Below are 53,440 nucleotides of genomic sequence, written 5' to 3' on the forward strand. Positions count from 1 at the left end.
TCAGGTATTGGGCGTGCAGTTGCCATTGCTTATGCCCGCGAAGGCGCCGATGTCGCGATTAATTACTTACCTGAAGAAGAGGACGATGCGCGCGAAGTTGTCGAATTGATAAAAAAAACAGGGAGACAAGTCGCGGCGATTCCCGGTGATATTCGTGACGAAACTTTCTGTAACCATCTGGTAAAACAGGCGGTAGAAGCGCTGGGAGGGTTGGATATTCTGGTGAATAACGCCGGTCGTCAGCAATTTTGCGAATCGATCGAAGACCTCACCACAGAAGAGTTTGATGCGACATTCAAGACCAATGTCTACGCCATGTTTTGGATCACCAAAGCGGCTGTTCCTCATTTCTCACGAGACAGCGTGATTATTAACACCTCGTCGGTACAGGCTTATGAGCCAAGTGAGATCCTGCTTGATTATGCTCAGACCAAGGCGGCGATAGTGGCATTTACTAAATCGCTGGCTAAACAACTGGCCCCCAAAGGGATCCGTGTAAATGCTGTCGCGCCTGGGCCGTACTGGACGGTATTGCAGTGTTGCGGTGGCCAACCACAGGAAAAAATTGAGAAATTTGGCGCCAATGCGCCACTCGGTCGTCCAGGCCAACCGGTAGAAATTGCTCCGCTGTATGTCACTTTAGCGGCTGAAGAGAATAGCTATACATCCGGTCAGGTATGGTGTTCTGACGGGGGGACCGGAACCCTCTGACGTCTATGTTCGCTGAGTCGAAACGTCTGCGGGGGAAAACCAGCGCGGACAATACTGTATAAGGGCAGGGGGCGGCATGTACCGCTCCCTGAATATTAACCAATGACAGCGATGCCAAGACGTTCCAGGATCAACGATGCCTGGTAGCTGTCCAGTTTAACGCCTTGCAAATCAACACCCCGGACATCGAGATCGCCCAGTTCTGAATTGGTCAAATCACAGTGCGTAAAGTTTGCTGCCCGCCAGTCGAACGATGAAAACTCGCCGCCAGAGAGGTCCGATCCACTGAACGTTGCGCCAAGTACCTGAGTACCCATCCAGCGGTTTTCCCACAGCTCGCACTTTTCCAGTACGACTTTTGAAAAGTTGGCGTAGCTTAAGTTGGTATTGGTGATATAGGCGCTACAAAACCAGGTGCGTGTGGTAATCATATTCATAAAGCTTGCGCCGCGAAAATCTGAACCTTGTGCGCGGCAGTGGCGAATTTCGATTCCCAGCGCACTCACATTTCTGAAATCCGCCATGGAGAGATCGCAACTTTTGAAAATGGCATCTTTCAGGATAGCGCGGCTAAAATTACACCCTTTCTGGCTCTCTCGATCATAAAATTGGCAGCCAATAAACTCAGTACCGCTAAGGTCGGCACCCGAAAAATCACAGTTGAAAAATGTGCTATTTTCGACTTTCTCACCGGTGAACCTGTTTCTGTCAATTTTTTCGCCAACTAACGCCAGAGTCATCATGATTAACCTGTTTTTTTATACAGTGATTGCAACATGGTAAACTGTTTTGACCCTCGCGTCCAACGTCTGCTCCTGTACGCTAAATTTGGTGTTTCTTGAGTAACGCACGGAGCTGATGGTAGGTCAGACCTAATAATTCAGCGGCTTTTTTCTGATTAAATTTCGCTTGCTGTAAGCTGGTTTGCAAAAATTCCTTCTCCTGCTGCTGTTGGAATTCACGCAGATCCAGCGGTAAGGCTACTGATGTGTGTCTGGTTTCTTGCACCAGCGGCGGTGTGGTGTGACGCCTGAACGGGTCAATCACAATCTCATTCAGCGGGTAATCGCTGGTCCCGTGTCGGTAAACTGAACGCTCCACGACGTTTTTCAGCTCACGAATATTGCCCGGCCAACGGTAGTGGAGGAGCGTTTCTTTGGCCTCGTCGGTGAACCCTGGAAACAACGGTAACCCGATCTCACGGCACATCTGAATGGCAAAATGTTCAGCCATTAACATGATATCGCTTTGACGTTCGCGTAACGGTGGGAGTTGCACCACATCAAAAGCCAGACGATCCAGCAGGTCGGCGCGGAACGTGCCTTCACTCACCATGCGCGGCAGGTCGGCATTGGTTGCACAAACCAGTCGTACGTTGACCTGCAGCGGCTGGCTACCGCCTACGCGTTCCAGCTCTCCGTACTCAATAACGCGCAGCAGTTTTTCCTGTACCAGCATCGGGGCGGTCGCCAGTTCATCAAGAAACAGCGTGCCGCCATCGGCGCGCTCGAAACGACCCGGATGACGTTTCTGTGCGCCAGTAAAGGCGCCAGCTTCGTGACCGAAGAGTTCAGAATCGAGTAAATTTTCGTTGAGCGCCGCGCAGTTAAGTGAAATAAACGGGCCTTGCCAGCGGGTGGAGAGATAGTGCAGGCGGTTGGCGATAAGCTCTTTCCCCGTACCGCGTTCCCCAATGACCAGCACAGGTTTATCCAGCGGCGCGAGATGAGAAACCTGCTCCAGAACTTCAATAAAGCTGTTCGCTTCGCCCAGAAGATTATCTTTGTATCCTGCCATGATGAAATTCACCATTTGTTAGTGTTATTCACCAATTTACCCTATTTATCCCGGCAGGTAAAATTGGATATTTTCAAATAATTCAATGAATTAAAAAGTTGGCATGCGAAGTGCATTAGAACAGCAGCAGGGCATTGCCCGATATCAGAACAGTAAGTGAGGATTACATTATGGGTATTTTTTCTCGTTTTGCCGACATCGTGAACGCCAACATTAATGCGTTGCTGGAAAAGGCTGAAGATCCGCAGAAGCTGGTGCGGTTGATGATCCAGGAAATGGAAGACACGCTGGTTGAGGTGCGCTCCAACTCCGCACGCGCTCTGGCAGAAAAGAAACAGTTATCGCGTCGTATCGAACAGGCCAGCGCCCAACAGGCAGAGTGGCAGGAAAAAGCAGAGCTGGCGCTGCGTAAAGAAAAAGAAGATTTGGCGCGTTCTGCGTTAATCGAAAAACAGAAACTGACTGATCTGATTGCCTCGCTGGAGCATGAGGTGACGCTGGTTGACGATACGCTGGCGCGTATGAAAAAAGAGATCGGTGAGCTGGAAAACAAACTTAGTGAAACCCGTGCTCGTCAGCAGGCGTTGATGCTGCGCCACCAGGCGGCGAGTTCTTCCCGTGATGTTCGTCGTCAACTGGACAGCGGCAAACTGGATGAAGCGATGGCGCGCTTTGAATCTTTTGAGCGCCGTATCGATCAAATGGAAGCTGAAGCTGAAAGCCATAACTTCGGTAAGCAGAAGTCTCTGGATCAGCAATTTGCTGACCTGAAAGCAGATGATGAAATCAGCGAGCAGTTGGCGCAATTGAAAGCCAAAATGCAGCAAGACAAGCAATAATAATATCTGGCGGTGCCCGAACGCGCCGCCGTTCATCACCTGTAAGGAGTACTCATGAGCGCGCTATTTCTGGCCATCCCGTTAACCATCTTTGTGCTTTTCGTCTTACCGATTTGGCTCTGGCTGCATTACAGCAATCGTTCCAGTCGCGGCGAGCTGGCGCAAAGTGAACAACAGCGTCTGGTAGAACTTAACCAGGATGCACAGAGGATGCGTGAGCGCATTCAAGCGCTGGAAGATATCCTTGATGCTGAACATCCAAACTGGAGGGACCGCTAATGGGGGGCGTTAATCTGAATAAAAAACTGTGGCGTATACCGCAGCAGGGCATGGTGAAAGGGGTTTGCGCGGGTATTGCGCATTATCTCGATGTTCCTGTGAAACTGGTGCGGATCCTGGTGGTACTGTCCATCTTTTTTGGTCTGGCCTTTTTCACCTTTGTCGCCTACATCGTACTGACGTTTGTGTTGGATCCGATGCCGGACAACGTGGTTTCCGGAGAACAGCAGCCATCAAGCGGTGAGCTGTTGGATGCTGTCGATCGTGAGCTGGCTGCAAGTGAAAAGCGTTTGCGTGAGATGGAGCGTTATGTGACATCTGATACCTTCACATTACGCAGCCGCTTCCGCCAATTGTGAGGTTAAAAATGAATAATCGCTGGCAACGTGCCGGGCAAAAGGTAAAGCCGGGCTTTAAAATAGCAGGTAAGCTGGTGCTGCTGACTGCGCTGCGCTATGGCCCGGCAGGGGTAGCAGGGTGGGCGGTGAAGTCCGTGGCCCGACGTCCGCTAAAAATGTTGCTGGCGTTAGTACTTGAACCTTTGTTGAGCCGGGCAGCGACAAAATTGTCGAAACGCTATTCAGGTAATCAACCCTGATATCCGAAACAACAAAAGCAAGCAACAATTAATCAACATTCCCTCAGTTAATTTGCGGCAGCTCACAAATACGATTTTTTGGCTGCCAAAATTCTTTTATAACCCCCCTCCAGGCCACCTCAGCTGATTGACAGCTTATTTCCGGCAGAGTAGTCTCTTGCGTCATGGGACCGCTACCACGAGAAATGAAGGTGAACCAAAAAATCCAAAAATGTCTGAGTGAAGTCTATGGAGACACATTTTCTTCACTTCACTATGAAGCGCTGGTTGCACGTTTAGAAAAAGCACGAAAATTAATTAAAAAAAACCGTAAAGCGCATTGGGATGAGGGCGATGTCGTTCTGATCACTTACGCCGATCAATTTTACGCGGAAGATAAAAAACCGCTGCCAACGTTTAATCAGTTTTATAATGAATGGCTTAAGTCGATATTTTCTCATGTGCACCTGTTGCCATTTTATCCGTGGTCATCGGATGATGGTTTTTCAGTAATTAATTACTATCAGGTTGCCGAAGAAACCGGTGACTGGAATGATATTAAGCAATTAGCTGAATCCAGTCGACTGATGTTTGATTTTGTTTGTAACCATATGTCAGCTAAAAGCGAATGGTTTAATAACTATTTGCAACAGCTTGACGGTTATGAAGATTTCTTTATTGCGATGGATCCTGATACGGACCTGAGCAACGTCACGCGCCCGCGCGCATTACCGTTACTGACCCCGTTTACGTTGAAAGATAATACAGTGCGTCATCTCTGGACGACGTTCAGCGACGACCAGATCGATCTCAACTATGCCAATCCATTAGTATTACTGGCGATGATCGATGTACTACTGAGTTACCTGGAGCAGGGCGCTGATTATGTCCGCCTGGATGCGGTTGGTTTTATGTGGAAAGAGCCAGGGACAACCTGTATTCACCTGGAAAAAACGCATCAGCTTATCAAACTGTTCCGCGCTATTGCTGACTGCGCGGCACCTGGTACAGCGATCATTACTGAAACGAACGTTCCGCATAAGGATAACATTTCCTATTACGGTAATGGCCGCGATGAGGCTCACATGGTGTACCAGTTCTCGCTGCCGCCGCTGGTGCTGCATGCGGTACAACGCCAGGATACAACGACATTGTGTCAGTGGGCGCAATCACTGGAACTGCCATCGACTGAGACCACATGGTTTAATTTCCTCGCATCGCATGACGGAATAGGCCTCAACCCGTTACGGGGCCTGTTACCTGAAGATGAAATCATGCGACTGGTGACGGAATTACAACAAGAAGGCGCCCTGGTTAACTGGAAGAATAATCCTGATGGTAGTCGAAGTCCGTATGAAATTAACGTCACGTATATGGATGCGTTAACGCCGGTTAATAGCAGTAATACTGAAAGATTTGCCCGCTTTATTCTCGCCCATGCCATTTTGCTGAGTTTTCCAGGCGTACCGGCGATTTACATCCAAAGTATCCTCGGGTCACGTAATGACTATAAAGGTGTGGAGGAACTGGGTTATAACCGGGCGATCAACCGTAAAAAATATCATATCAGACAAATAGAAACGGAACTGGCTGATGAAACCTGTTTGCGTCATGCCGTTTACCATGAGTTATCCCGATTGATTGTTCTACGACGTAATAATAAAGCATTCCATCCTGATAGTAATTTTAAGATTAACAGTGTTACACCGGCCGTTATGCAAATTAAGCGTACGGCAGAGATAGGCGAAGAAATTACCGGTTTATTTAATGTCAGCGGTCAGACACAAACCATTAATATTGATATTGAAAATGGATTTGATTTGATTAGCGAAGAAAGTATTTCGGGTAAGGAATTAACACTACACGCCTGGCAGGTTATGTGGGTTAAGAAATAAAAAGGAACATTTCATGCTTAAAGCTAAAATTGTGCTGATTTCAGCACTGGTGTCCTGCGCCCTGGTTTCTGGGTGTAAGGATGATAAAAAATCCTCTGTCGCAATTGAATTTATGCACTCTTCTGTAGAGCAGGAGCGGCAGGCGGTTATTGCCAAACTGATTGAGCGCTTTGAAAAAGAGAACCCCGGTATCAGCGTCAAACAGGTTCCTGTTGAAGAGGATGCTTACAACACCAAAGTGATTACCCTCGCGCGTAGCGGTTCACTTCCGGAAGTTATTGAAACCAGCCATGACTACGCGAAAGTCATGGACAAAGAATCGCTTATCGATCGTAAAGCGGTGGCGCAGGTCATTAACGGTGTAGGTGAAGACGCGTTTTATGATGGCGTACTGCGTATTGTACGTACCGAAGATGGCTCTGCATGGACCGGGGTTCCGGTCAGCGCCTGGATTGGCGGGGTCTGGTATCGCAAAGATGTACTGGCAAAAGCAGGCCTTGAAGAACCGAAAGACTGGCAGCAACTGCTCGACGTGGCGCAAAAGCTAAACAATCCTGCCAGCAAAAAATATGGTATTGCGCTCCCTACGGCGGAAAGCGTATTGACCGAACAGTCCTTCTCCCAGTTCGCGCTTTCTAACCAGGCTAACGTTTTCGATGCGCAGGGAAAGATAACCCTTGATACGCCAGAGATGGCGCAGGCGCTGGAATACTATCGCTCGCTTGCGGCAAACACGATGCCGGGTTCTAACGACATCATGGAGGTCAAAGACGCTTTCATGAACGGCACTGCACCAATGGCTATTTATTCCACCTATATCCTCCCGGCGGTGATTAAGGAGGGGGATCCTCAAAATGTTGGCTTTATGGTACCGACGGAAAAAACCTCTGCTGTATATGGCATGTTGACGTCGCTGACCATAACCGCAGGACAAAAAACCGAAGAGACAGAAGCCGCAGAAAAATTTGTCACCTTTATGGAGCAGGCCGACAACATTGCTGACTGGGTAATGATGTCCCCAGGCGCCGCGCTCCCGGTTAATAAAGCGGTGGTGAACACCTCAACGTGGAAAGATAACGCCGTCATTAAAGCGCTGGGTGAGTTACCCAATCAGCTGATTGCCGAACTGCCGAATATTCAGGTCTTCGGCGCAGTCGGCGATAAGAACTTTACCCGCATGGGTGACGTTACGGGTTCCGGCGTCATAAGCACCATGGTGCACAACGTCACGGTAGGAAAAGCTGACCTTTCAACGACGATGAAGGCCAGCCAGACCAAACTGGATGACCTTGTTGAACAGCGCTAATGGGGAAATGGAAAGCCGTGATGAATAAGTTCTTTTCAGGTCGATCGGATATGCCATTTGCCATGCTGCTGCTGGCGCCCAGTTTGCTCTTGCTGGGTGGTTTAGTTGCGTGGCCGATGATATCTAACATCGAAATCAGCTTTATGCGTCTGCCGCTCAATCCGCAAATTGAGTCAACATTTGTCGGCCTGAGTAACTATATCCGTATCTTAACCGATCCCGGATTCTGGCATTCGCTGTGGATGACGGTCTGGTATACCGCGCTGGTTGTTGCCGGGAGCACGGTGCTGGGGCTGGGAGTGGCGATGTTTTTTAACCGTGAGTTTCGTCTGCGGAAAACGGCGCGCTCACTGGTGATCCTCTCTTACGTAACGCCATCTATTTCGCTGGTGTTTGCCTGGAAATACATGTTCAACAACGGCTACGGCATTGTGAACTATCTCGGCGTGGATCTGCTGCATCTGTTTGAGCAGGCGCCGTTATGGTTCGACAATCCAGGCAGCAGCTTCGCACTGGTCGTGCTGTTCGCCATCTGGCGCTACTTTCCGTATGCCTTTATCTCGTTTCTGGCGATTTTACAGACTATTGATAAATCGCTGTATGAAGCGGCGGAAATGGATGGCGCGAACGCCTGGCAACGGTTTCGTATCGTCACGCTGCCAGCGATCATGCCGGTGCTGGCGACCGTAGTCACGCTGCGTACGATCTGGATGTTCTATATGTTCGCCGATGTTTATCTGCTGACCACTAAAGTCGATATTCTCGGGGTCTATCTCTATAAAACAGCGTTTGCATTTAATGACTTAGGCAAAGCGGCCGCTATTTCTGTCGTCCTCTTCGTCATCATTTTCGCTGTTATCCTGCTGACCAGAAAACGGGTGAACCTCAATGGCAACAAATAAACGCACGCTTGGCCGCATCGGCTTTTACTGTGGATTAATTGTCTTCCTGGGCATCACGTTATTTCCGTTTTTTGTGATGCTGATGACCTCATTCAAAAGCGCAAAAGAGGCGATCTCGCTGCATCCCACGCTGTTACCTCAGCAATGGACGCTGGAACATTACATCGACATTTTTAACCCGATGATCTTCCCGTTTGTTGACTACTTCCGTAATAGCCTGGTGGTATCGGTCACGTCATCGGTGGTGGCGGTGTTTCTCGGCGTGCTTGGGGCGTATGCGCTTTCCCGTCTGCGTTTTAAGGGACGGATGACCATCAATGCCAGTTTTTACACGGTGTACATGTTTTCGGGGATTTTGCTAGTGGTGCCGCTTTTCAAAATCATTACGGCCCTCGGCATTTATGACACCGAAATGGCGTTGATTATCACCATGGTGACCCAAACGCTGCCGACAGCCGTGTTTATGCTGAAAAGCTACTTCGACACCATTCCGGATGAGATAGAAGAAGCCGCGATGATGGATGGATTAAATCGTCTGCAAATTATCTTTCGCATCACCGTGCCGTTGGCCATGTCTGGTCTGGTTTCGGTCTTTGTGTACTGCTTTATGGTTGCGTGGAATGACTATCTGTTCGCCTCGATTTTCCTCTCCAGCGCCAGCAATTTTACCTTACCGGTCGGTCTGAACGCGCTGTTCAGTACGCCTGACTATATCTGGGGACGCATGATGGCCGCATCGTTAGTCACCGCATTGCCGGTGGTCATTATGTATGCGCTTTCCGAACGTTTTATTAAGAGTGGTTTGACCGCAGGCGGCGTGAAAGGCTAAGCGGCCAGTTTAATTAAGGAGTTGTAAATGAAGAAGTTAGTTGCCACCGAACCGCGTGTTGCAGCGCTGGTGGAATATGAAGACAGAGCAGTTTCCGCCAACGAAGTGAAAGTCCGCGTACGTTTTGGCGCACCGAAACATGGCACCGAAGTGGTCGATTTTCGCGCAGCCAGTCCGTTTATTGATGAAGATTTTAACAGCGAATGGCAAATGTTTATGCCGCGTCCGGAAGGGGCGCCGCGCGGAATTGAGTTCGGTAAGTTCCAGCTTGGCAACATGGTGGTGGGCGATGTCATTGAGTGTGGTAGTGATGTGACCGATTACGCCGTCGGCGATTCTGTATGCGGCTACGGCCCACTGGCAGAAACGGTAATCTTTAACGCCGTAAACAACTACAAACTGCGCAAAATGCCAGAAGGTAGTTCGTGGAAAAATGCCGTGTGCTATGACCCTGCACAGTTCGCCATGAGCGGTGTGCGCGATGCCAATGTGCGCGTCGGCGACTTTGTTGTCATCGTCGGATTAGGGGCAATTGGCCAGATCGCCGTACAACTGGCTAAGAAAGCGGGTGCGTCAGTGGTTATTGGCGTGGATCCGATTGCCCATCGTTGTGATATCGCGCGTCGCCATGGGGCTGATTTCTGTCTGGATCCGATTGGCACCGACGTGGGCATGGAAATTAAAAAGCTGACCGGCAAACAGGGCGCGGATGTGATTATCGAAACCAGCGGCTATGCAGATGCGTTGCAATCGGCGCTACGCGGTCTGGCCTATGGCGGAACCATCTCCTATGTCGCCTTCGCAAAACCTTTTGCTGAAGGGTTTAACCTGGGCCGTGAAGCGCACTTCAACAACGCCAAAATCGTCTTCTCCCGCGCCTGCAGTGAACCAAATCCAGATTATCCGCGCTGGAGCCGCAAGCGCATTGAGGAGACCTGCTGGGAACTGTTGATGAACGGTTATCTGAACTGTGAAGAGCTTATCGATCCGGTAGTCACCTTCGCCAGCAGCCCGGAAAGCTATATGCAGTATGTCGATCGCCATCCGGAACAGAGCATCAAAATGGGCGTGACGTTTTAATTAAGGAATACAGAAAATGAAAATCGGAACACAGAATCAGGCTTTTTTCCCGGAAAATATTCTCGAGAAATTCCGTTACATCAAAGAGATGGGTTTTGATGGTTTTGAAATTGACGGCAAATTGCTGGTCAACAATCTTGAGGAAGTGAAAGCGGCGATCAAAGAAACGGGTCTGCCTGTTACCACCGCCTGCGGAGGGTATGACGGTTGGATCGGTGATTTTATCGAAGAACGTCGTTTGAATGGTTTACAGCAGATTACCCGTATTCTTGAAGCGCTGGCCGAAGTCGGCGGGCAAGGTATTATTGTTCCTGCCGCCTGGGGCATGTTTACCTTCCGTCTACCGCCGATGACCTCTCCGCGTAGCCTGGAAGGCGATCGCAAAGCCGTCAGTGAATCATTGATTTATCTCGATAAAGTTGCCGAGCGTACGGGGACGGTGGTGTACCTCGAGCCGCTCAACCGCTATCAGGATCATATGATCAACACCCTGGCGGATGCCCGTCGCTATATCGTGGAAAACAACCTGAAGCATGTGCAAATCATTGGTGATTTTTACCATATGAATATCGAAGAAGACGATATGGCGCAGGCGCTGCACGATAATCGCGATCTGCTGGGTCACGTGCATATTGCGGATAACCATCGTTATCAGCCGGGGAGCGGTACGCTGGATTTCTCTGCGCTATTTGACCAACTGCGTGAAGATAATTATCAGGGCTATGTAGTGTATGAAGGGCGCGTACGGGCGGAGAACCTGCCGGAAGCATACCGTCAGTCGCTGGCCTGGCTGCGTACCTGCTAAGAGGATTTCCGTGAAAAGTGCACTGACAAGCGCTCCGCTACGTGTCGCCATTATCGGCGCCGGGCAGGTAGCGGATAAAGTTCATGCTTCGTACTACTGCACCCGCAACGATCTGGAACTGGTGGCTGTCTGTGACAGCCGCCTGTCACAGGCGCAGGTGCTGGCAGAGAAATACGGTAATCCGCAGGTTTGGGACGATCCTCAGACGATGTTACGCGAGGCTAAGCCAGATATCGTCAGCATCTGTTCGCCCAATCGTTTTCATTATGAACACACCATGTTGGCGCTGAACGCTGGCTGCCATGTGATGTGCGAAAAGCCCCCAGCCATGACGCCAGACGAGGCGCTGGAGATGTGTCAAACGGCGCGGCGGATGGGGAAGGTACTGGCTTACGATTTTCATCATCGTTTCGCACTGGATACACAATTGCTTCGCGAACAGGTAATGAGCGGCGTGCTGGGTGAAATCTATGTCACTAATGTCCGCGCCTTGCGCCGCTGCGGCGTACCCGGCTGGGGTGTTTTTACCAACAAGGAACTGCAGGGCGGCGGGCCGCTGATTGATATCGGTATCCATATGCTTGATGCCGCGATGTATGTGTTGGGCTTCCCGGCGGTAAAGCGCGTTAACGCGCACAGCTATCAACGTATTGGTACGCGTAAGAACAGCGGCCAGTTTGGGGAATGGGATCCCGCGACGTACACCGTTGAGGATTCTCTGTTCGGCACGATCGAATTTCATAACGGCGGGATCCTGCGCCTTGAGACCTCTTTCGCGCTGAATATTCCTGAACAATCGATTATGAACGTCAATTTCTGTGGCGATCTTGCCGGGGCGACCTTATTTCCGGCGCAGGTCTATACCGATCGTGACGGAACGCTGGATGTGCTGTTCCAGCGCGAAATAGCCGATGACAATCGTCACTTTCGCAGCATGGAGTCTTTCGTAAATCACGTACAGGGCGAGCCTGTCGCTATTGCGGACGCAGAGCAGGGCGTCGTTATTCAACAACTGGTTGCCGCACTGTATGAATCGGCTGAAACAGGAACATATGTAGACTTATGACGAAGCCAGTAATGCTAACCGAACCGGCTTTTTGCCCACACAGTCTGAATAAATTCGCTTCACTCATGACGACCGGCAACGGTTATATGGGAATTCGCGCCAGCCATGAAGAAGCCTACACTTTACAGACTCGCGGCATGTATATTGCGGGACTGTATCATCGGGCAGGGAAAGGCGAAATTAATGAGCTGGTTAATTTGCCGGATGTCGTGGGCGTGGAGATTACGCTTAATGGCGAGATTTTCTCGCTAACCAGCGGCGTGATTGAGAGCTGGCACCGAGAACTGGATTTTACCAGCGGTGAATTACGCCGTGCCCTGGTCTGGCGAGCGCCTGGCGGTGCACGTTTCGCTATTGAGAGTCGGCGGTTTGTCTCGGCGCAACAACTGCCGCTGTTTGCTATGGAAGTTGCTGTTACCCCATTGGGTGGTGATGCCTTCATTGGCATCTCAACCGGGATTGATGCCACGCTCACCAATCACGGACGTCAGCATCTGGATGAAACGCAGGTCCGGATATTTGGTCAGCATCTTCTGCAAGGCATTTACACCACCCAGGACAATCGCAACGATATCGCGATCACGACGTTTTGCGACGTAGACGGTGCGGCGCAGCGCTGCTTCACCGCGAAAGAACGTCGGTTGTTACAACACAATAGCGTGCAGGCGAAAACCGGACAACGCGTTACGCTGACGAAAATTAGCTGGATCGACTGGGCGAGCGAGCGCAGCCTGTCGCTGGAAACCTGGGGACGCCAGTCGCTGCGTAATCTGGAAGCGTGCGCCCAGCAGGGATATGACGCGCTGCTGGCGGAATCGACCGCCAACTGGCATGCCTGGTGGCAAAGCCATCGTGTTCAGGTCACCAGTAATGATATGAGCGATCAGCGAGCGCTGGATTATGCGCTCTATCATTTGCGTGTAATGACGCCAGATCACGATGAGCGCAGCAGTATTGCGGCGAAAGGTCTGACGGGAGAAGGGTATAAAGGCCACGTTTTCTGGGATACCGAGGTCTTTCTGTTACCGTTCCATCTCTTCACCGAGCCGAAAACCGCAAGAAGTTTATTGCGTTACCGCTGGCATAATTTGTCGGGCGCGCGTGAGAAAGCCCGCCGCAACGGTTGGCAGGGGGCGCTGTTTCCCTGGGAGAGCGCGCGCAGCGGTGAGGAGGAGACGCCTGAATTCGCGGCGATCAACATCCGTACCGGGCTGCGGCAGAAAGTGGCCTCCGCACAGGCTGAGCATCATCTCGTGGCGGATATTGCCTGGGCGGTGATCAATTACTGGCATGCCACCGGGGATATGAACTTTATGTCCCGTGAAGGTATAACGCTGCTTCTGGACACAGCAAAGTTCTGGATCAGCAGAGCCGTCATGGTTAATGACCGTTTAGAGATCCACGATGTTATTGGCCCGGATGAATACACCGAGCATGTAAACAATAATGCGTTCACCAACTACATGGCCTGGTACAACGTGGAGCAGGCGTTGGATTTTGCGCGTCGCCTGGGCTGTAACGATGAGATCTTTATTCATCGTGCTGAGCATTTTTTACGCCATCTCTGGCGTCCGGAAGCGTTGTCCGATGGTGTGTTACCTCAGGATGACACCTTCCTGAGCAAACCGGTTATCGATCTGTCCAGTTACAAAGCGAAAGCGGGCAAGCAGACGATTTTGCTCGATTACTCCCGCGCAGAGGTCAATGAGATGCAAATTCTCAAACAGGCCGATGTGGTGATGCTGACCTATATGCTGCCGGAGCAATTTACCCCGCAAATCTGTCTGGCGAACCTGCGGTTTTACGAGCCGCGCACCATTCATGACTCGTCTTTGAGTAAGGCTATCCATGGGATTGTGGCTGCGCGTTGTGGTGATTCAGAGCAGGGATATCGCTTCTGGCGTGAAGGATCGCTTATCGATCTCGGAGACGATCCACATAGCTGTGATGACGGTATTCACGCAGCGGCGACGGGGGCCATCTGGCTGGGTGCAATCCAGGGATTTGCCGGAGTGAATGTTCGCCACGGGGAGTTACATCTTACCCCTGTATTACCTGAGCATTGGCAAACTCTGTCTTTCCCACTGCGTTGGCAGGGCGTTGATATGCAGGTCACTATCAATAAAGCTGAAATCCGCATTAGCACCACTGAGCGTATTACCTTGTGGGTTAATGGCGAAAAGATCGCCGTCCAGGGGGCGTCAGCGATTACTTATGACGGTGTTATTACGTCTATTTATGGGACCGCTACCACAAAAAGGGATGATGAATGATACTCAAACCACAGGCCATCATTTTTGATTTGGACGGCGTGATTACCGATACCGCACATTTGCATTTTCTGGCATGGCGGCAGGTAGCCAACGAAGTAGGGATTGCGATCGACGAAGCATTTAATGACAGCCTGAAAGGGATTAGTCGCAGCGAATCACTGCAGCGTATTTTGCACCACGGCGGGAAGGCGGGGGAGTTTACTCCGGAGACTTGCGCACAATTGGCTGAGAGAAAGAACCGGCTGTACGTCCATTCTTTGCGCCAGTTAACGGTCGACTCAGTATTGCCTGGGATTCGCGAACTGTTAATGACGTTACGGGAAGAGCGGATTCCGGTTGGGTTGGCCTCAGTGTCGCTCAATGCGCCCACTATTTTACAGGCGCTTGATATTCGCGCTTGTTTTGACTTTTGTGCGGATGCAGCGCTGATAACCCATTCAAAACCGGATCCGGAAATATTTCTGGCGGCCTGTGCGGGGCTTGGCGTTGACCCGCAGCAGTGCATTGGCATAGAAGATGCACAAGCGGGCGTTGATGCGATCAACGCCTGCGGCATGCTCTCCGTTGGCATCGGTACGGGGCTGAACGGGGCAAGCTTGCAGCTTCCTTCAACCGAATTTTTGACGTGGCCGTGCTTATCGGCTTTCTGGCAACACGACAAGTAAAGGATTCAACATGGCACAGCTTTCGTTGCAGCATATTCAAAAAATTTACGACAACCAGGTGCACGTCGTTAAAGACTTCAATCTGGAAATTGAAGACAAAGAGTTTATTGTTTTTGTTGGGCCTTCCGGTTGCGGGAAGTCAACGACGTTGCGCATGATCGCCGGCCTGGAAGAGATCAGCGGCGGCGATCTGCTGATTGACGGTAAACGGATGAATGATGTGCCGGCGAAATCGCGCAATATTGCGATGGTTTTTCAGAACTACGCGTTGTACCCGCACATGACCGTCTATGACAATATGGCGTTTGGCCTGAAGATGCAGAAAATTGCACCGGCGGTGATCGAGGAGCGCGTGAACTGGGCGGCGCAAATCCTTGGCCTGCGCGATTATCTGCAGCGTAAACCTGGCGCGTTATCTGGCGGTCAGCGTCAGCGCGTGGCGCTGGGTCGTGCGATTGTTCGTGAGGCTGGGGTCTTCCTGATGGATGAGCCTTTATCGAATCTCGATGCCAAACTTCGCGTGCAGATGCGGGCAGAAATTAGCAAACTGCATCAGAAACTGAATACCACCATGATATATGTTACCCATGATCAAACCGAAGCCATGACTATGGCAACGCGTATTGTGATTATGAAGGATGGCATTGTTCAACAGGTTGGCGCACCAAAAACGGTGTATAACCACCCGGCAAATATGTTCGTCGCCGGATTTATTGGTTCACCGGCCATGAATTTTATTCGTGGCGCGATTGATGGTAATAAATTTGTTACCGAAACGCTGAAGTTAACCATTCCCGAAAATAAATTAGCACAATTAAAAGCGCAGGGTTATGAGCATCAGGCCGTTATACTGGGTATTCGTCCTGAAGATATACATCCGCAGCTTAATAATGAAAATAATGTATCGGCAAAAATTAGTGTGGCAGAACTAACTGGCGCTGAGTTTATGCTTTATACCGTTATTGGGGGGCATGAGTTGGTGGTACGTGCCGGGGCAGTGAATGATTATCACGCAGGAGAAAATATCACTATTCATTTTGATATGGCGAAATGCCATTTCTTTGATGCTGAAACTGAAGTGGCTATTCAATAAAACTCCGGGGGGATACCCCCCAAACCTTGGGGCATTTTTGCGAGTATTTTAACAAGGAATAATAATGAAAACCCTACTGTCCGCTACTGCGCTGATGATGAGCGCAGGAGTGGCCTGCGCGCAGGCCGCTGAAAAGAATGACTGGCACTTTAATATTGGTGCCATGTACGAAATAGAAAACGTTGAAGGTCAGGGCGAAGATATGGATGGACTGGCTGAGCCGTCTGTCTATTTTAATGCGTCCAATGGGCCATGGAAAATATCTCTGGCCTATTATCAGGAAGGCCCGGTTGATTATAGCGAGGGTAAACGCGGTACCTGGTTTGATCGCCCGGAACTGGAAGTTCGCTATCAATTCCTCGAAAGCGAGGATGTTAATTTCGGATTGACCGGTGGTTTCCGTAATTACGGCTATCACTATGTTAATGAACCAGGAAAAGACACTGCCAATATGCAGCGCTGGAAAGTTCAGCCGGACTGGGATATTAAACTTACTGACGATTTGCGTTTTAGCGGCTGGTTGGCAATGTATCAATTCGTCAATGACTTGAGTACCACAGGTTACTCCGATAGTCGCGTTGAAAGCGAAACCGGTCTGAATTATACCTTCAACGATACGGTGGGCTTAACGGTCAACTATTATCTCGAACGCGGCTTTAATCTGGCGGAATCGCGTAATAATGGTGAGTTCTCAACCCAGGAAATTCGTGCTTACTTACCGTTATCTTTCGGCAATACCACCCTGACGCCGTACACCCGTATTGGACTTGATCGTTGGTCAAACTGGGACTGGCAGGATGATCCGGAACGCGAAGGGCATGATTTCAATCGTCTTGGTTTACTGTATGCCTATGATTTCCAGAATGGTTTATCAATGACCCTGGAATATGCCTATGAATGGGAAGATCATGACGAAGGTGAAAGCGACAGATTCCATTATGCGGGTATTGGTGTGAATTACGCATTCTAAAATGTGCAGGGGCATTGTTATGCCCCTGTTTTTACACCAGTGAGTCGGCTAACGATATTTGCGTGCTCACGGTGATGTTCTGCAATCCTTTCTCACCGGCAATCAGATTAAATAATAAATTACAGCTTTGTTCGCCGAGCTGCTGAGTTGGGACATCAATGCCTCCCGGCACGGGTGTCAGCATAAATGACAGCAGTTCATTACTGTAGCCTACAACGGCAAGCTGTTGCGGAATGGCGATATTTTTCTCAGCCGCCACGCGATATAAACTCATTAATTTTAAACTGTCGGTGGCAAATACTGCGTCGGGTAACGGTTGTTGACTCAGTAATTTCCGCGAAGCGAGCAGGGCTGTTTCATGAGTATAACCCCCATCAATAATCCACTCATCGCGTATTTGAATGTTATGTTCCTGAAGGCTGGCTTTATACCCATTGACGCGATCAATGGAAACATGAACGTCAAGCGGGGCATGTAAACAGGCAATATTACTGTGGCCGCTCTCAATAAGCGCATTTGTCAATGTAATGCTGTCGCGATAATTATCAGTGTCTACAGAATAGACATTGGCGTACTCACCTTCCACTTTACCAATAACCACGACCGGAACGTTGTATTTATCCAGTCTTGCAAAAAATGATTCATCAGCGGGAGAACTCAGCATAATGATGCCTTTGATCAATTTTTGCTTAATTTTACTCTCACATTTTTGTAAATCATCTTCGGTGCTTCGCGATGTCTGTAATATGACATCAAAACCAACTTCTTCGGCTTTGGCCGTAATAGCATGCAGCACTTCAGAGAAAAAGGGATTACCGGCGGTTGTTTTGGCAGAACGAGTCGATATCACCATTATTGCGTCAAAGCCGGAAGAGGTGAGTGCCCGAGCCAGTTTATTAGGCTGATACTGTAACTCATCAATCGCACGCAGCACTTTTTCCAGCGCTTCCGGCGAGATGTTGGTTTGCTTATTCAGCACGCGCGATACCGTAGATTTTGATACGCCAGCGGCTCGTGCAATATCATAAATGGTAGGAGACATAGATCCCAAGCTCCGTCCGAGAGTCAATGGCGGACATATTATGGAGTTCACTGCCGAATGACAACAATCACGGAATGCAGACAGAAAAATCAAAAGGCACACCGCACAATGTGTTACCTGAAGAGCAATGTGATCTGCTGGCGTGTGCGATGATAATGGAGTCGCAATATTTTCTTAAGAACTAGCGTATAGTGTTGTAGTGAAATCCAACTCTCGATCAGGAAGATATTATGTTTAAAAAAGGCGTATTAGCGTTGGCACTGGTCATTGGTATGCCGGTTTACGCTGCCGAACACTGGATTGATGTTCGTGTTCCTGAGCAATACCAACAGCAGCATATTCAGGGTGCCGTCAACATTCCGTTAAAAGAGATGAAGGCGCGTATCGCAACAGAAGTGCCTGATAAGACCGACACCGTGAAGCTGTATTGTAACTCCGGGCGTCAATCGGGACAGGCGAAGGATATGCTTGTTGAAATGGGCTACACGCAGGTGACGAATGAAGGTGGGATCAACCAGATCGCGCTGCCAAAAGTAGAGAAGAACTAAACCACCCGCATTTCTTCTGCAACAGGCGGCAGGAATAATGCCGTCTGACCCCGCTCAGGTAGTTGATAAATAAGAATTGCCCCCAATCTTTACTTCCTGTTTGTTATAATTTCTTCGGTTCCTTCAGCATAACGGGATGGCGATGAAGCGACTTAAAAATGAACTCAATTCGCTGGTTAATCGCGGTGTAGATCGACATTTGCGCCTGGCTGTCACCGGGCTTAGCCGTAGCGGTAAGACGGCGTTTATCACCGCAATGGTCAACCAGTTACTCAATATTCATGCCGGTGCGCGCTTGCCGTTGCTCAGCTGCGTGCGCGAAGAGCGTCTGCTCGGCGTTAAACGGGTTCCTCAACGTGATTTTGGCATTCCGCGCTTTACCTATGATGAGGGACTGGCTCAGCTGTATGGTTCTCCGCCAGCCTGGCCGACACCAACGCGCGGGGTGAGTGAGATTCGCCTGGCCCTGCGCTATAAGTCCAATGACTCTTTGCTGCGCCACTTCAAAGACACTTCCACGCTGTATCTGGAGATCGTTGATTATCCGGGCGAGTGGCTGCTCGATCTACCGATGCTGGCGCAGGATTACCTGAGCTGGTCGCGGCAAATGACCGGATTATTACAAGGTCAGCGGGGCGAATGGTCGACCAGATGGCGACAGCTCAGTCAAGGATTAGATCCGTTAGCGCCTGCCGATGAAAACCGTCTGGCGGAAATCGCCGCCGCGTGGACGGAGTATTTGCATCAGTGTAAACAGCAGGGGCTGCATTTTATTCAGCCAGGACGCTTTGTCCTGCCGGGAGATATGGCGGGTGCGCCTGCGCTGCAATTCTTCCCGTGGCCGAATGTTGAAGAATACGGTGAATCTAAGCTGGCGCAGGCGGACAAACACACCAACGCGGGCATGTTGCGCGAGCGGTTTAATTACTATTGCGAAAAGGTTGTGAAGGGCTTTTATAAGAATCACTTCCTGCGTTTTGATCGCCAGATTGTACTGGTGGATTGCCTGCAACCGCTCAACAGCGGGCCACAGGCGTTCAATGATATGCGTCTGGCGCTGACCCAATTGATGCAAAGCTTCCATTACGGGCAGCGTACGCTGTTTCGTCGGCTGTTCTCTCCGGTGATCGACAAACTGCTGTTTGCCGCTACCAAAGCCGACCATGTCACAGTCGATCAGCACGCCAATATGGTGTCGTTACTCCAGCAACTGATTCAGGATGCCTGGCAAAACGCCGCGTTCGAAGGTATTAGCATGGATTGCCTGGGCCTGGCATCGGTACAGGCAACCACCAGCGGCCTGATTGATGTGAAAGGCGAAAAGATCCCGGCGCTGCGTGGCAATCGCCTGAGCGATGGCGAACCGCTGACCGTCTATCCTGGTGAAGTGCCCGCGCGGCTGCCTGGACAGGCGTTCTGGGACAGCCAGGGGTTTCAGTTTGAGGCTTTTCGCCCGCAGGTGATGGATGTTGATAAACCCTTACCGCATATCCGTCTTGATGCCGCGCTGGAGTTTTTAATAGGAGATAAATTGCGATGAGCGAGCCGTTAAAACCGCGTATCGATTTCTCAGGTCCGCTGGACGTGGAACAAAACACGGCGTTTAAAGCGCAGCAAATGTTCAATGAAACGGAAGCGCAGACCTTTGCTCCGGCGACACTGGAGGAGTCTCTGGAAGACGAAGGTCAGGCAGAAGCGGTGATTGATGCTGCCTTACGCCCCAAACGCAGTCTGTGGCGTAAAATGGTGATGGGCGGGCTGGCGCTGTTTGGCGTGAGCGTTGTCGCACAGGGCGTACAGTGGACTATGAACGCCTGGCAGACTCAGGACTGGGTCGCGTTGGGAGGGTGCGCAGCGGGTGCGCTGATCGTCGGCGCGGGCGTGGGTTCAGTGGCGACCGAGTGGCGCAGGTTGTGGCGTTTGCGCCAGCGAGCTCATGAACGTGATGAAGCGCGAGACCTGCTTCACAGCCATGGAACCGGAAAAGGGCGCGCATTTTGTGAAAAGCTGGCGCAGCAGGCGGGTATCGATCAGTCGCATCCGGCTTTACAGCGCTGGTATGCCTCTATCCACGAAACGCAAAACGATCGTGAAGTCGTCAGCCTGTATGCCCATCTTGTGCAACCTGTGCTGGACGCGCAGGCGCGACGAGAGATCAGTCGTTCTGCGGCGGAGTCCACGCTGATGATTGCCGTCAGCCCGCTGGCGCTGGTGGATATGGCATTTATCGCCTGGCGCAATCTGCGGCTGATTAATCGTATCGCCTCGCTATATGGCATTGAGCTCGGGTATTACAGTCGTCTGCGTCTGTTCCGGCTGGTGCTGCTGAATATCGCCTTTGCCGGCGCCAGCGAATTGGTCCGCGAGGTTGGCATGGACTGGATGTCGCAAGATCTGGCGGCGCGCTTATCCACACGTGCTGCGCAGGGTATTGGTGCCGGGCTGTTAACGGCGCGTCTGGGTATTAAAGCGATGGAACTCTGCCGTCCGCTCCCGTGGATCGATGACGATAAACCACGCCTTGGGGATTTTCGCCGCCAGTTGATTGGTCAGGTCAAAGAGACCTTACAAAAGAACAAGTCTCCGCGTGAAAGTTAGCCAGAAGAGGGTGCCGATCGTATAACTTTACGCCGCGGCCCCCTATTTTCCGGCGTGCTGTCAATATTTGTTGACAGAGTTCTTCCTGCAAACCAAATACTGTCTTATCATTTAACACATAATCCCTTGTCCAGGTGAAGGTTCCTATGCGTTTGGAAGTCTTTTGTGAAGACCGACTTGGTCTGACCCGCGAATTGCTCGATTTACTGGTGCTGAGAAGCATTGATTTACGCGGTATCGAGATTGACCCCATCGGGCGTATTTACCTTAATTTTGCGGAACTGGAGTTCACCAACTTCAGTAGCCTGATGGCTGAAATCCGCCGTATTTCAGGGGTTACGGATGTACGTACCGTGCCCTGGATGCCTTCCGAACGTGAACATCTGGCACTGAGCGCGCTGCTTGAGGCATTGCCTGAACCCGTTCTTTCTCTGGATATGAAAAGCAAAATTGAGATGGCGAACCCTGCGAGCTGCCAGCTTTTTGCTCACACTCAGGAGCGGATGCGTAATCATACGGCCGCCCAGTTAATCAATGGCTTTAACTTCCAGCGCTGGCTCGAAAGCAATCCGCAGGATTCGCATAGCGAGCATGTCGTGATTAACGGACAGAATTTCCTGATGGAAATTACGCCAGTCCATTTGCAGGGTGAAAATCAGGAGCAAATGCTGACGGGAGCCGTCGTTATGCTGCGTTCCACCATCCGGATGGGGCGTCAGCTGCAAAATATGACCACGCAGGATCTGAGCGCGTTTAGCCAGATTATTGCCGTCAGCGCCAAAATGAAGCATGTCGTAGAACAGGCCCGTAAGTTGGCGACGCTGAGCGCACCCCTGCTAATCACCGGTAATACCGGTACGGGTAAGGATCTCTTTGCCCACGCCTGTCATCTGGCGAGCCCGCGCGCGGCGAAGCCGTATTTGGCGCTGAACTGTGCGTCGATCCCTGAAGACGCGGTCGAAAGCGAGCTGTTTGGTCACGCAGGGGAAGGTAAAAAAGGGTTCTTCGAGCAGGCTAACGGCGGCTCGGTGTTGCTGGATGAGATTGGCGAAATGTCGCCGAGCATGCAGACCAAATTGTTGCGTTTCCTCAATGACGGGACCTTCCGCCGGGTTGGCGAAGATCATGAAGTCCATGTCGACGTACGTGTGATTTGCGCCACGCAAAAGAACCTGGTGGAGCTGGTGCAGAAAGGACTGTTCCGTGAAGATCTGTATTATCGTCTGAATGTGCTGACCCTCAACCTGCCGCCGCTGCGCGATTGTCCGCAAGATATCATGCCGCTTACCGAACTGTTTGTGGCGCGTTTTGCCGACGAACAGGGCGTACCACGCCCGAAATTATCCGCCGATCTCAGCACGGTGTTAACCCGCTACGGCTGGCCGGGTAACGTGCGCCAGCTTAAAAATGCCATCTATCGGGCGTTGACCCAGTTGGAGGGGTATGAGCTGCGGCCACAGGATATTTTATTGCCGGATTACGATGCAGCAACGGTTGCGGTCGGAGAAGATGTGATGGAAGGCTCGCTGGATGAAATTACCAGCCGCTTTGAACGCTCGGTGCTGACGCAGCTGTATATGAACTATCCCAGCACGCGTAAACTGGCGAAAAGGCTTGGCGTTTCCCATACCGCAATAGCCAATAAACTGCGCGAGTATGGCCTGAGCCAGCAGAAAAAAAGCGAAGAGTAACGATGATAATGAAAATGCCTCCATCTGGAGGCATTTTTGTATGCAGACGCAGCTTAAGCTTTCAGTACGTCCAGCGCCGCATCATAGTCCGGCTCGTTGGTGATTTCATTAACTAACTGGCTGAAAACGACGTTGTCATTCTCATCGATAACGACCACGGCACGAGCGGCCAGGCCTTTCAGCGGGCCTTCAGCGATTTCAACGCCGTAGTTTTTCAGGAATTCTGCATTGCGCAGGGTGGACAGCGTGATAACGTTGCTCAGACCTTCCGCACCGCAAAAACGTGAGTGGGCAAATGGCAGGTCGGCTGAAATGCACAGTACGACGGTATTGTCGATTTCTGTCGCCAGTTGGTTAAACTTACGTACCGATGCCGCGCAAACGCCGGTATCGATGCTTGGGAAAATATTCAGTACTTTGCGCTTGCCTGCAAACTGGCCCAGCGTAACGTCAGACAGATCTTTAGCCACAAGGGTAAAAGCCTGAGCTTTGCTTCCTGCCTGAGGAATGGAGCCAGCGACTGCAACCGGGTTGCCCTGGAAATGAACGGTTTGTGACATGGTTATCTTCCTGTTTACATATAGTTAACGTCGAGGCTAGTTTATGCTATCAGCAGTTAACACGGCAAACGCTATTTGTGGATATCCGCTTCAGGGACTGCACTAAGGAAAACGAATGAGAACAGTAAAGGTATATGAGGAAGCCTGGCCGCTGCACACTCCCTTTGTTATTGCCCGTGGGAGCAGAACCGAAGCGCATGTGGTGGTTGTCGAAGTGGAAGAAAATGGCGTCACAGGCGTCGGAGAATGTACGCCTTATCCGCGCTACGGTGAAAGCGATGCCTCAGTGCTGGCGCAAATTATGAGTATTGCGCCACAACTGGAAAATGGACTGACGCGCGAAGAACTGCAAAAGCTGTTGCCAGCGGGAGCGGCGCGTAACGCGGTGGACTGTGCGTTGTGGGATCTGAGTGCGCGTCAACAGCAGCAGTCTCTGGCTGAACTGGTGGGTTGCGAACTGGCGGAGGTGGTGACGACAGCGCAAACGGTGGTGATTGGAACGCCGGAACAGATGGCGGCGAGCGCGGCAGCACTGTGGGAGAAGGGGGCGAGACTGCTGAAAGTCAAACTGGATGAGCGTTTAATCAGCGAACGGATGGTTGCCATTCGTGCGGCTGTGCCTGATGCCACGATCATTGTCGACGCCAACGAATCCTGGCGGGCAGAGGGGCTGGCCGCGCGCTGTCAGCTTCTGGCTGATTTAGGGGTTGCGATGCTGGAACAACCGCTCCCGGCGCAGGATGATGCCGCGCTGGAGAATTTTGTGCATCCGCTACCGATCTGCGCAGATGAAAGCTGCCACACCCGCAGCAGCCTGAAAGCGCTGCACGGGCGCTATGAAATGGTCAATATCAAACTGGATAAAACGGGTGGCCTGACCGAAGCGCTGGCGCTGGCCGTTGATGCTCGCGAACAAGGATTTGCGCTGATGCTGGGCTGCATGCTGTGTACATCCCGGGCGATTGGTGCGGCGTTACCCCTCACGCCGCAGGTCAGTTTTGCCGATCTCGATGGACCTACCTGGCTTGCCAGCGATGCGGAGACAGCCCTGCATTTTACGACCGGACAGCTTCATCTCTAGGGTGCCAACGCAGGAGATTGGACATGGCCAGCAGGTATTTCTCGCTCGCTTCATCGGATGAAATGGGCGGGAATTCGGCGGTGATACAGTGCAAGTTCAGATCGGCGCACCAGCTACCAAACGAGCCGGGCGTTTCATAACCTACGCTGGTAACCAGGGGCAACTCAAATGACTGCGCCAGCCACGCGCCCAATTCGCTGCGTCTGGGATCTTCAATACAGGCCAGCGGATCGTGGAAAGACACCACCCAGGCGGGATGAATCCGGTGAATAAGCTGACACAGCGCCTGGGTTTCCGGTTCTGACCCCGGATGCTCGCCGGTCAGCAATACCACGTCGCGTTCTTCTGCGCTACTGTTCCAGCGATACACCGTTTCACCCGCTTTCCAGTTTGCGGCAGGAAAGTTACGGTTAAGATCTACGCCGTTAGCATTTGCGCGTAGCCCAAGCTGGCAACCGTCGGGGTTCACCGCCAGCACAACATGATGACGACGCAGGGAAGGGTTAAGCGTACGCAATGCGCAGGAAAGGGTGACGACCGATGAGTTTTCATCACCGTGTGTACCTGCCAGTATCAGGCCGCTTTCACGATCGGCTGCCAGCGCAGGAAACCAGATTAGCGGTGCGCCTAACGATGAACGTCCGTAATGTTCGGTTCCTGGTGGAAATGCGCCGCGCTCGGCACGGGGACGGGTAGCGGTCATAGTCATCTCTGAATGCTCGAATAGTTACTCGCAGTGTTGTGCAAAATGTATGGATAATCAAATCGTTTTCACACACTTATCTTTTCAGGTGTAATATCACTTTCTTGTCGGAAGTTAATTGCATTTCCTGCTGGCGATACAAATAATTACACATTCACTTAGTAGCCGGAATTGAGGGTATTTTATGCAGCATTCTGTTTCAGTAACCTGTTGTGCGCTGTTGGTTAGCAGCATTTCCTTATCCTGGGCTGCTGATGTTCCCAGCGGAACGGTACTGGCAGAGAAACAAGAACTGGTGCGGCATATAAAAGATGAACCGGCGTCACTTGATCCGGCAAAGGCCGTCGGACTTCCTGAAATTCAGGTTATTCGTGATTTATTTGAAGGGTTGGTCAATCAGAATGAGAAGGGAGAAATTGTTCCTGGCGTCGCCACCCAGTGGAAAAGTAACGATAACCGCATCTGGACGTTTACGCTACGCGACAACGCGCAATGGTCCGATGGTACACCGGTAACGGCGCAGGATTTTGTCTACAGCTGGCAGCGTCTGGTTGATCCCAAAACACTATCACCGTTTGCGTGGTTTGCTGCGCTGGCGGGTATTAGCAATGCTCAGGCGATCATCGATGGCAAAGCAACGCCTGATAAGCTTGGCGTTAGCGCAGTCGATGCGCGTACATTGAAAGTTCAGCTGGATAAACCGCTCCCCTGGTTTGCCAACCTGACGGCAAGTTTTGCATTTTATCCGGTACAAAAAGCCAATGTCGAAAGTGGCAAAGAGTGGACCAAACCGGGGAATTTGATTGGTAACGGCGCCTATGTGCTCAAAGATCGCGTCGTAAATGAAAAACTGGTCGTTGTACCGAATACGCATTACTGGGACAACGGCAAAACGGTTCTGCAGAAAGTTACCTTCCTGCCCATTAATCAGGAATCGGCAGCCACCAAGCGCTACCTTGCGGGTGATATTGATATTACTGAATCCTTTCCGAAAAACATGTATCAGAAACTGTTGAAGGATATTCCGGGCCAGGTTTATACCCCGCCTCAGCTTGGCACTTACTATTATGCCTTCAATACCCAGAAGGGACCGACTGCCGATTCCCGCGTGCGCTTGGCGCTGAGTATGACGATCGATCGTCGTTTGATGGCGGAGAAAGTATTGGGTACCGGCGAGAAGCCCGCCTGGCATTTCACGCCGGATGTTACGGCAGGATTTGTACCTGAACCTTCGCCGTTTGAGCAAATGAGTCAGGAAGAGTTGAATGCTCAGGCGAAAACGCTGTTGCGTGCGGCAGGCTATGGTCCGCAGAAGCCGCTGAAACTGACGCTGCTGTACAACACCTCTGAAAACCACCAAAAGATTGCTATCGCTGTGGCTTCTATGTGGAAGAAGAATCTCGGCGTTGACGTAAAACTGCAGAATCAGGAGTGGAAAACCTATATCGACAGCCGTAATACCGGCAATTTTGATGTGATCCGCGCTTCCTGGGTGGGGGACTACAATGAGCCTTCGACGTTCCTGTCGCTATTAACATCGACCCATACGGGCAATATCTCCCGCTTTAATAATCCGGCATACGATAAAGTTTTAACTCAGGCTACGTTGGAAAATACCGAGAAGGCGCGGAATGCGGATTATAATACGGCAGAGAAAATTCTGATGGAACAGGCACCTATTGCGCCAATTTATCAGTATACCAACGGGCGGTTAATTAAACCGTGGCTGAAAGGGTACCCGATTACTAACCCGGAAGATGTCGCATACAGTCGCACAATGTATATTGTGAAGCACTGATTAATAAGTAGCTGGTTACCGGCATGGGCAAAGAGCGCCACTGCCGGGCAGCCCTGAGAATAAACAAAGGGTACGCGCTCCACTCAGCCAAGCCCGTTCTGATACATTCAGCAAGAGTGATGTCGTCGCCCTTATCCCTTCTTGCCGTATCTTCAACAGAATAACCTCGTCTGTATTAATGAATTACATGCATAGGTCAAATCAGAGATTACAGGCTAATCACGGCGGGGGTTCTGGCCTAATATGGTGTTTTAACATGACAGGGGCTTGGCCGTGGAATACTCAGTACTAAGTAACAACCGCAAAATGCCGATGGTTGGTTTTGGCGTTTTTAAGGTCACCGATAAAGAAGAGTGTAAGCAGTCGGTATTAAGCGCTATTCGTACCGGTTACCGCCTCATCGATACCGCAGCCGTGTACAGCAATGAAGATTCCGTGGGTGAGGCGGTTCGTGCAGCCATTGCCGAAGGTCTGTGTACCCGCGAGGAGTTATTTATCACTTCTAAGCTGTGGGTTCAGGATATGGCCAACTACGATATGGCTCAAGCCGGTATTGAGGCGTCGCTGAAAAAATCGGGCCTGGAATATATTGATCTTTATTTATTGCATCAGGCCATGGGCGATTATTTCAGCGCCTGGCGCGCGCTGGAAGAGGCTTATGAAGCCGGTAAACTGAAGGCCATTGGCGTCTCCAACTTCTATGCGCATGTGTTAGCTAACTTCTGTGAAACCGTCAGAATTAAGCCGATGGTGAACCAGGTCGAATTACATCCTTACTTTGCGCAACCTGTAGCCATTGAAACGATGAAGCGCTACAACGTTCAGCCTGAAGCCTGGGCGCCGTTAGGCGGTGGCAGACATAAACCATATGAAGATGAAATGCTTCAGGGGATTGCGGATGCCCACCAAAAAACCGTTGCTCAGGTTGTTCTGCGCTGGAACGTGCAGCGCGGCGTGACGGTGATTCCTAAATCCACCCGGCAGGAGCGTATTGCAGAGAATTTTGCCATCTGGGATTTCTCACTCACGGATAGCGAAATGGCGCAAATCAGTGCGCTGGATTTAGGCTATGTGGGTGAGGCGGTGAAGCACTTTAACCCTGAATTCGTTCGCGGCTGCCTTGGCGTTAAAATCCATGACTGAGCGTGGAGAAAACGTCGCGAGCTCGTAAAACGGACAACTTTTTTGGCTGCGTTAAAATGGCTGGTGTGATTTTCCACCAGCCATTTTAAGTTTCCGGGGGCTGGTGCTCCCGGCAAATCAGCAACGCATCCTCTTCACTCAATCTCTCTTTCGTCAGATTACAATATCCCTGACCACCCGTTTTTTGGTGGAAGCGACAGCTATGGCAAAGTCCAAAGCCAGGCACATTGTTGGTCCGCTGGATCCCACGTAAAAGTTCAAACAGTAGTTCCTTAAGTACAGTCGCGCGTTCACCCATCGCCGTTTCACCCGCCACCAAAAACGTTGGCGGGAGCAGGGCGTCCAGTAACGTACCGGCTGATTCAGTTAACTGTAAATGTACGCTGCGTTTATCGCGGGCATCCTGCTTACGAACAATCAGTCCTTTGCTTTCCAGCAGCTTCAGCGATTGCGATACGGTGCCTTTGGTGAGGCCGAGGTAGTCCGTTACGCCAAGCGGCGTATTGGAATAACGGTTGCAACGGGCCAGATACATTAACGCGCTGAGTTGTACCGGTTGCAGATCCGCCAGTAATGGATGTTGGCGAAACCACATCCGTGTCAGGCTGGAAAGCCTGTCCAGGACATCGAAAAGTGACATGTCGTGCATAACAACTTCCTCCTCGACATATAGTATCGATTAAAAACTATATTGACAAAGCATAAAAGTGGCGTAGCATCAATTATAGTATCGAATCGATACTATAATTTAAAAGGAGATATATCATGACTAAAGCCCGTTTTTATCATGCCGGTTGCCCGGTTTGCGTTTCCGCAGAACAAGCGCTGCTTCAGCATCTGTCCTCCGATGTTGAAATCGATGTTATTCACCTGGGAGAGCAACCTGGCCGGGTTACGGAAGCAGAACAGGCTGGCGTGAAGTCCGTTCCGGCGCTGGTGATCGACGGCAATGTGCTGCATATCAATTTTGGCGCGCCCATTGAAGCGCTGAAATAACCTGGTGCGTTCGGGAAGTGGCGTAAGCAATTTCCCGAACATCCGCGGCAATAAGGAAGAGGCGTTATGAATGTGACGGGAAAATACCATCCTATAGATTGCGAACTTCACGATTATCTGGAGATCGCCTGTCTGTACCATTATTGGTTACGTATTGAGCTAACCGATGGCTCGTGTATGAATGCCACAGCGTTGACGACCTGCACCACCAGAGATAAAGAAGAGTTTCTGGTGGTGGAATACAATGGCAATCCGCTAAAAATTCGTCTGGATCGTTTGTCTGTGATTGCCGCGCTGACGGCCGGGGCGACGTTTAGCGTCGTCAGCTTTCGTTGAGTAACGACGCAACGAACGCGCCGCCGCTGTTATACGGTATAAATACGAATGTCATGAGCCTGGAAAGCCGTGGCATACTCTTTGCTGATATTTTTCTCCACGACAATCACATCAATATTGCTGCTTTCGGCGACGACATAGCGGGCGACGGCTGGGATCTTTTCCGCCGTCAGTGCGACGATAGTTTCATTGCATTGTTTGATTACCGCTTTTTTGAACTCGCAATCCGCATAATCAAATCCGGTTAAGCCGGATTCTGGCGACATCGCACAACCGCCAATAAAACCCTGATCGAATAAGATGTTCTGCACTTGGGCGATGGCGGTGGCCCCCACACATCCACCCGAGGATCTCTGTACCGCGCCGCCTAACATGATGACCTCAAACAGCGGTTTTTCCAGCAAAACGGCGGCAATCTCTGGGGAGTTGGTCACTACGGTTAACGCCAGTTCGGCGGGCAGGGCTTCAGCCATCGCTAAATTTGTGCTGCCCGTGTCGATAAAAATGCAGCTGCCGGATTTGACCAACCGGGCGCACCTCTGCGCGATATTGTTTTTTTTCGCCACATTAATGTTCTTGCGTACAGCGATGTCTTCGGATTCAGGAAGGGCAATGACCGCGCCGCCATAAACCTTTTTACACACGCCATCTTTACTTAGCTCATGCAGGTCGCGGCGGATCGTATGTTCAGAAACGCCTAGCCGACTGGCGAGCTCGGAACAAATGACTCTGCCGTTTTCCTGCAAGATCTGATAGATAAGCGCCTGGCGCTGTTCCGGGAAGGCAGCATAATCAAGCATAAATACTCCAGATAAAACAAATAACGAGCAATAATGAGCATGATCGTGCATGATGATTAACGATGTCAACACCCTTGAGAACGTACTGTTCGGAATACTACGAGAAGAGGTTCGTGATGAAGATTGCGCATATGGCTTTATGGACACAGGATCTCGAGCAGCAAGCTCGTTTCTGGGTCACGTTCTTTGACGGCAAGATTAACGAAAAATACTGCAGTAAAACCAATCCTGGATTTGAATCTTATTTTGTTCGTATTGGCGATGAGGTTGCGATTGAAATAATGACCAAACCGGGCCTTACAAGACGACAGCCAGACAATAACACCTGTGGATGGGTACACCTTGCGCTCTCCGCAGGCTGCGCGGAAAAAGTTGATGCCATCGCGAGACTCGCGCAGGAACAGGGGATTTTAATTTCTGCTCCACGAACCACCGGTGATGGCTATTACGAAGCGGTAATACAAGATCCTGACGGCAATTTAATTGAGATTGTTGCCTAACGTTGTACAAATTTCCCTGCTGATAAATGGCATCGGGCACTGATTATTGATGAGTATTGTTCATAGGTTCGTTCTTATTTAACCCTCTAATCAGCGGTGCGTTAGGCCTCTATAATTTTACTGTTTTCAGTATCCGGCGGCAGTACGCTGGCGTTATTTTGGAGAGTCATACATGCAACATCAACTGGATGCCAGACAGCAGGCAATCATACCTATTGCCGCGTTTACCGCTACAGGTCACGGTGAAAACCTGGACGCGGTGTTGAATGCCGGGCTGGATGCGGGGCTCACCCTCAATGAAGTGAAGGAAATTCTACTACAGCTTTATGCTTACTGCGGTTTTCCCCGCAGCCTGAACGGACTTGCTTGTTTAATGTCTGTGGTTAAACGCCGTAGAGAAAGAGGAATTACCGACGCAGAGGGAAATCCGGCCACGCCGCCGACGGAGGGCTGGGACAGCTTCCAGGCGGGGAGTCGCACACAGAGCCAGCTCGTTGGGCATCAGGTCAGTGGGCCGCTGTTCGACTTTGCCCCTGTCATTGATGTCTGGCTAAAGGCACATTTATTTGGCGATATTTTTCAGCGTGATGTCCTTAACTGGAAGATGCGGGAGTTAGCGACGGTTTCTGCGTTAGCGGTATTAGGCGGTGTGAACAGTCAACTGAAGAGCCATTTTGCTATCAGTCTGAATATCGGTATGACTACTGATCAACTGATTGAATTTATTGCAATACTTGAACAGCATTGTGGTGCTGAGATCGCGACTAATGCCCGCGCGGTTCTTGATGAATGTCGCTTATGAATGCTGGTTAAGGTAATACCTAATCCCTGAGGAAATCATAATGGTCATGAACGTGAAGGGTTATGCCGCTCTGGCGGTGAAAGAAGATTTAGTTCCACACAGCTTTGTTCGTCGCGATCCGCGCGAAGATGATGTGGTGATTGATATCTTGTATAGCGGTGTTTGCCACTCAGATATCCACAACGCCTATAATGACTGGGGCGGCGCTAAGTATCCGATGGTGCCGGGACACGAAATCATTGGCCGTGTGGTGCATGTCGGGAAGTCGGTGACCAAATTTGCCGTAGGCGATCTCGCCGGGGTTGGCTGTATGGTTGACTCATGCCAGCATTGTAGCGCTTGCAAACAGGGGCTGGAGCAATATTGCGAAGAGGGTAACACGCTCACGTATAACGATATCGATCGTCATGACGGGCTGCCTACCTTCGGGGGCTATTCCGACAAGATTGTCGTTACCGAAAAGTTTGTGGTGAAGGTGCCAGAAGGGATAGATTTACGCGGTGCCGCGCCGCTGCTTTGTGCCGGGATCACCACATGGTCGCCGCTGCGTCACTGGCAGGTTGGTGAGGGCAGTAAAGTCGCGGTTGTTGGGTTGGGCGGCCTTGGGCATATGGCCATCAAACTCGCTAATGCGTTGGGGGCTGAAGTTACGCTGTTCACGCGTTCGCCGGGCAAAGAAGCAGATGCCAGACGTCTGGGTGCCAGTCACGTTGTGCTTTCCACTGACCCTGAGCAGATGAAGGCCGCCGCTAATCAGTTTGACCTGATTATTGATACTGTCCCGTACGTTCATGACCTGAATCCCTATATCCCAACGTTGGCGCTAAGCGGTACGCTGGTGCTGGTTGGCTATCTGGGCGCGTTGGATCCGTTCCTGAATACGGTTCCCCTGATTCTCGGGCGGAAATCTGTTGCGGGGTCGGTTATCGGCGGGATTGCAGAAACGCAGGAGATGTTGGATTTTTGCGGCCAGCACGGTATTACAGCCGATGTCGAAGTGATCAATATTCAGGATATTAATAACGCCTGGCAGCGGATGTTGAAAAGCGATGTGAAATACCGCTTTGTAATTGATATTGCCTCGCTGAAATAACGGTAAAAAAGACGCGGATTTCCGCGTCTTTACTTTTTGTTAGTGTGCCGATGGCGATACTTCAGGATTATCCATATACAGCGTCTGGCTGGGGAATGCAAAGTCGGCGCCGTTTGCCTGGACTATCGAAATAATTTTCAAATAAACGTCTTGTTGTACTGTAAGCCATTCCTGCCATACGGTAGTTTTCGTGAAGCAATACACCATGATATTTAATGATGAATCTGCAAATTCATTGAAATAGACCAGCAGCGTTTGCTTCTGGTCTATCCCTGGATGATTTTGCAGCATTTGCCTGACCGCCTCGACAACAGCCTCAATTTTATCGGCATCTTCATATCGTAACCCGATCACCGTTTTGATTCTTCTGTTGGTCATACGCCCTGGATTTTCTACGCTGATAGAGGAGAAAATCGAGTTGGGTACATATAACGGACGATGATCGAAGGTGTTTATTTTGGTCATTCGCCAGCCAATTTCTGTCACTGTGCCTTCAATATTACGGTCCGGGGAACGGATCCAGTCACCGATGCTAAACGGTCTGTCGAAGTAGAGCATGATGCCGGAGAAAAAATTGCTCAGGATGTCTTTACCTGCCATACCTACAGCGATACCACCGATGCCGCCAAAGGTTAGCAGACCAGATAAGCTCATGCCGAAATGTTCGCCATACAGCAAAATGATGGCGACCACGATGGTAATCTTAATGATCCGCGACAGGATCCTCGCGCTGGTAATATCTCTGCCTTTATTAATCTGCGTTTTTTCAAACTGATTAATCACCAGAAAGAGTTTGATCGTCAGAATCAGCGCAATCAACGAGGTGCAGATAAAATCGACTACGCTAGGAGAGATAAATTTCAGGTTGTAACTCTCGATCACGTTATTGGCAATACTGCCGAACGTTCCAATGATAATGGCATAGACGAAAAATTGTGCCGCATGAAATATGAATCCTTTGCAACGTCGTTCGCCACGGTGAAACCAAACGCTCATCAGCACCAGTGCGGTAAAACAACTGAGAATTACCGTCAAATTAAACGCATTATTCATAAACAGTTCAGCGATCATGATCCTTCCTGGCAGCTCCGTGGTTGCTAAATATCATCTGACATTCTGCTCATCGTATATTTTACGCAGTTTTGGCGCTCAGATCATTAACCAAAGGGCGAGAGAAATAATGCAATCAGCGCTAATTTCAACGCAATCGCGCAGGTGTCACTCGTGAAGGAGCGTTATGTAGCAGACAGTAAGTTGATGTCATGGTATTGTTAGCGCAAAGTAACAAGCTTTTCATCTGCAAAAGGACAGTACTATGAACATGGCTAAGCTGAAGACAGCGAAGGGACGAAAGTTTTTGTTGTGCCTGCTTGGGGTGTTTATTATCGCTGCATCGGTAGTCACGCGAGCGACGATCGGCGGCGTTATTGAACAGTATGGCATTCCGCTATCCGACTGGACCGCCTCAATGTATGCCATTCAATCTGCAATGATTTGTGTCTACAGCATGGTGTTTACCATTCTGCTTGCCATCCCTCTGGGCATCTACTTCCTCGGTGGCGACGAGAAACACTAATTATTTGTTATGCCGGATGAATATCCATCCGGCATTGTATGGTGTGGTTAGTCGTCTTCGTCGTCGTCCAGCTCAACGGGCGTCTGATACTGATCCGGCTTGATAACCAGCAGGTCACAGCGTAGATGATCGATAACCTGTTCCGCGGTATTTCCCAGGAACGCGGCAGAGATGCCGGTACGTCCAACGGTGCCCAGGACCACGATGCCCGCCTGTAAGTGTTCGGCTAAATCAGGAATAACCTCTTCAGGTAATCCCTTTTCAACATGCGTTACTTTCTCATCGATACTGAATTTCTGGCGTAAGGCTTTCATGGCCAGCAGATGCTGTCCACGGATCGCATCGTTATATACGCTGGGATCAAATTCAGGGAGCTCAATCGCAATGTTGATGGGGGTAACAGGGTAGGCGCCAACCAAATGCACTTCGGTATGGTTAACCTGTTCCGCCAGTTGCAGCGTTTCTTTAACCAGTTTTTCATTGAGGGAGTTGTGATAGGCCTCTTCGCTGGCGAGGTTCACCGCAACCAGCGCTTTACCGCCCTCAGGCCACGGCTGGTCTTTAACCATCCACACCGGGCTTGGACATTTACGCAATAAATGCCAGTCGGTCGGGGTGAAAATCACGGCTTCCAGACGGTCGTGTTGGTGCGCCATTTTTAGCACCAGATCATGCCTGGCGCTGATGACTTCCTGGATGATGGCTTCAAAGGGGCGGTTGTGCCAGACTACTTTTATCTCAAGAGGGATCCCTGCTTCGATATAGTATTTCGCTTGTTCACGTATCCACGCCGTTCGCTGGCTGATGACACCCTGACGCATTGCCGTACGTTCATCGGGCGACAGCAGGGTAGTCATCTCATAGGAAAAGTCGTAGATCGGCAAAAAGGCTTTAATTTTGCCACCAATCCGTTGATGCAAATAAACAGCTCGCCGTAATGCTGGTTGATCGTCCTGGTTAGGGTCGATGACGACCAGCATATTTTTATACATAGCCATACAGGGTCTCCTTACAACTGTCATCGCAGTTTGTAATTAAAAGAGTAACCCAATAATGTGGATTGAAACAGGGGAGAACCTCCTGCCAGATCAATAAATCGGGAAAATTTAGTGATTTGACAGGAGGATAACAGAGATATTTGCAGAACGATTATGCAACGTTACGCGTGTGGCCAGCAAGAACTGCCAGAGCGTCGCTATTCTCAATAGTGATATATTTGCCTTTTACCGCCAGCATACCGCTTTTCTGGAAACGACCCAGCAGACGGCTAATTGTTTCAACCGTCAGACCGAGGTAGTTACCGATGTCGCCACGGGTCATGGTCAGGCGGAATTCACGAGGCGAGAATCCACGCTGGGCGAAGCGGCGGGACAAATTGTAGATAAAGGCCGCCAGGCGTTCTTCAGCGTTTTTCTTCGACAACAGCAGGATCATGTCCTGGTCGCCTTTGATTTCGCCACTCATCAGACGCATCATCTGTTGACGCAGATTCGGCATTTTGCCGGACAGGTCATCCAGAGTTTCGAAAGGAATCTCGCATACCATTGAGGTTTCCAGCGCCTGGGCAAAGCTGGGGTGATGACCGCTGCCAATCGCGTCAAAACCTACCAGGTCACCTGCCAGATGGAAACCGGTGATTTGCTCATCGCCTTGCTCGGTAATGGTATAGCTTTTAATCGTTCCGGAGCGGATAGCATAAAGTGATTTAAGCTCATCACCTGCTTTAAAGAGCGTCTGCCCCTTTTGGATAGGCTTTTTGCGCTCGATGATGTTATCGAGCTGGTCAAGCTCATGCTCGTTAAGTGTGAACGGGATGCAAAGCTGGCTGATGCTGCAATCCTGGCAATGGATAGCACAACCGCCAGACTGAATGCGCCGTATAATTCGCTTTTCCGGGATCATAGGTCTGCTCAAGCCGTAATTGATATTTGTCAATTTTAACATCTTTTTGGTGAGCACGTAAGCCTGAGCTACTCCCAATAGAGAATAATTCAGGCATAACTGGGTTGAATGTTTGTATCTACCTGATTAGCCGCACTTTATTTAAGGCTGTATTATGTGGAAGTGTGATGAATAAGGCATTAATTGCCTGGATTCTAGAGTAGCAAATAGCCCTCATGACGCAATAGCCACTCTTTTCGTTGCACACCACCGGCATATCCGGTCATGGTACCGTTACGCCCAATGACGCGATGACAAGGGACGACAATGCTTACCGGGTTTGATCCATTCGCCGCCCCGACGGCTCTGGCAGCACCAGGACGTCCCAGTTGTTCGGCCAGTTGACCATAATGCATGACCTGTCCACAGGGAATGGTACGTAACGCTTGCCAGACTTCACGCTGGAAAGGTGTCCCCGCGGTGGCGGTTTCCAGTGTGTCAATAATGCTAAGGTTTCCGGCAAAATATTCAGCCAGCTTATCACTCAATCCGCCAGGGTTTTTGGCAGCAATACGCTGATAACCTTCAGCGCGATAATGAATGTCCAGCAACTGCACCATACGATCGCTGTGTTGATCCCATTCGACCGCGCGCAGACGAAATTGCTCATCGCAAATAATCCACAGCGGGCCCAACGGTGTGGCGATGGTGTCTTCCAGTAAGTTCAGCATCCGTTTCTCTCATTACAGCATTACAGGCAAGGTGACACATTATCACGCCAGTTATCGTCGCAGCTATACCTCTAAAAATGGATATCAGTTTGTTGGAAGTAGATCGCTTTCACGGCGTGAATCTGGTGAATTATTGGAAATAATCGTAAACCGTTGTCGGTATAACAGTGCGCGGTTATGATAAGACCCGTCGTAATACGCTGGAGGATGAAACATGAACCTTGATGACGCATCGTTGTTTCTTGACGCGATGGGGGATGTTCAACCGCTGAAAGGCTGCACCGAGGTGCACTGGCAGCCCACGCGCAATCTCCGCGCTCCGGCACGTATTGATACGCTCCAATTGGATAATTTTCTCTCGACGGGTTTTCTCGATATTGTCCCGTTAAGCGTACCATTGGAATTTCGTCGCGAAGGTTTGCAGCACGGCGTGACTGACAAGCTACGAACCGGCAAATATCCGCAGCAGGCGAGTCTCAATCTCGTCCGTCAGCCCGTTGAAACCTGCCGTCAGATGCTCTTCAGTTTTATTCTGCAGGCACAGCAAGAAGGATTGCGTAACGTGCTGGTGATACACGGCAAGGGGCGCGACGATAACTCTCATGCCAACATTGTTCGCAGCTATGTAGCGCGTTGGCTGACGGAATTTGAAGATGTACAAGCCTACTGCGCCGCACTGCCGCATCACGGCGGCAGCGGGGCATGCTATGTGGCATTACGTAAAACCGCGCAGGCAAAACAGGATAACTGGGAGCGTCACGCTAAGCGCAGTCGCTGACCGACATAAACATCAGGCGGCCAGCACCCGGTTCCGCCCTTCGTTTTTGGCTTTGTACAGCGCGTCGTCAACGCGTTTGAATAGCTCATCGATGCTTTCATTCGTTTCGTGCCGCGCAACGCCGATGCTGACGGTAAAGCGGGGAAGGCCAGGGAGCGTCACCTTGGCCACCGCCGCGCGTATTACTTCTGCGAGATTAAGGGCAACCTCCAGTGAGGTTCGTGGCAGAAGGAGCACAAATTCTTCACCTCCCCAGCGAAAAATCAGGTCGTCCTTTCTTGCACAGGACTCCAGCGTTCGTGCCAGAGCGCAAAGCACATCGTCACCTCTTAAATGACCGAAGAGATCGTTAATGCTTTTAAAGCGATCGGTGTCGATTAACAGCAGGCTGTAGTCCTGCGTTAATGACATCGCGTGCGTCTGTTGCGGTTCGGTTACCTGATAAAAATGTCGGCGGTTCAGTAATCCGGTCAGGGCGTCACGCAGGGCCGCTTGTTCAAGTTCCTGCTCCAGCCTTTTTTGTTCGGTAATGTCATGAATGATGCACAGCATGAGCTTATTACCATAGATTTCGATCGGCCCGGCATAAGTTTGTACGTGACATGAGGAACCATCAGCAAGCTTATGAACAAAATGCAAGGGCTTATGGCCGCCGGGCAGATGGGCGATTTCATGCATCACCGGTAGGATATGACGGCCCAGCATGTTGATTTCCCATGTATGTTTCTGGCACATCACATCATGGCTGTAACCATAAAAATTCAGGGCACTGAGATTCGCATCGACGATCAAACCATCTCGAGATGGATCGATAAGTAACATCGGCGCGGAATTAGTCTGGAAGAAGCGCGCGTAAAATCCCTGCTTGTTTCGCTGATAGTTCGCAGAACGACTGGCTTTCAGTCCCTGCGCGGTCGGTGTTTCAATGCCTTCGAAAACGATGATATCGCCAATATCCGGGAGCGAGTTAATGGACAGGCGGCTGGCCATCGCAGTTTCCTCACCGTTGCGATAAACCGTGAGAATTTCCACAATATAGTGATGATTTTTCAAGTCGCTGAGATACATGGTTAAATCATTTTGTGCATATGTTGAGAATATGCCTTTTCGCAGTGGAGAAAAACAGGGATCCTGCATTAGCTCCCGTGCAACGGCATTTGCGAACACAAGTTCTTCGGTATGTGGTGAAACTATCCAAACCGGAAGAGTTAATAAATCCAGTGAATGCAGCGCGGTTATATTCATCGATAATCCCGTTATCTTATCTGCTGTGTTGCCCATTTAATGGCGAATTTTTTATATTACCGTCTCATAATGTTTTGATTGTCGGTGAGACAAGGGGCTACAACTGGTTTTTTTTGATGTTGGTTGCAATTCATGGTACTGGCTATGCCAATAATAGTAGACACTATTTTGGCATGTTTACCGTTATCGCTAAAATATACTTTCAATTTTTAATTCTAGTGCCAGACGCGGTTTTAACATCAATATATTTGAATGAATCGGGCTGGAATCATCAACAAAAATGGTGATCCCATACATTAGGTCACGCCACCAGATAATCGCCAGAAGGCAGCTCAATGTCAGCCAGAGATCGCCACCTTGACTGTACTCATATTTTTACACTGTGTATTAGTTAGAACCACAAAATATTAAGAATGCTGCAATAGTGCTTATATATGTATTCATGATAATTATAACTCTGTACGTTTTACATTCGCTGCGTGCTCACCATCACAATAATCTGATAACAAACCTGGCCATCACCTTTGGTGGAGTAAATCACTGGATTAAGGCAAATAAATAGCGCCATTGTGTGCTTTAAGTAAAAAGGTTATCGACTCTTATTGAATATTCACTTTTCGTATCCGAGCTATGGCAATTTATATTGCAGGTGCTATAAAAAATAATATTCTCCTCGTTTTCTTGGTAAACAGGGCTAAAATGTTAAATGATATTAGCGTCAGGACCTTTATTGTTTTATTTTTGGTGATTACGGCAGTGGCTCTCAATGTGGTGGAAATAATACTTTCAGCTAGCGTTGATGTTATTATTGGTACCAACTTAGTAAGCTTTATTTCTATAGTATGTCTGTGGGGATACATGACCAAATATCTGGTGATGCCGATTAATACGGTTAAAAGAAGTATTGAAGAGGTTACATCCGGGAATCTGGCGATCAGCATTCCAGAATTTGGTAATAACTGCGCGGGTAGACTTATTCCGGGCATCAATAGCTTATCCAGTAATATTTCAACACTTGTGAATGAGATAAGGATATCTTCACAAACGGCGATGGCGCTCTCAGAACAGCTTGCAGAACGTAGCGCCGAGCTTTCAGTGAAAACAGAACAGCAATCCGGAGCATTAATGCAGACGGCTGCCAACATGGATGAGATCGCGGTGAATACGCGAAACAATGCTGATAACACGCAAATAGCCAGCGCCCAGGCGACAATTGCTACGCAGTGCGCCCGACAGGGGGGCGAATTAATGGTGCAGGTGGCGACAAATATGCGATCAATCACCGAATGCGCGGAACAGATGACTGAAATTATTACGCTGATAGATGGTATCGCATTCCAGACAAATATTCTGGCATTGAATGCAGCTGTGGAAGCGGCGAGGGCCGGGGAACATGGCAAAGGGTTTTCCGTGGTGGCCGGTGAGGTAAGAAAGCTGGCGCACCGTAGCGCAGATGCAGCTAAAAATATTAAACAGCTGATTGCCCAGACTCATCAAAATGTTCAGCAAGGCGCGGCTATCGTACGCGAAGCAGAAAAAAATATGCAGGATATCGTCGGGGGCGCCGGGCAATTAAGCCAGTTAATGGGCGAGATATTAACAACTACCCAGGAGCAGGAGAAAGGGATCATCAGGATCACGCATGCTCTGGCCGAACTGGAGAACGTAACGCAAAGTAATGCCGTTATGGTGGATGAGCTTTCTGATTCATCTGGCATCCTGAAAAACCAGGTTATTGATCTCCAGTCCCGGACCCATCAATTTCGCTTAAGTAAGACACTTGAGCCCGCAATACACCAGCGAGCATAACAGGCTCTCTCTCACCACAAGCGTCGCATTCGTCGACGCTTTTTCTGTTATCGGATACTTTTATGAATCATTTCAGCGCAATGGGACAATGAGATATTGCTTAACCTATTCTGACGGCTAGACTATCGAAAAAAGCTGAATGTTTGTGGAGGCGTTGTGGAAGCCATTAAGGGAACGGATGTTAATGTGCCAGATGCCGTGTTTGCCTGGCTGCTGGATGGCCGTGGTGGGGTGAAACCGCTGGAAAATAACGATGTTATCGACGCTCAGCATCCCTGCTGGCTGCATCTTAATTATACCCATTCTGAAAGTGCGCAATGGCTGGCGACCACGCCTCTGCTTCCTAATAATGTGCGTGATGCGCTGGCGGGTGAAAGTACGCGTCCACGCGTAAGCAGAGTCGGGGAAGGTACGTTGATCACGCTGCGCTGTATTAATGGCAGCACCGACGAGCGACCTGATCAGCTGGTCGCTATGCGCCTATATATGGATGAACGTCTGATTGTCTCAACGCGCCAGCGCAAAGTACTGGCACTGGATGATGTGGTCAGCGATCTCCAGGAAGGTACAGGGCCGGCTGACTGCGGTAGCTGGCTGGTGGATGTCTGCGATGCGTTAACCGATCATGCCAGCGAGTTTATCGAGCAACTGCACGACAAGATTATAGACCTGGAAGATAACCTGCTCGATCAGCAAATCCCCCCACGCGGATTCCTGGCATTACTGCGCAAGCAACTGATTGTGATGCGCCGCTATATGGCGCCTCAGCGGGATGTCTATGCGCGCCTGGCGAGTGAGCGTTTAGCCTGGATGACCGACGATCATCGGCGACGGATGCAGGATATCGCCGACAGGCTGGGAAGAGGGCTGGATGAGATAGACGCCTGTATCGCCCGGACCGGTATCATGGCGGACGAAATTGCGCAGGTTATGCAGGAGTCTCTGGCGCGCCGCACCTATACAATGTCCTTGATGGCGATGGTTTTTCTACCCAGTACATTTTTAACCGGGCTATTTGGCGTTAACCTCGGTGGTATCCCCGGCGGCGGCTGGCAGTTTGGCTTCTCACTTTTCTGTATTCTGTTAGTGGTCCTGATTGGTGGTGTTACTTTATGGTTGCATCGTAGTAAATGGTTGTAACAACAACATTTTTTAGCGACTTTTGCGCATGAAAACGGCCAGGTTTTTGAGCGAAGTCAATAAACCATCTACCTATTCGGGGCAATATCTCACTCGCAGGTGAATGCAACGTCAAGCGATGGGCGTTGCGCTCCATATTGTCTTACTTCCTTTTTTGAATTACTGCATAGCACAATTGATTCGTACGACGCCGACTTAGATTAGTCGGCTTTTTTTTGCCTGCAGGAAATCAGCGTCTACCCTAAAAGAGTCAACCTGATGACTGGAGGGCTATATGACCTGTCTGATTGCAATGCTACAGCGGCAAGTACTAAACGCTGATTCGCTACCCACCGACCCGGTTCCTGTTCCCGATCCGCTACCTCGTCCGCAGCCTATGCCGGATCCGCCACCGGATGAAGAGCCGATTAAATTGTCGCATCGCGAGCGCAGATCTGCGAGGATACGCGCCTGCTGAATGTGAGTTTTTACCGCGAGATTAAATTGTGACCGCTTTTTCGACCCTGAATGTTTTACCTGCCGCCCAACTCGAGAACCTCAACGAGCTGGGCTACCTTGAAATGACGCCTGTTCAGGCTGCTGCGTTACCGGCAATCCTGGTGGGGAGAGATGTTCGCGTGCAGGCTAAAACCGGCAGTGGCAAAACGGCTGCTTTTGGTCTTGGATTGTTGCAGCATATTGATGCCGCGCTGTTTCAGACGCAGTCTCTGGTGCTGTGCCCAACGCGTGAGCTTGCCGACCAGGTGGCAGGGGAACTGCGTCGTTTAGCGCGCTTTCTGCCAAATACCAAGATCTTAACCCTGTGCGGCGGGCAGCCCTTTGGCGCACAGCGTGACTCCCTACAACATGCGCCACATATTATTGTCGCCACGCCGGGGCGTTTACTTGACCACCTGCAAAAGGGCACCGTTTCTCTGGACGCTCTGAATACGCTGGTGATGGATGAAGCCGACCGCATGCTGGATATGGGCTTTAGCGATGCGATTGATGAGGTGATTCGCTTTGCACCAGCATCGCATCAAACCTTACTATTTTCAGCGACCTGGCCGGAGGAGATTGCCGCCATCAGCGGTCGGGTACAGAAAGATCCGCTCACGATCGAAATTGATACGGTGGATGCGCTGCCGGCGATTGAACAGCAATTTTTTGAAACGTCCAGCCACGGTAAAATCCCGCTGCTGCAAAAATTGCTCAGTCAGCATCAGCCCGCATCCTGCGTGGTTTTTTGTAATACCAAAAAAGATTGCCAGGCCGTTTGCGACGCACTGAATGCGGCAGGGCAAAGCGCACTCTCGTTGCATGGTGATCTTGAACAGCGCGATCGCGATCAGACGCTGGTACGTTTTGCCAACGGTAGCGCACGTGTACTGGTTGCTACCGATGTGGCCGCGCGTGGTCTGGATATCAAGTCGTTGGAACTGGTGGTTAACTTCGAGCTGGCGTGGGATCCTGAAGTCCATGTCCATCGTATTGGACGTACTGCTCGCGCTGGTAACAGCGGTCTGGCGATTAGTTTCTGCGCGCCGGAAGAAGCGCAACGTGCCAATATCCTGGCTGAAATGCTGCAACTCAAACTGAACTGGTTGCCTGCGCCAGGCAATGGTTCAATCCTGCCGCTGGAAGCTGAGATGGCTACGTTGTGCATTGATGGCGGTAAAAAGGCTAAAATGCGTCCCGGCGATGTTCTCGGCGCTCTGACCGGCGATATTGGTCTGGATGGGGCTGATATCGGCAAAATCGCCGTCCATCCGGCGCATGTCTATGTCGCAGTTCGCCAGACTGTGGCGCATAAGGCATGGAAAAAATTGCAAAACGGAAAGATTAAAGGCAAGACCTGCCGCGTTCGTTTATTGAAATAAATGCGCGTTGGAGCGCCTGATGGCGCTCCGCTTATCTGGCATGATAAGTTACTTCACTTCCACAACGTTCAGGCGCAACTCATCCAGTTGGGTATCATCCTCTTCTGGCTGCCAGCCCGCGGGTTGCAGCGGGATCTCTTCGCGGTCAAACGCTAAATCACCACCGTCCACAACTTCTGAGCCGTGTTTAATGCCTTTAAAATCGAACAGATTGATATCACTCAAATGAGAAGGTACAACGTTCTGCATTGCGCTGAACATGGTTTCAATGCGGCCTGGATAGCGTTTGTCCCAGTCGCGTAGCATGTCGGCGATGACCTGACGTTGCAGGTTAGGCTGTGAGCCACACAGGTTACACGGAATAATCGGGAAACCTTTCGCTTCAGAGAAACGCTCAATATCTTTCTCACGGCAGTAGGCCAGTGGACGGATCACGATGTGCTTACCATCATCACTCATCAGCTTCGGCGGCATACCTTTCATTTTCCCGCCGTAGAACATGTTTAAAAACAGTGTTTGCAGGATGTCATCACGATGGTGGCCGAGCGCAATCTTGGTGGCGCCTAACTCGGTTGCCGTGCGGTACAGAATGCCGCGACGCAGGCGAGAGCAGAGCGAGCAGGTCGTTTTACCTTCAGGAATTTTATCTTTGACGATCCCGTAGGTATTTTCTTCGACGATTTTATACTCAACGCCCAACTGTTGCAGATACTCCGGCAGAATATGCTCCGGGAAGCCAGGTTGTTTCTGATCGAGGTTAACCGCAACTAAGGAAAAACTGATCGGCGCGCTTTGCTGCAAATTACGCAGGATCTCCAGCATGGTATAGCTGTCTTTCCCTCCGGAAAGGCACACCATAATGCGATCGCCGTCTTCGATCATATTGAAGTCGGCAATCGCTTCGCCCACGTTGCGACGCAGACGTTTTTGCAATTTGTTCAGGTTGTATTGTTCTTTCTTGCTAATATCTTGATTTTGCGACATTTAATAGAGGCTCAATTCATATTGTGGCATCAGAAGAGTATGCATCACGCCGGATAGTCCGGCAAAAGAAGTCTGATATAAAAACTGTGGCGTGTATGGTACGGATAAGCGGGAAAAATGTCAGCACATTTAGGACAGGAATCGTGGGGTATGAAGGGTAAAACAAAAAGCCCGCCACGATGTGCGGGCCAGACAGCTTAGCGGACAACCAGAACTGAACACTCCGCATGACGCACCACGGCTGCGGCGTTAGAACCCAGCAGGTAAGTGGTGATGTCAGGTCGGTGAGAAGCGATAATGACCATATCAGCCGGTAATTTTTTAGCCATCTCCAGAATTTTATCTTTCGGCGCACCTTCCGCGACATGAACGTGCACTCTGTCCGTTGGGATATTGAACTTCTTGATAATCTCTTCCAGTTGAGATTTCGCTTCGGCTTTCAGATCGTCCATGGCCGGCAACTCTGCCGAGTAGGCCAGTCCCAGGGAAGCATAATAGGGCAGTGACGGAATAACGGTCAAAAAATGGACCTGCGCATCGTCAATTTTTGCTTCTGCTTCAACATGGGCAATAACGCGTTGAGTTAATTCTGAGTCTGAAATATCGATGGGTACAAGAATCGTTCTGTTCATAAAACCTCCTGTTTAAGTATCCATCTAAAGCTTACCGCGTAATGGCACTTTATGTACAATGACAAAGATCACATTTTGGCATCACTTTATTTTGATTTCAGGGAATTTTCCTTTTATTACCCCATCATAAAATCGACCTTTAGAGACGACGCTCAGGAAATCACGAAAAATACGGGCAGGAACATGCTGGTATTGCAGGGTAGACAATTGATGAAAGCGAATTTCAAGCGTGTGAGAGGATTCGTCATAACCGACGGATGCAATACGGGATGATTTTACAGGGTGATGATTCATTGCAGGTATCCTCTACTACAGGTCTTTATGCAATATATCATCTATCAGGGATGTGTTTTGAAGCAACAGATATAATGTTTTGATCTGGATAAAACAGAATTGCGATAACAGAAAGAAAGCCCGCCAGAACTGGTAAACCATACCCAGAGCTACAGTGTCATCGGTAGAGATGTCATTGCCAGCATAGAAGCTGTCGTCTTCGTCCAGCAGGTTGATTTTGTAATCAACATAGGTGGAGAAGTTTTTGTTGAAGAAGTAAGTAGCACCAACGGAAGCATATTTAACCAGATCTTTATCGCCAGTAGTTCCAGCAGGGCTTGCAGCATTACCAGGCATATTCAGATCTTTACCCTTAGACATCAGGAAAGACACTTCCGGACGCAGACCGAAATCGAATTGGTATTGCGCAGTAACTTCAAAGTTCTGAGTTTTGTTGGCAATAGTGTAATCACTACCGTTAGAGCCGCCGTACGGGGTCATATTACGGGTTTCGGAGTACATGGTTGCCAGGTAGATGTTATTCGCATCGTATTTCAGGCCAGCAGTCCACGCGTCAGCTTTATCGCCGCCTGCGGTAGAATGGTTCACCTGCTCGTTGGTACGGTCAGAAGAGGTATAGGCAGCACCGAAGCTTACGCCCATACCCAGATCGTAGGTAGAGGAGATACCGAAACCGTCACCGTTGGAATTCTTCACATTACGGTCGCCACCGTTATTGGTGCCTTCCTGCTCGTTGGTAACCTGATTTTCGTTGGCACCCTGGTACTGCAGCGCAACGTTCAGACCGTCAACCAGACCGAAGAAGTCGGTGTTACGGTAGGTCGCTACGCCGTTCGCACGACCGGTCATGAAGTTATCCGCTTTGGTGTAGGAGTCACCGCCGAATTCTGGCAGCATATCGGTCCAGGCTTCTACGTCGTACAGTACGCCGTAGTTACGACCGTAGTCAAATGAGCCATAGTCACCAACTTTAATACCTGCGAAGGCCAGACGAGTCCAGGAGTTACCTTTATCATTTTCTGTGGTATTAGCCTGCACCTGATATTCCCACTGGCCATAGCCGGTGATCATATCGTTAACCTGGGTTTCGCCTTTGAAGCCCATACGCATATAAGTCTGATCGCCATCGCTGTTCGCGTCGTCAGAGAAGTAATGCAGACCGTCTACTTTGCCATACAGGTCTAATTTGTTGCCGTCTTTATTATAAACTTCAGCAGCGTGAGCCGCGCCTGCAGCCAGCAGGGCAGGAATTACGAGAGCCAGTACTTTTCTGTTCATTGAAATAATCCTTTAGTTTTTTTATTTAACCTGTGACTACCCATGTAGGGAGTAAAAGCATGCTAAAGGAGAAGTTCCGTAAAGAGATAAATATGAATTGTTACGTCTTAAGTAAAACCTTAAATAAATAATTCCACAGAAACAGTGATAATTTCAATGAATGTGTTTATTAAAAATATATAAAATAAAAATTATACAAGTGAATTTTGTTGAGCTATTCTGCGCGTGTTATATGCCTTTATTGTCACGTTTTATTTTTTCGTTGACGTATTGATAGCCAATATTAATTAGCCAGCGAATAAATTGACAAGCCCGAACAACTGTTCGGGCTTTTTTTTCGTTCCACTTTAACGCTGAGCTAAGCGTATTACTCGGTTCCGCTCTTTTCCGCTTTACCTGCCAGTTGCGCCAGGAAATCGTAGCGTTTTTGCAGATCGGCTGTTGCGTCTTTCCACAGCTGTTCAGCGACTTCAGGCTGTTGGGCATTTAAGCGGCGGAAGCGCTGCTCGTTAAGTAAAGTTTCAGCCAGTGCATCTGACGGCGGGCGAGAATCCAGCGCCAACGGCAGTTTACCTTCGTCAGCACGACGCGGATCAAAGCGATACAGCGGCCAGAATCCGGTTGCCGTGAGCTGACGCATCTGATCGTGGCTCAACGCGAGATCATAACCATGCTCCTCGCAAGGGCTATACGCGATAATCAGCGACGGCCCCGGATAGGATTCCGCTTCCTGAATAGCTTTCACCGTCTGGTTCAACTGGGCACCCAGGGAAATCTGCGCGACATAAACATGCCCGTACATCATCATACTGACACCAAGATCTTTACGAGCCTTACGTTTGCCGTGCTCCCCAAATTTAGTGACAGCCCCAAGAGGCGTGGCTTTTGATGCTTGTCCGCCCGTGTTGGAGTAACACTGGGTATCCAGCACCAGAATATTGACGTTCTCGGTCAGACTCAGGACGTGATCCAGCCCGCCGAAGCCAATATCGTAGGCCCAGCCATCACCGCCAATCAGCCAGATGGATTTCTCAACCAGCGCGTCGGCATCGGTTAACAACTGCTGTGCGCCTTCGACATCTTTCAGGTGCTGGCGCAGGGCCGCTACTTGCTCACGACGAACCTCCGGCGTGGCTTCTGCATGCAGCGCGTCATTCAGTTCAGCCGGGATGTTATCGGCAAACTGCTCCAGCAGACGCATAACGCGCACTCGGTGTTGATCCACCGTCAGACGGAAGCCCAGGCCAAACTCGGCGTTATCTTCAAACAGCGAGTTTGCCCATGCTGGCCCACGCCCATTGGCGTCTGTGGTATAGGGCGTTGAGGGCAGGTTACCGCCATAAATTGATGAACACCCGGTGGCATTCGCAATCAACATCCGGTCACCGTACAGCTGAGTGAGTAGTTTGATATACGGCGTTTCACCACAGCCAGAGCAGGCGCCGGAATATTCAAATAGCGGCGTAATCAGTTGCGAGGTGCGAATATCAATACGTTCCAGTTTGGTGCGATCAATTTCCGGCAGATCGAGGAAGAAGTCATAGTTAACTTTTTCTTCTTCAACATGCTCAAGGCGCGACATCATATTGATGGCCTTGATTTCTGGATTTTGACGATCTTTCGCCGGGCACACTTCGACGCACAGATTACAACCGGTGCAATCCTCTGGCGCGACCTGCAGAACATATTTCTGACCACGCATATCGCGTGATTTCACATCCAGAGAGTGCAGGCTGGCAGGGGCGTTTTCCATCGCTTCTGGGGAAACCACTTTGGCGCGGATTGCCGAGTGCGGGCAAGCGGCAACGCAGTGGTTACATTGCGTACACAGCTCTTCTTTCCAGATGGGGATCTCTTCGGCGATATTACGTTTTTCCCAACGCGTGGTGCCCATTGGCCAGGTACCGTCTGGCGGCAGCGCGGAAACGGGAAGCGCGTCACCCAGACCGGCGAGCATTGCTGCGGTGACGGTTTTCACGAAATCTGGTGCGGCATCAGAAACCACCGGTGGGCGGTTGGCGCTATGCGGATCAACCGGCTGCAGGACCACTTCGGCGACGGATTCACGCGCCAGAGCCAATGCCTGCCAGTTACGTTCGACCAGATCCTGTCCTTTACTGCTGTAGCTTTTCGCAATTGCTCCCTGCAATTCGATCAAAGCGCTGTCGCCGGGTAAGATTTGCGTCAGGTGGAAGAACGCCATTTGCATCACGGTGTTTATACGCGCCGCCAGACCACACTCACGGGCGATTTTGGCCGCATTAATGACGTAGAAACGGGCTTTCTTCTGATTCAGCACCGCCTGAACTTCCTGCGGCAGACGCGCCCAGACTTCATCCACATTGTATGGGGTATTAAGCAGGAATATACCGCCAGGTTTCAGGCGTTCGGCCATCTGATACTTATCGATAAATTGCAACTGGTGGCAGCCGACAAAATCGGCTTGTGAAACCAGATACGCTGAGCGAATGGGATGTTCGCTGACGCGCAGGTGGGAAACGGTCAGGCCGCCTGCTTTTTTCGAGTCATACACGAAATAACCCTGCGCATACCACGGCGTAGAGTTACCGATAATCTTGATATTGTTTTTGGTGGCCGACACGCTGCCATCGCTACCCAGGCCGTAAAACAGCGCTTCGAGCTTAGCGGTGCCGGGCAGGGTGTTTTCTGGCAAAGGCAATGACAGGTTGGTGACATCATCATAGATACCGACCGTGAAGCGTGGTTTTGGTTTCGCGCTATTCAGCTCATTAAAGACCGCCATGACGCAGTCGGGTCCAAACTCTTTGGACGAAAGACCATAGCGTCCGCCAATCACTCGCGGTAAGGTTTCTCGCGCGCCGCAGTTAAACGCTTCCGCCAGTGCGGTCATGACATCCAGGTATAATGGTTCTGCCTGCGCGCCGGGTTCTTTGGTGCGATCCAGAACGGCGATGCTCCGTACGGTTTCCGGTAGGGCGCGCAGCAAATGTCTGGCAGAGAATGGGCGGAACAGGCGCACTTTCAGCACGCCAACTTTCTCGCCGCGAGCCAGCAGTTCTTCGACGACTTCTTCACAGGTGCCAATCGCCGAGCCCATCAAAATAATGACGCGTTCTGCCTGCGGATGACCGTAATATTCAAATGGCTGGTACTGGCGACCCGTCGCCGCGGCGAAGTCGTTCATCGCCTGTTCTACATGATCGTAAACCGCGTTGTACCACGGGTTGGTCGCTTCGCGTGACTGGAAGTAGGTGTCCGGATTCGCTGATGTACCGCGGATAACCGGATGCTCTGGATTTAGCGCCCGAGCGCGGTGAGCATCGATCTCCGCCTGAGGCATCAGTCCGAGGATCGTGTCATCGGCCAGCGGCACAATTTTGTTGATCTCATGCGATGTACGGAAACCATCAAAGAAATGAATAAACGGGACCCGGCTTTTGAGGGTGGCCATTTGCGAAATTAGCGCAAAGTCCTGTGCTTCCTGAACACTGCTGGCGCACAGCATCGCGCATCCCGTTTGACGTACCGCCATCACGTCGGAATGATCGCCAAAGATCGATAACGCGTGAGTCGCAATCGTACGTGCCGCAACGTGCAGTACAAACGGGGTCAACTGACCGGCCAGTTTGTACAACGTTGGGATCATCAGCAGCAGGCCCTGCGATGAAGTAAACGACGTAGAGAGCGCACCGGTCTGCAACGCGCCGTGAACGGTCGCTATAGCACCGCCTTCTGACTGCATTTCTACGACGCGAGGAGTATCCCCCCATACGTTTTTAAGCCCGTTCCCGGCCCAGGCATCCGCCTGTTCAGCCATCGTCGAACTGGGCGTAATCGGGTAGATGGCGATAACTTCGCTGGTACGAAATGCGACCGAAGCAACCGCACCATTACCGTCAATTGTTTGCATACTGACACCCTTACATTGCGCAAAAAGAGGGACTCGCGTAACAGCGGCGAATCCTGTAATTATCCTTCTATTTTAGCAAAAGCCATTCAGGCGCATTTTCGCTTTTGTGTCCCTGGAATAAAGAGAATGAATGGTTTGATCAAAGGAGCAGGCAAAAAATTGCCAGAAAATGTAAACAGCGCGCATAAATGCGTGGTTTGCCTCTCGACGGCAGTGTGTCTGCTGCCTATTATTTATGGCTGTGTCGTTTGGTTAATATTCAGAGGGGAGTAAGATGCGCGCAGCGTTTTGGGTAGGGTGTGCCGCGTTATTATTATCGGCGTGTAGCAGTGAACCTGTTCAGCAGGCAACCGCAGCACATGTCGCACCGGGCATGAAGGCAGCAATGTCCAGTTCCGGAGAGGCAAATTGCGCCATGATTGGTGGTTCGCTCTCCGTGGCCCGTCAACTGGATGGCTCAGCCATCGGGATGTGTGCGCTACCCAACGGCAAACGCTGTAGTGAACAGTCGCTTGCCGCCGGAAGCTGCGGGAGCTATTGAGCCACTGCGTTTATTACATTAAATCCGCAAGTTTATACGTCAGCGTTTGTTCTGCCGTCGCCAGTGTCAACTGGTCAGCAGTCAAATCGACCTGTGCGCCTTGCTTAAACATTTCGCTGACGATGCCGTCGAGCGCGTTAAGCTGTGGATCGGCGCACATCATGCGGGTCATTGCCATATCTTTCACTTTCAACTCGCCGTCGGACAACTTGCCCTGACCGTGGAATTGATTACACATCTTTCCCGATACCGTCATGTTTTCGCCAAAACTCAATTCGGGTGGGTTGTTGGCGACGGTAACAGCTTTACCATTCACGCTCTGCAAAACGAAACGGTGATGCTGTAACTGGTCGCGATTGACGGAAACTTTTCCACTGTTCACACAGCCGGCCATCAGCGTGCTGAGGGCAATTAACGTGACAACTTTCTTCATTAAAATTCTCTAAGTTCGTGACCGGAATACATTTAATATAATAATGATACTGACTATTTTATCATCGGCAATTATCTGAAAATGCCCCCCTAAAGCCTGGGGGCACAAGGATTAGAAGAGGGCGTTTGGACAGGTTTCGCCTTTGGCGATTTGTTTCAGATTTTGCAGAGTCGTTTCAGAAATGCTGGTCAACGCTTCGGCGGTCAGAAACGCCTGATGCCCGGTAAATAGCACGTTATGACAGGCTGACAGACGGCGGAACACGTCATCCTGAATCACATCATTGGATTTATCTTCAAAGAACAGATCGCGTTCGTTTTCATATACATCCATACCCAGTGAACCAATTTTCTGGTTTTTCAGAGCATCGATAGCCGCTTGTGAATCGATCAGCGCCCCACGACTGGTGTTAATAACCATCACGCCGTTTTTCATTTGCTCAAAGGCTTCCTGGTTGAGCAGATGATAATTCTCCGGCGTTAACGGGCAGTGCAGGGAGATAACATCGGACTCCGCAAACAGCGTTTTAAGATCGACATATTCCACGCCTAATTCCAGAGCAGCGGCACTTGGGTAGGGATCGAACGCCAGCAGGCGCATACCAAAACCTTTCAGGATCCGCAGCGCAGCAATACCGATTTTACCGGTACCAATCACCCCAGCCGTTTTGCCATACATGGTAAAGCCGGTCAGCCCTTCAAGAGAGAAGTTGGCATCACGGGTACGTTGATACGCGCGATGAATACGGCGGTTCAGGGTCATCATCATGCCAATCGCATGCTCAGCGACGGCTTCAGGCGAATAGGCCGGGACGCGTACCACCTGCAGACCCAGCTCTTTTGCCGCGTCGAGATCGACGTTATTGAACCCAGCACAGCGCAGGGCGATATATTTCACACCCAGCTTTTTCAGTTCTTCCAGAACCGGTCGGCTGCCATCATCGTTGACGAAGATGCATACCGCTTCGCAACCATGGGCTGTTTTAGCTGTTTTCTCCGTCAGCAGAAAGTCAAAAAATTCAAGTTCAAAACCAAAAGCCTCGTTAACCTGCTGCAGATACTTTTTGTCGTACTGTTTTGTACTATAGATGGCGAGTTTCATAAGACTTTCTCCAGTGATTTTGACGTCACATTAGTTCAATTCAAATTATTTTACAAAATCTAAAAAGTTATTGATAGTCATAGAAGTAATGAATAATTTTAGAGTATCTCTTCTTAATGTGGTCACATTGCTGGATTTAAACCACTTTACTCAGCATAGGGTGATGGCGGAGTAGATACACACTCTTTAGCTGACTAGTATGAAATTTCAGCGTGGGCAGGCAAAATGCCGTGAGCAGAGGGATGAGGGACAGACGAAAGTGAGGTACATTCACATTCTTCCTTGGGGGATGTCTTAACATAACTAGAAATATAGCAAATACATAAGGTTAAATGTGGGTCGACATGAGTGTTAGCTTTTACCTGGCCGTTCCTGACTATAGACATTTGTACTGATAGTAGACTCTTGTCTCCAGGAGTCTACTATCGCCGAACAAAGTATATTTGTGTTATTCAGAAGGCCTGAATCGCCACGGGTTTAACAGACAC

At 50.3% G+C, this 53,440-nt stretch carries 53 protein-coding genes and 1 pseudogene (1 of these 54 running past the window's edge); 35 read left to right on the forward strand and 19 right to left on the reverse strand.

Features of this window, described 5'->3' with window-relative positions:
- On the forward strand, positions 1-711 hold the 3' portion of the coding sequence (locus FDX11_RS17845; RefSeq protein ID WP_042308117.1) for an SDR family oxidoreductase. The gene continues 198 nt to the left of window position 1, outside the view; 711 of the gene's 909 nt are visible here — the last part of the coding sequence; its start codon lies off the left edge, out of view; the stop codon is at positions 709-711.
- Between the two features lie 95 nt (positions 712-806).
- Here FDX11_RS17845 and FDX11_RS17850 read toward each other — a convergent pair whose 3' ends face one another.
- Together FDX11_RS17850 and pspF are read right to left on the reverse strand one after the other, a co-directional pair.
- The gene (locus FDX11_RS17850; protein ID WP_042308119.1) at positions 807-1,451 is read right to left on the reverse strand and encodes a quinolone resistance pentapeptide repeat protein QnrB69; all 645 of its coding nucleotides are present in this window, start codon (positions 1,449-1,451) and stop codon (positions 807-809) included.
- 82 nt (positions 1,452-1,533) lie between these two features.
- Positions 1,534-2,523, reverse strand: coding sequence for a phage shock protein operon transcriptional activator (pspF, locus tag FDX11_RS17855; RefSeq protein WP_167371245.1), 990 nt, complete (start codon positions 2,521-2,523; stop codon positions 1,534-1,536).
- A 155-nt stretch (positions 2,524-2,678) separates the two neighbouring features.
- Here pspF and pspA point away from each other — a divergent pair, with 155 nt between their 5' ends.
- From pspA to FDX11_RS17930, 15 genes are all read left to right on the forward strand, one after another.
- Positions 2,679-3,347 (forward strand): phage shock protein PspA, encoded by a 669-nt coding sequence (pspA, locus tag FDX11_RS17860; RefSeq protein ID WP_003020532.1) that lies wholly within the window; start codon positions 2,679-2,681, stop codon positions 3,345-3,347.
- Between the two features lie 54 nt (positions 3,348-3,401).
- Positions 3,402-3,626, forward strand: coding sequence for an envelope stress response membrane protein PspB (pspB, locus tag FDX11_RS17865; RefSeq protein WP_004193245.1), 225 nt, complete (start codon positions 3,402-3,404; stop codon positions 3,624-3,626).
- A complete protein-coding gene (gene pspC / locus FDX11_RS17870; protein WP_004193243.1) occupies positions 3,626-3,985 on the forward strand; it encodes an envelope stress response membrane protein PspC in 360 nt (119 codons plus the stop codon). The genes pspB and pspC overlap by 1 nt, the downstream gene beginning before the upstream one ends.
- 8 nt (positions 3,986-3,993) lie before the next feature.
- A complete protein-coding gene (gene pspD / locus FDX11_RS17875) occupies positions 3,994-4,224 on the forward strand; it encodes a phage shock protein PspD (RefSeq protein ID WP_038640914.1) in 231 nt (76 codons plus the stop codon).
- Positions 4,225-4,388: 164 nt separating this feature from the next.
- Positions 4,389-6,098: a sugar phosphorylase gene (locus FDX11_RS17880; protein ID WP_137398318.1), complete on the forward strand. Its 1,710-nt coding sequence runs from the start codon at positions 4,389-4,391 to the stop codon at positions 6,096-6,098.
- A 13-nt stretch (positions 6,099-6,111) separates the two neighbouring features.
- On the forward strand, positions 6,112-7,404 hold the full coding sequence (locus tag FDX11_RS17885) for an ABC transporter substrate-binding protein (RefSeq protein WP_042308124.1): 1,293 nt from the start codon (positions 6,112-6,114) through the stop codon (positions 7,402-7,404).
- A gap of 20 nt (positions 7,405-7,424) precedes the next feature.
- Positions 7,425-8,306: a carbohydrate ABC transporter permease gene (locus tag FDX11_RS17890; RefSeq protein WP_042308518.1), complete on the forward strand. Its 882-nt coding sequence runs from the start codon at positions 7,425-7,427 to the stop codon at positions 8,304-8,306.
- Positions 8,293-9,135 carry a carbohydrate ABC transporter permease gene (locus FDX11_RS17895; RefSeq protein WP_003020474.1) on the forward strand — a complete coding sequence of 281 codons (843 nt, stop codon included), beginning with the start codon at positions 8,293-8,295 and terminating at the stop codon, positions 9,133-9,135. The genes FDX11_RS17890 and FDX11_RS17895 overlap by 14 nt, the downstream gene beginning before the upstream one ends.
- Positions 9,136-9,162: 27 nt before the next feature.
- A complete protein-coding gene (locus FDX11_RS17900; RefSeq protein WP_137398319.1) occupies positions 9,163-10,215 on the forward strand; it encodes a zinc-binding alcohol dehydrogenase in 1,053 nt (350 codons plus the stop codon).
- Between the two features lie 16 nt (positions 10,216-10,231).
- Entirely contained in the window at positions 10,232-11,020 is a 789-nt protein-coding gene (locus tag FDX11_RS17905) for a sugar phosphate isomerase/epimerase (RefSeq protein ID WP_061381258.1), read from the forward strand.
- A gap of 10 nt (positions 11,021-11,030) precedes the next feature.
- On the forward strand, positions 11,031-12,086 hold the full coding sequence (locus tag FDX11_RS17910) for a Gfo/Idh/MocA family protein (RefSeq protein WP_061381259.1): 1,056 nt from the start codon (positions 11,031-11,033) through the stop codon (positions 12,084-12,086).
- Positions 12,083-14,359 (forward strand): glycoside hydrolase family 65 protein, encoded by a 2,277-nt coding sequence (locus FDX11_RS17915; RefSeq protein ID WP_137398320.1) that lies wholly within the window; start codon positions 12,083-12,085, stop codon positions 14,357-14,359. Before FDX11_RS17910 ends, FDX11_RS17915 begins: the two co-directional genes overlap by 4 nt.
- Positions 14,356-15,024 carry a beta-phosphoglucomutase gene (pgmB, locus tag FDX11_RS17920; RefSeq protein WP_137398321.1) on the forward strand — a complete coding sequence of 223 codons (669 nt, stop codon included), beginning with the start codon at positions 14,356-14,358 and terminating at the stop codon, positions 15,022-15,024. The genes FDX11_RS17915 and pgmB overlap by 4 nt, the downstream gene beginning before the upstream one ends.
- A 10-nt stretch (positions 15,025-15,034) precedes the next feature.
- Positions 15,035-16,117 carry an ABC transporter ATP-binding protein gene (locus FDX11_RS17925; RefSeq protein WP_042308134.1) on the forward strand — a complete coding sequence of 361 codons (1,083 nt, stop codon included), beginning with the start codon at positions 15,035-15,037 and terminating at the stop codon, positions 16,115-16,117.
- Between the two features lie 64 nt (positions 16,118-16,181).
- Positions 16,182-17,087: an OmpG family monomeric porin gene (locus FDX11_RS17930; protein ID WP_079224008.1), complete on the forward strand. Its 906-nt coding sequence runs from the start codon at positions 16,182-16,184 to the stop codon at positions 17,085-17,087.
- A gap of 31 nt (positions 17,088-17,118) precedes the next feature.
- Here FDX11_RS17930 and FDX11_RS17935 read toward each other — a convergent pair whose 3' ends face one another.
- The gene (locus FDX11_RS17935; RefSeq protein WP_042308138.1) at positions 17,119-18,129 is read right to left on the reverse strand and encodes a LacI family DNA-binding transcriptional regulator; all 1,011 of its coding nucleotides are present in this window, start codon (positions 18,127-18,129) and stop codon (positions 17,119-17,121) included.
- A gap of 230 nt (positions 18,130-18,359) precedes the next feature.
- Here FDX11_RS17935 and pspE point away from each other — a divergent pair, with 230 nt between their 5' ends.
- The 4 genes from pspE to tyrR all read left to right on the forward strand — a co-directional run bounded on the left by pspE (position 18,360) and on the right by tyrR (position 22,966).
- Positions 18,360-18,677, forward strand: coding sequence for a thiosulfate sulfurtransferase PspE (gene pspE / locus FDX11_RS17940; protein WP_042308140.1), 318 nt, complete (start codon positions 18,360-18,362; stop codon positions 18,675-18,677).
- Between the two features lie 142 nt (positions 18,678-18,819).
- Positions 18,820-20,217 (forward strand): YcjX family protein, encoded by a 1,398-nt coding sequence (locus FDX11_RS17945; protein WP_061381518.1) that lies wholly within the window; start codon positions 18,820-18,822, stop codon positions 20,215-20,217.
- Positions 20,214-21,275 carry a YcjF family protein gene (locus FDX11_RS17950; RefSeq protein WP_137398322.1) on the forward strand — a complete coding sequence of 354 codons (1,062 nt, stop codon included), beginning with the start codon at positions 20,214-20,216 and terminating at the stop codon, positions 21,273-21,275. The genes FDX11_RS17945 and FDX11_RS17950 overlap by 4 nt, the downstream gene beginning before the upstream one ends.
- Before the next feature lie 146 nt (positions 21,276-21,421).
- The gene (gene tyrR / locus FDX11_RS17955) at positions 21,422-22,966 is read left to right on the forward strand and encodes a transcriptional regulator TyrR (RefSeq protein WP_042308144.1); all 1,545 of its coding nucleotides are present in this window, start codon (positions 21,422-21,424) and stop codon (positions 22,964-22,966) included.
- Positions 22,967-23,019: 53 nt separating this feature from the next.
- Here tyrR and tpx read toward each other — a convergent pair whose 3' ends face one another.
- Entirely contained in the window at positions 23,020-23,526 is a 507-nt protein-coding gene (gene tpx, locus FDX11_RS17960) for a thiol peroxidase (protein ID WP_042308146.1), read from the reverse strand.
- A 115-nt stretch (positions 23,527-23,641) separates the two neighbouring features.
- On the opposite strand from tpx, the gene ycjG reads away from it, so the two are divergent.
- Positions 23,642-24,607: an L-Ala-D/L-Glu epimerase gene (ycjG, locus tag FDX11_RS17965; RefSeq protein ID WP_137398323.1), complete on the forward strand. Its 966-nt coding sequence runs from the start codon at positions 23,642-23,644 to the stop codon at positions 24,605-24,607.
- Here the strand turns inward: ycjG and mpaA are convergent.
- Positions 24,582-25,310, reverse strand: coding sequence for a murein tripeptide amidase MpaA (gene mpaA / locus FDX11_RS17970; RefSeq protein ID WP_042308148.1), 729 nt, complete (start codon positions 25,308-25,310; stop codon positions 24,582-24,584). The genes ycjG and mpaA overlap by 26 nt on opposite strands.
- 184 nt (positions 25,311-25,494) lie before the next feature.
- Here mpaA and mppA point away from each other — a divergent pair, with 184 nt between their 5' ends.
- A complete protein-coding gene (gene mppA, locus FDX11_RS17975; RefSeq protein WP_079224010.1) occupies positions 25,495-27,108 on the forward strand; it encodes a murein tripeptide ABC transporter substrate-binding protein MppA in 1,614 nt (537 codons plus the stop codon).
- A 273-nt stretch (positions 27,109-27,381) separates the two neighbouring features.
- The gene (locus FDX11_RS17980; RefSeq protein WP_137398324.1) at positions 27,382-28,251 is read left to right on the forward strand and encodes an aldo/keto reductase; all 870 of its coding nucleotides are present in this window, start codon (positions 27,382-27,384) and stop codon (positions 28,249-28,251) included.
- An 85-nt stretch (positions 28,252-28,336) separates the two neighbouring features.
- On the opposite strand, the gene FDX11_RS17985 is transcribed toward FDX11_RS17980, so the two are convergent.
- Positions 28,337-28,900 (reverse strand): MarR family winged helix-turn-helix transcriptional regulator, encoded by a 564-nt coding sequence (locus FDX11_RS17985; protein WP_137365455.1) that lies wholly within the window; start codon positions 28,898-28,900, stop codon positions 28,337-28,339.
- A 116-nt stretch (positions 28,901-29,016) separates the two neighbouring features.
- Between FDX11_RS17985 and FDX11_RS17990 the strand changes: the two genes are divergently transcribed.
- Both FDX11_RS17990 and FDX11_RS17995 read left to right on the forward strand, forming a co-directional pair.
- Complete coding sequence (locus tag FDX11_RS17990; RefSeq protein ID WP_032939694.1) at positions 29,017-29,247, forward strand: glutaredoxin domain-containing protein; 231 nt, start codon at positions 29,017-29,019, stop codon at positions 29,245-29,247.
- Positions 29,248-29,313: 66 nt separating this feature from the next.
- A complete protein-coding gene (locus tag FDX11_RS17995) occupies positions 29,314-29,583 on the forward strand; it encodes a Rho-binding antiterminator (protein WP_079224015.1) in 270 nt (89 codons plus the stop codon).
- A 29-nt stretch (positions 29,584-29,612) separates the two neighbouring features.
- On the opposite strand, the gene FDX11_RS18000 is transcribed toward FDX11_RS17995, so the two are convergent.
- Positions 29,613-30,383, reverse strand: a complete 771-nt coding sequence (locus FDX11_RS18000; protein WP_137398325.1) for a DeoR/GlpR family DNA-binding transcription regulator — start codon at positions 30,381-30,383, stop codon at positions 29,613-29,615.
- A 116-nt stretch (positions 30,384-30,499) separates the two neighbouring features.
- Between FDX11_RS18000 and FDX11_RS18005 the strand changes: the two genes are divergently transcribed.
- From FDX11_RS18005 to FDX11_RS18015, 3 genes are all read left to right on the forward strand, one after another.
- On the forward strand, positions 30,500-30,883 hold the full coding sequence (locus FDX11_RS18005) for a VOC family protein (protein ID WP_042308166.1): 384 nt from the start codon (positions 30,500-30,502) through the stop codon (positions 30,881-30,883).
- Positions 30,884-31,055: 172 nt separating this feature from the next.
- Positions 31,056-31,685 (forward strand): carboxymuconolactone decarboxylase family protein, encoded by a 630-nt coding sequence (locus FDX11_RS18010; RefSeq protein ID WP_137398326.1) that lies wholly within the window; start codon positions 31,056-31,058, stop codon positions 31,683-31,685.
- A 40-nt stretch (positions 31,686-31,725) separates the two neighbouring features.
- Positions 31,726-32,778 (forward strand): NAD(P)-dependent alcohol dehydrogenase, encoded by a 1,053-nt coding sequence (locus tag FDX11_RS18015; RefSeq protein ID WP_079224021.1) that lies wholly within the window; start codon positions 31,726-31,728, stop codon positions 32,776-32,778.
- 39 nt (positions 32,779-32,817) lie between these two features.
- On the opposite strand, the gene FDX11_RS18020 is transcribed toward FDX11_RS18015, so the two are convergent.
- Entirely contained in the window at positions 32,818-33,849 is a 1,032-nt protein-coding gene (locus FDX11_RS18020; protein ID WP_042308171.1) for a mechanosensitive ion channel family protein, read from the reverse strand.
- Between the two features lie 244 nt (positions 33,850-34,093).
- Here FDX11_RS18020 and FDX11_RS18025 point away from each other — a divergent pair, with 244 nt between their 5' ends.
- A complete protein-coding gene (locus tag FDX11_RS18025) occupies positions 34,094-34,354 on the forward strand; it encodes a DUF2534 family protein (protein ID WP_079224038.1) in 261 nt (86 codons plus the stop codon).
- Between the two features lie 47 nt (positions 34,355-34,401).
- Here FDX11_RS18025 and uspE read toward each other — a convergent pair whose 3' ends face one another.
- From uspE to ogt, 3 genes are all read right to left on the reverse strand, one after another.
- Complete coding sequence (gene uspE / locus FDX11_RS18030; protein ID WP_042308175.1) at positions 34,402-35,352, reverse strand: universal stress protein UspE; 951 nt, start codon at positions 35,350-35,352, stop codon at positions 34,402-34,404.
- A 151-nt stretch (positions 35,353-35,503) separates the two neighbouring features.
- Positions 35,504-36,256 (reverse strand): fumarate/nitrate reduction transcriptional regulator Fnr, encoded by a 753-nt coding sequence (gene fnr, locus FDX11_RS18035; protein WP_003020397.1) that lies wholly within the window; start codon positions 36,254-36,256, stop codon positions 35,504-35,506.
- A 194-nt stretch (positions 36,257-36,450) separates the two neighbouring features.
- On the reverse strand, positions 36,451-36,966 hold the full coding sequence (gene ogt / locus FDX11_RS18040; RefSeq protein ID WP_038640835.1) for a methylated-DNA--[protein]-cysteine S-methyltransferase: 516 nt from the start codon (positions 36,964-36,966) through the stop codon (positions 36,451-36,453).
- A gap of 214 nt (positions 36,967-37,180) precedes the next feature.
- On the opposite strand from ogt, the gene smrA reads away from it, so the two are divergent.
- Positions 37,181-37,744, forward strand: coding sequence for a DNA endonuclease SmrA (gene smrA, locus FDX11_RS18045; RefSeq protein WP_042308178.1), 564 nt, complete (start codon positions 37,181-37,183; stop codon positions 37,742-37,744).
- A 12-nt stretch (positions 37,745-37,756) separates the two neighbouring features.
- Here the strand turns inward: smrA and FDX11_RS18050 are convergent, their stop codons facing one another.
- Entirely contained in the window at positions 37,757-38,989 is a 1,233-nt protein-coding gene (locus FDX11_RS18050; RefSeq protein ID WP_137398327.1) for a sensor domain-containing diguanylate cyclase, read from the reverse strand.
- 699 nt (positions 38,990-39,688) lie between these two features.
- Here FDX11_RS18050 and FDX11_RS18055 point away from each other — a divergent pair.
- The 4 genes from FDX11_RS18055 (at position 39,689) to dbpA (ending at position 43,797) form a co-directional block, all read left to right on the forward strand.
- Positions 39,689-40,798, forward strand: a complete 1,110-nt coding sequence (locus FDX11_RS18055; protein ID WP_137350301.1) for a methyl-accepting chemotaxis protein — start codon at positions 39,689-39,691, stop codon at positions 40,796-40,798.
- Positions 40,799-40,954: 156 nt separating this feature from the next.
- Positions 40,955-41,938, forward strand: a complete 984-nt coding sequence (zntB, locus tag FDX11_RS18060) for a zinc transporter ZntB (protein WP_042308182.1) — start codon at positions 40,955-40,957, stop codon at positions 41,936-41,938.
- Between the two features lie 292 nt (positions 41,939-42,230).
- Entirely contained in the window at positions 42,231-42,395 is a 165-nt protein-coding gene (locus FDX11_RS18065; protein WP_370607385.1) for a hypothetical protein, read from the forward strand.
- Between the two features lie 28 nt (positions 42,396-42,423).
- Positions 42,424-43,797 carry an ATP-dependent RNA helicase DbpA gene (dbpA, locus tag FDX11_RS18070; protein ID WP_137398328.1) on the forward strand — a complete coding sequence of 458 codons (1,374 nt, stop codon included), beginning with the start codon at positions 42,424-42,426 and terminating at the stop codon, positions 43,795-43,797.
- A gap of 48 nt (positions 43,798-43,845) precedes the next feature.
- Here the strand turns inward: dbpA and ttcA are convergent, their stop codons facing one another.
- The 5 genes and pseudogenes from ttcA to nifJ form a co-directional block, all read right to left on the reverse strand.
- Positions 43,846-44,781 carry a tRNA 2-thiocytidine(32) synthetase TtcA gene (ttcA, locus tag FDX11_RS18075; RefSeq protein WP_042308186.1) on the reverse strand — a complete coding sequence of 312 codons (936 nt, stop codon included), beginning with the start codon at positions 44,779-44,781 and terminating at the stop codon, positions 43,846-43,848.
- 197 nt (positions 44,782-44,978) lie between these two features.
- Positions 44,979-45,413 (reverse strand): universal stress protein UspF, encoded by a 435-nt coding sequence (gene uspF / locus FDX11_RS18080; protein WP_006684401.1) that lies wholly within the window; start codon positions 45,411-45,413, stop codon positions 44,979-44,981.
- A gap of 81 nt (positions 45,414-45,494) precedes the next feature.
- Entirely contained in the window at positions 45,495-45,707 is a 213-nt protein-coding gene (locus tag FDX11_RS18085; protein ID WP_072014741.1) for a KTSC domain-containing protein, read from the reverse strand.
- A 126-nt stretch (positions 45,708-45,833) separates the two neighbouring features.
- Positions 45,834-46,985: pseudogene (ompC, locus tag FDX11_RS18090) on the reverse strand (porin OmpC); the annotation flags it as partial.
- A 367-nt stretch (positions 46,986-47,352) separates the two neighbouring features.
- On the reverse strand, positions 47,353-50,877 hold the full coding sequence (gene nifJ, locus FDX11_RS18095; RefSeq protein ID WP_137398329.1) for a pyruvate:ferredoxin (flavodoxin) oxidoreductase: 3,525 nt from the start codon (positions 50,875-50,877) through the stop codon (positions 47,353-47,355).
- Between the two features lie 274 nt (positions 50,878-51,151).
- On the opposite strand from nifJ, the gene FDX11_RS18100 reads away from it, so the two are divergent.
- Positions 51,152-51,418, forward strand: a complete 267-nt coding sequence (locus FDX11_RS18100) for a DUF333 domain-containing protein (protein WP_003833199.1) — start codon at positions 51,152-51,154, stop codon at positions 51,416-51,418.
- 13 nt (positions 51,419-51,431) lie between these two features.
- On the opposite strand, the gene hslJ is transcribed toward FDX11_RS18100, so the two are convergent.
- Together hslJ and FDX11_RS18110 are read right to left on the reverse strand one after the other, a co-directional pair.
- Entirely contained in the window at positions 51,432-51,851 is a 420-nt protein-coding gene (hslJ, locus tag FDX11_RS18105) for a heat shock protein HslJ (RefSeq protein ID WP_042308195.1), read from the reverse strand.
- A gap of 111 nt (positions 51,852-51,962) precedes the next feature.
- Positions 51,963-52,952, reverse strand: coding sequence for a 2-hydroxyacid dehydrogenase (locus tag FDX11_RS18110; RefSeq protein ID WP_079224047.1), 990 nt, complete (start codon positions 52,950-52,952; stop codon positions 51,963-51,965).
- Positions 52,953-53,440 lie beyond the last annotated feature (488 nt).

It is taken from the genome of Citrobacter sp. wls714, assembly GCF_005281025.1.
Classification (GTDB): domain Bacteria; phylum Pseudomonadota; class Gammaproteobacteria; order Enterobacterales; family Enterobacteriaceae; genus Citrobacter; species Citrobacter werkmanii.

Excerpts from the sequence above, each read along its gene's own strand:
- FDX11_RS17850 (WP_042308119.1), bottom strand. The coding sequence starts at position 1,451 with ATGACTCTGGCGTTAGTTGGCGAAAAAATTGACAGAAACAGGTTCACC.
- pspF (WP_167371245.1), bottom strand. The coding sequence starts at position 2,523 with ATGGTGAATTTCATCATGGCAGGATACAAAGATAATCTTCTGGGCGAA.
- pspA (WP_003020532.1), top strand. The coding sequence starts at position 2,679 with ATGGGTATTTTTTCTCGTTTTGCCGACATCGTGAACGCCAACATTAAT.
- pspB (WP_004193245.1), top strand. The coding sequence starts at position 3,402 with ATGAGCGCGCTATTTCTGGCCATCCCGTTAACCATCTTTGTGCTTTTC.
- pspC (WP_004193243.1), top strand. The coding sequence starts at position 3,626 with ATGGGGGGCGTTAATCTGAATAAAAAACTGTGGCGTATACCGCAGCAG.
- pspD (WP_038640914.1), top strand. The coding sequence starts at position 3,994 with ATGAATAATCGCTGGCAACGTGCCGGGCAAAAGGTAAAGCCGGGCTTT.
- FDX11_RS17880 (WP_137398318.1), top strand. The coding sequence starts at position 4,389 with ATGGGACCGCTACCACGAGAAATGAAGGTGAACCAAAAAATCCAAAAA.
- FDX11_RS17885 (WP_042308124.1), top strand. The coding sequence starts at position 6,112 with ATGCTTAAAGCTAAAATTGTGCTGATTTCAGCACTGGTGTCCTGCGCC.
- FDX11_RS17890 (WP_042308518.1), top strand. The coding sequence starts at position 7,425 with ATGAATAAGTTCTTTTCAGGTCGATCGGATATGCCATTTGCCATGCTG.
- FDX11_RS17895 (WP_003020474.1), top strand. The coding sequence starts at position 8,293 with ATGGCAACAAATAAACGCACGCTTGGCCGCATCGGCTTTTACTGTGGA.
- FDX11_RS17900 (WP_137398319.1), top strand. The coding sequence starts at position 9,163 with ATGAAGAAGTTAGTTGCCACCGAACCGCGTGTTGCAGCGCTGGTGGAA.
- FDX11_RS17905 (WP_061381258.1), top strand. The coding sequence starts at position 10,232 with ATGAAAATCGGAACACAGAATCAGGCTTTTTTCCCGGAAAATATTCTC.
- FDX11_RS17915 (WP_137398320.1), top strand. The coding sequence starts at position 12,083 with ATGACGAAGCCAGTAATGCTAACCGAACCGGCTTTTTGCCCACACAGT.
- pgmB (WP_137398321.1), top strand. The coding sequence starts at position 14,356 with ATGATACTCAAACCACAGGCCATCATTTTTGATTTGGACGGCGTGATT.
- FDX11_RS17925 (WP_042308134.1), top strand. The coding sequence starts at position 15,035 with ATGGCACAGCTTTCGTTGCAGCATATTCAAAAAATTTACGACAACCAG.
- FDX11_RS17930 (WP_079224008.1), top strand. The coding sequence starts at position 16,182 with ATGAAAACCCTACTGTCCGCTACTGCGCTGATGATGAGCGCAGGAGTG.
- FDX11_RS17935 (WP_042308138.1), bottom strand. The coding sequence starts at position 18,129 with ATGTCTCCTACCATTTATGATATTGCACGAGCCGCTGGCGTATCAAAA.
- pspE (WP_042308140.1), top strand. The coding sequence starts at position 18,360 with ATGTTTAAAAAAGGCGTATTAGCGTTGGCACTGGTCATTGGTATGCCG.
- FDX11_RS17945 (WP_061381518.1), top strand. The coding sequence starts at position 18,820 with ATGAAGCGACTTAAAAATGAACTCAATTCGCTGGTTAATCGCGGTGTA.
- FDX11_RS17950 (WP_137398322.1), top strand. The coding sequence starts at position 20,214 with ATGAGCGAGCCGTTAAAACCGCGTATCGATTTCTCAGGTCCGCTGGAC.
- tyrR (WP_042308144.1), top strand. The coding sequence starts at position 21,422 with ATGCGTTTGGAAGTCTTTTGTGAAGACCGACTTGGTCTGACCCGCGAA.
- tpx (WP_042308146.1), bottom strand. The coding sequence starts at position 23,526 with ATGTCACAAACCGTTCATTTCCAGGGCAACCCGGTTGCAGTCGCTGGC.
- ycjG (WP_137398323.1), top strand. The coding sequence starts at position 23,642 with ATGAGAACAGTAAAGGTATATGAGGAAGCCTGGCCGCTGCACACTCCC.
- mpaA (WP_042308148.1), bottom strand. The coding sequence starts at position 25,310 with ATGACCGCTACCCGTCCCCGTGCCGAGCGCGGCGCATTTCCACCAGGA.
- mppA (WP_079224010.1), top strand. The coding sequence starts at position 25,495 with ATGCAGCATTCTGTTTCAGTAACCTGTTGTGCGCTGTTGGTTAGCAGC.
- FDX11_RS17985 (WP_137365455.1), bottom strand. The coding sequence starts at position 28,900 with ATGCACGACATGTCACTTTTCGATGTCCTGGACAGGCTTTCCAGCCTG.
- FDX11_RS17990 (WP_032939694.1), top strand. The coding sequence starts at position 29,017 with ATGACTAAAGCCCGTTTTTATCATGCCGGTTGCCCGGTTTGCGTTTCC.
- FDX11_RS17995 (WP_079224015.1), top strand. The coding sequence starts at position 29,314 with ATGAATGTGACGGGAAAATACCATCCTATAGATTGCGAACTTCACGAT.
- FDX11_RS18000 (WP_137398325.1), bottom strand. The coding sequence starts at position 30,383 with ATGCTTGATTATGCTGCCTTCCCGGAACAGCGCCAGGCGCTTATCTAT.
- FDX11_RS18005 (WP_042308166.1), top strand. The coding sequence starts at position 30,500 with ATGAAGATTGCGCATATGGCTTTATGGACACAGGATCTCGAGCAGCAA.
- FDX11_RS18010 (WP_137398326.1), top strand. The coding sequence starts at position 31,056 with ATGCAACATCAACTGGATGCCAGACAGCAGGCAATCATACCTATTGCC.
- FDX11_RS18015 (WP_079224021.1), top strand. The coding sequence starts at position 31,726 with ATGGTCATGAACGTGAAGGGTTATGCCGCTCTGGCGGTGAAAGAAGAT.
- FDX11_RS18020 (WP_042308171.1), bottom strand. The coding sequence starts at position 33,849 with ATGATCGCTGAACTGTTTATGAATAATGCGTTTAATTTGACGGTAATT.
- FDX11_RS18025 (WP_079224038.1), top strand. The coding sequence starts at position 34,094 with ATGAACATGGCTAAGCTGAAGACAGCGAAGGGACGAAAGTTTTTGTTG.
- uspE (WP_042308175.1), bottom strand. The coding sequence starts at position 35,352 with ATGGCTATGTATAAAAATATGCTGGTCGTCATCGACCCTAACCAGGAC.
- fnr (WP_003020397.1), bottom strand. The coding sequence starts at position 36,256 with ATGATCCCGGAAAAGCGAATTATACGGCGCATTCAGTCTGGCGGTTGT.
- ogt (WP_038640835.1), bottom strand. The coding sequence starts at position 36,966 with ATGCTGAACTTACTGGAAGACACCATCGCCACACCGTTGGGCCCGCTG.
- smrA (WP_042308178.1), top strand. The coding sequence starts at position 37,181 with ATGAACCTTGATGACGCATCGTTGTTTCTTGACGCGATGGGGGATGTT.
- FDX11_RS18050 (WP_137398327.1), bottom strand. The coding sequence starts at position 38,989 with ATGAATATAACCGCGCTGCATTCACTGGATTTATTAACTCTTCCGGTT.
- FDX11_RS18055 (WP_137350301.1), top strand. The coding sequence starts at position 39,689 with ATGTTAAATGATATTAGCGTCAGGACCTTTATTGTTTTATTTTTGGTG.
- FDX11_RS18065 (WP_370607385.1), top strand. The coding sequence starts at position 42,231 with ATGCTACAGCGGCAAGTACTAAACGCTGATTCGCTACCCACCGACCCG.
- ttcA (WP_042308186.1), bottom strand. The coding sequence starts at position 44,781 with ATGTCGCAAAATCAAGATATTAGCAAGAAAGAACAATACAACCTGAAC.
- uspF (WP_006684401.1), bottom strand. The coding sequence starts at position 45,413 with ATGAACAGAACGATTCTTGTACCCATCGATATTTCAGACTCAGAATTA.
- FDX11_RS18085 (WP_072014741.1), bottom strand. The coding sequence starts at position 45,707 with ATGAATCATCACCCTGTAAAATCATCCCGTATTGCATCCGTCGGTTAT.
- nifJ (WP_137398329.1), bottom strand. The coding sequence starts at position 50,877 with ATGCAAACAATTGACGGTAATGGTGCGGTTGCTTCGGTCGCATTTCGT.
- FDX11_RS18100 (WP_003833199.1), top strand. The coding sequence starts at position 51,152 with ATGCGCGCAGCGTTTTGGGTAGGGTGTGCCGCGTTATTATTATCGGCG.
- hslJ (WP_042308195.1), bottom strand. The coding sequence starts at position 51,851 with ATGAAGAAAGTTGTCACGTTAATTGCCCTCAGCACGCTGATGGCCGGC.
- FDX11_RS18110 (WP_079224047.1), bottom strand. The coding sequence starts at position 52,952 with ATGAAACTCGCCATCTATAGTACAAAACAGTACGACAAAAAGTATCTG.